The organism is Chryseobacterium formosum, assembly GCF_026460885.1.
Lineage (GTDB): Bacteria > Bacteroidota > Bacteroidia > Flavobacteriales > Weeksellaceae > Chryseobacterium > Chryseobacterium formosus.
In genome coordinates, this window is record NZ_JAOVZW010000015.1 from 229,830 (window position 1) to 287,500 (window position 57,671).

Here is a 57,671-nt window from a genome sequence, read left to right on the forward strand (position 1 = left end):
CAAGACAAAAATCTGAATTGGATAAAGAATATCAATCTGCAAAGCAAATTTTAAAGCATCAAAAAGACATTGACGAGTTGGAGCAGAAATATCAGGAAAGTCTTCAAAGGTTTGATCCTACGACAATAAAAAACAAAGATATGTTGACGCTAAGTCATTTTTCGGGATATTTTGCAGCAATACTTATATTTTACGTAGTTTTGTCTGTCTTTTTTGGGGCGTTTTTCAGAAAGAAAACAAACCATCAGGAAGTCGTTAATCAAGCATAATTTTTTATTAAAATTAAATGAATTTATCTATAGTTATTCCGTTACTGAACGAGGAAGAATCTTTGGAAGAGCTTTTTTCGAGAATTGATAACGTTTGTAAAACCAGCAATTTATCTTATGAGGTTTGGTTTATTGATGACGGAAGTACAGACTTATCGTGGAGCATTATTGAGAATCTGAAAGTGCAGCATCCTCAAATCCACGGAATAAAATTTTCCAAAAATTACGGAAAATCTCAGGCGTTACACGCCGCTTTTGCAAGAACCAACGGTGATGTAATTATTACAATGGATGCCGATCTACAGGATTTTCCGGAAGAAATTCCTGAACTATACAGAATGGTAATTGAAGATAATTATGACATCGTTTCGGGTTGGAAAAAGAAACGTTTTGACAATGTCATGACCAAAAACGTACCTTCAAAACTATTCAACGCAGCAGCAAGAAAAGTTTCGGGAGTTTATCTTCATGATTTCAACTGTGGTCTAAAAGCTTATAAAAAACAAGTGGTAAAATCGATTGATGTGTACGGAGATATGCACCGTTACATTCCGGTTTTAGCTGCAAATGCAGGTTTCAGAAGAATTACAGAAAAAGAAGTTCCACATCAGGCAAGACCTTACGGAACATCAAAATTCGGAACAGAAAGATTCGTTCGTGGATTTTTAGATTTGGTAACCCTTTGGTTTGTAAGCAGATTCGGAGGAAGACCAATGCATTTTTTCGGAGCCGTTGGAACGATTATGTTTATCGTCGGTTTTCTTTCTGCGTTTTGGTTAGGAGTCTCAAAACTGATTGATGTAGCAAGAGGAATTTACGGACATTTAATCACCAATAATCCTTGGTTTTTCATTGCATTAACGATGATGTTGATGGGAACTTTGCTTTTCATTGCAGGATTTTTGGGCGAAATGATTATCAGAACCAACAGAGAACATAAGAATTATAATATTGACGAAGTTATTTAATGAAAAAGAGAAATCTTATCTTGTTTTTTCTTTTAGCATTAGCTTTATCTTCCTGTAAATCAAATAAAATTGTTGGTTCTTGGGAATTTATTGAAGTATATCAAGGTGTAGAAATTCAAAATGTAGATACTTTAAAACTTAAGAAAAATATTTTTAAAAAAGGAAATGGAATTTTAAGTTTTAATAAAAATCAAACTTTTAATTCTTTGGAATCAAAAGGAAATTATAAAAGAGATGGAAAGATTTTAAAAATGAAATATTTAGAACTTAAGGATACTATTTCATTGAAAATCTCTTATTTAGAAAAAGATTATCTCTTGTTATCGTCAATTAAAAATACATCAACAACTTGGTTTTATAAAAAAATAAAGAATTAGCTGAGTGTAAAATGAGCAATAAAACTTGTCTGAACTGTGGTCATTTTCTTTCCGGTGAGTTTTGTGCTCATTGCGGACAGAAAGCAGACACGACAAGAATTACAGTTAATTCGCTCATTAAAAATGATATTCTTGGTTCGATTTGGCACGTAGAAGCTAAATTTTTTAAGGCATTAAAAGATATTTTATTCAGATCCGGCAAAACGGCGATGGATTATATCTCAGGAAAAAGAATCAGATACAACAATTTTATATCGTTGTTACTGATTCTTTTTGGTTTTAATGTATTGAGTTATCATTATTACGAGCAATTTGCTCCGGCTCAGGTTCTTTCGGATGATGTTTCAGATGTAAAAGATTTTTTCTCAAAATACTCCAAGGTAATACTGTTTGTCATCATTCCGATGTTGGCAATTAACGGATATTTGATTTTTAAAAGATTAAAGTTCAACATTGCCGAGCATTTTATCATTGCAACAGTGAGTCTTTTAGGAATTTTAATCTTATTTTTGTTGAGTGATATCGTAAGTCTGATTGGTTTGTGGAAACCGATTTCAAAGATTTTCAATTTTATCGACAAAATCATATTCGGTCTTTCTATTCTCTTTCCGGCAATTACTTTTTGGAATGCTTTTAAAAAATCATACTCAAAACCAGGTTTACTCTGGAGAGTATTGACTTTGTATGTTTTGATGGGAATAGAAAGTTTTGTAATTTTTGCAGCTTTATATCAACTATATTAGTTTGAAAATGAAAAATACAGTGTATACTTTATTATTATTGGCGGTGGTTTCTTGCGGAAAAATTTCTCCCAAAGGAAGCTTAGAAAAGAAAGAAATTGATGTTGAAGAATTTGTCAATCTTGATTTGGATGGAAAATTTCGTGTATTTTACGCAAGAGGACCTAAAAATTTTGTGGAAGTAGAAACTTATCCAAATATTGCCAATAATTTGGATATTGATGTGGATGATAAAACACTTTCAATCAAAGAAAGCAGAGGGGTAAAAGGGATAGATTTCTACAATGTTACCATTTATTCAAAATATAATTTAGAGAAAGTTTCGCTTTCAGATTCTGTGGAAATGAATATTTCAAGTGAAATTAAAACTGATAATTTTAGATTAAATTTAAAAAATTACGCTACTTTTATGGGTTCAATCAACTCAAGAAGGGCAGAAATTGACATGAAAAACAGAAGTCGTGCTAATTTTTTAGGTGAAACTAAAGATGCTGTTATAAAAATCTCAGACACAGCAAGTTTGATTGCTCCTTATTGGAAGATTGTTAATCTTAATGTGGATTCTCAAAACGGAAATTATGCGGAAGTGAATGTAAAAGATTCATTAAAAGGAAATGTAAAAAACACAGCGAAATTTGTTTACTATAATGATCCAATCAGAGCTTTTAAAATTGAGAAAACAACTAAGGTTGAAAACAAAAAATTAAATTAAATTATTTGTCAATCTGAGCGCAACGAAATGGAGAGAAGAATCTAAAAAAATAGATTTCTCATTCCTCGGAATGACAATGAAGAAAATATCTTATTAAAATCAAACTATAAAAACGGACAAAATACAAATATGACAACATTAGAAAAAGCAAAGCTTTGGTTAAGCGATACCTTCGATAAAGAAACAAGAGATGCCGTTCAATCATTAATCGACAGCAATTCTCCGGATTTGGAAGACTCTTTTTACAGAGAATTAGAATTCGGAACAGGAGGAATGAGAGGAATTATGGGTGTTGGAACCAATCGTTTAAATAAGTACACGTTAGGTCAAGCAACACAAGGACTTGCGAATTACATGTTACAGCAATTTCAAGGTGAGGAAATTAGCGTTGCAATTGCTTATGATGTAAGAAATAACTCAAAGGAATTTGGAAAATTGGTTGCGGATGTTTTAACAGCAAACGGAATTAAAGTTCTGCTTTTCAAAAACCACAGACCAACTCCTGAATTGTCTTTCACGGTTCGTGATAAAAAATGTAACGGAGGAATTGTTTTAACAGCTTCTCACAATCCGCCTGAATACAATGGTTATAAAGTATATTGGAATGACGGAGCACAAATCGTTCCGCCACATGATGAGGCGATTATCAATGAAGTATATTCTGTGAAATTTGAAGAAATTAAATTTGATGGAAATGATGATTTAATCGAATGGATCGGAGAGGAGCAGGATGATGTTTACATCGATGCCTGTATTGAAAATTCAACTTACCAAGATGTTGAAAAAGGAAATTTAAATATCGTTTTCACATCAATTCATGGAACGACTTATGCAACTGTTCCGAAAGCTTTGGAAAAGGCAGGTTTCAAGAAAATCGATTTGGTTAAAGAACAGATGATTCCAAGTGGAAATTTTCCAACGGTAGATTCTCCTAATCCGGAAGAACCTGCCGCTTTGGAAATGGCAATGGATTTAGCTAAAATTACCAATGCAGATATCGTTATCGGAACCGATCCGGATGGTGACAGATTAGGAATTGCCGTTAGAAATCTGGAAGGTGAAATTCAATTGCTAAACGGAAATCAGTGCAATACGATTTTGACGTATTATATTTTGGATCAATGGAAGAAACAAGGAAAAATTACAGGAAAAGAATTCATTGGTTCCACGATTGTGACTTCAGACATTTTCTTTGATATCGCTGAAAAATTCGGCGTTGACTGTAAAGTTGGTTTAACGGGTTTCAAATGGATTGGAAAAATGATTCGTGATTTTGAAGGTCAGGAAAAATTCATTTGTGGTGGAGAAGAAAGTTTCGGGTTTATGACTGGAGATTTCGTTCGTGATAAAGATTCTTGTGGAAGTATCATTTTGGCTTGTGAAATTGCAGCTTGGTGCAAAGCCAACGAAAAAACGATGTATGAATATCTGATTGAAATTTATCAGGAAACCGGAATGTATTACGAAGGTTTAATCAATATCGTTAAAAAAGGAAGAGACGGAGCGGAAGAAATACAGAATATGATGAAGAATTTCCGTGAAAATCCTCCAAAATCATTGGCTGGTTCTTTAGTGGAAGAAGTGAAAGATTTTAAAGAGCAAACAAACTTCGTAGTTTCTGAAAATCAAATACACGTAATGGATGATATTCCAAAATCTAATGTTTTAATTTATTACACTCAGGACGGAACAAAAGTTTGCGTAAGACCTTCGGGAACAGAGCCTAAAATTAAATTTTATGTTTCTGTAAAAGAGTCTATCACTTCAAAAGAAGATTTTGAAGAAACCCTGAAATCTTTAGAACAAAAAATAGAAGAGGTAAGAAAAGATCTTCAATTGAACTAAAATAAGGTTGCAGGAATTAGTTTTTAGATAAAAGTTTTACTGATTTTGATTGTCATTAATTTCAGTCATTATTGAAAAACCTTGTATTCTTTGCTGAGTGAAACGCCTTTGCGAACTTAAAAACAGTTAGCTGTTAAAAAAACTTTGCGAACTTTGCGTTAAAATCAAAGATTAATAACAAGTATATAGCCTAATTCCTGCAACCTAAAAAATAATATATTAAAAGTAAATAAAAGTGAAAGTTTCAAAATTAGCAGCGAACCTCATTGGTTCTGAAATTGTAAAAATTGGTAATGAAGTAAATGATTTAAAGGCGAAAGGAGCAGAGATTGCTAATCTTACGATTGGTGATTTGAATTCTAATCTTTACCCGATTCCTGCAGAATTAAAAGAAGAAATTCAGAAAGCGTACCAGAATAATTTAACCAATTATCCGCCAGCAAACGGATTATTGTCTTTGAGAAATGAAGTTTCAAAAGACTTAAAAACAAGATGGAATTTAGATTATTCAGCGAATGATATTTTAATTACAGCAGGTTCAAGACCGTTGATTTATGCCGTTTATAAGGTAATTGTTGACGAAGGTGATAAAGTAATTTATCCTACACCGTCTTGGAACAATAATCATTATGCATATCTTACTTCTGCAGATGCTGTTGAAGTTAAGACTACTCCGGAAAACAATTTCTTACCAACTGCTGATGATTTAAGACCTCACTTAAGCGGAGTTGTCCTTTTAGCGCTTTGTTCGCCGTTAAATCCTACAGGAACCATGTTCACAGAAGCTCAGTTGAGAGAAATCTGTGAAATGATTTTGGAAGAAAACAGTAAGAGAGGCACAGACGAAAAGCCGTTATATTTAATGTACGATCAGATTTATTCTAATCTTACTTTCGGTGCAAAACACGTTGATCCGGTTTCTCTTTTCCCAGAAATGAGAGAATTTACTATTTATATCGAGGGGATTTCTAAATGTCTTGCAGCTACAGGAGTGCGTGTAGGATGGGGATTTGGTCCTTCTAATGTGATTGATAAAATGAAAGCTTTACTGACTCACGTTGGAGCTTGGGCACCAAAACCGGAGCAGGAAGCCACGGCAAAATATTTCCAAAATGCTGATAATGTGAATTCATTTATTAATGATTTTAAAGGTAAATTAGAAGCAAGTCTAAAAGTTCTTCATAACGGAATTCAAGATTTAAAAGCCAAAGGTTTGGCAGTTGAAAGTATCGAACCAATGGGAGCGCTTTATTTAACAATCAAATTAGATTATATCGGAAAAACAAAACCTGACGGAACTATAATTGAAAATTCTTCAGACTTAGTTTTCTATTTAATCAATGAAGCAGGAGTTGCTTTAGTTCCTTTCTCAGCATTTGGTGAGGCTAAATCTGAGCCATGGTTCAGAGCTTCTGTTGGAGGTTTAGATATCACTGAAATTGAGGTAATGATGCCTAAATTAGAGAATGCTCTAAATAATTTGAAATAATTTAATTTTTTTTTCTAAATTTATACCAAGTTGATTCTTATTGTAAGAATCAACTTTTTTATTATAAATCATTAATAATTTAACACAAATGGATCATGAAAAAAATGAATCCAACCATGAAGAGTTGGATCAGAATCAGTCACAGCAAAACAATAATTCGCCTTCTGAGGATTTTTCAGAACAGCAAAATCCTGAAACAGAAAATATAATTTCTGAAAATCCTACAAATCAAACTCAGGAACAACCTTTAGAACCACAACCAAAAGAAACTTTAACAGTAACAGAAAAAAAGAAAAAAAATCCTTATAAGATTGCGTTTTTCAGTTTGGGAGGAATCATTCTTTTAGGTGGAGCTTCTTATTTTGGATATAAATATTACAAAGACCATCAGGTTGAGCCCATCGTTGAAAATGTTTGTTTAGATACAGATACCAAAATTTACGATGCTTATAAAGATGCTGTTGTAATGGTAAAGCACAGATATGCTTTTTTTGCTAAAATTAAAGGAAAAGAAATTCAGTTGAATATTCCTGAAGCATCAGAAGAAACGCTTTTTGGAACGGCATTTTTTGTTGATAAAAAAGGAAATATGATTTCCAACAGTCACGTTCTTCAACCTTGGAATTCGCCAGAAAATCTTGATAAAATCAATACGGATACGTCGAATATCCGAAGAAAAATCGCATCAATTCTTACCACAGATATTTCAGAAGATGGTTACGAAACTTTTATTGCTTCCAATTGGGGTAATGCATCGTCAGATTATCATGAAGAAGGTGGATATCATGAGGGAGACACTGAAGAAGGTGATGGTGAAGAGTTTGTAGATTCAAACGATTCAGCTGTAGATACTGTTGCAAGTTCTGAAGACATTGCTGCTTCAATTCCTCAGAAAGATTATGTTTCGGAAGACGAAATCGAAGTATATATGAAAACGGTAGATATTTCTATCGCTTTACATAATTCTGCCGAAGAATGGTTGCCTTGTACTATTGAAAAAATTTCTGAAGACCAGTCTGTCGATTTGGGAGTTTTACAGTTAACCACAAAAGAAACTCCAAATACAGTTGTAAATATCATCAATCTTGATAATGCTGTAACCGATGACCAGACTTTACGCCCCGGTGAAAAAGCGGTGATGATTGGTTATCCTTTGGGAGAAGATTTAGCGCAGACCATTTCTGGAATTAAAGTACAGTTGTATGACGGGCAAATCAGTAAAGAATCAGACGGAACAAAAATTCAGTACAGCGTAACTTCAACTCACGGAGCAAGCGGTTCACCGATTTTTAATAATTGCGGGCAATTGATTGCGGTGAATTTTAGCGGTGTTGAACAGGTACAGGGCTACAATTTTGGAATCATTGCCAAAAAAATCTATACGGTCTATGGCGGCTTATCGACTCAAAAGATAGATATAGTAGAATAGTTATACTAACAAAACCAAAATATAAGATGAAAAAAATTATTAGTCTAATGACAACACTCGCTTTCAGTGTTGCATTTGCTCAAATTCCAACATTGGAAGTTGGTAATGAAAAAAAACATCCCGTTATTCTTCAGGAAGCTAAAATTGACACCAAAATTTTAGGAAATCTTGCAACCACAACAGCAACGTATACTTTTTATAATCCAAGTAACAGAATTTTAGAAGGAAAACTCACTTTTCCACTTCCGGAAGGTGTTTCTGTAAGTGGTTATGCTTTAGATATTAATGGAAAACTCAGAAATGCAGTTCCTGTTCCAAAAGAAAGAGCTAAAGAAGTTTTTGAAAGTATTGAAAGAAGAAATGTTGACCCGGGAATCATTGAAAAGGTAGAAGGAAATAATTTCAGAACGAGAATTTATCCGTTACCACAAAACGGAAGCCGAACCATTCAAATTACTTATCATCAGGATTTGAAAAATTTCGCTTCGGATTATCAGTATTTTTTAAGCTTTGCGAATGCAACGACAATTCCGAAGTTTAATCTAAAGGTTTGGATTAGTGAAACAACAAATATTCCTAAAATATTAGAAAATCCTGATGGAAGTTTTGCTTTTCAGAAACAAGGAAATCAATGGATTGCAGAAATCAATAAAACTGATTTTAGACCCAATGAAAGTTTAAAAGTAACCATTCCAAAAAATAAAAATTCATCGAATGTTGTTTTGCAGAAAGCTTCAGGAGACAAATTTTATTTTGCCGCAAATGTAGGATTGGATTTTCCGGTAAAAGAAAAACCAAAATCTCAGAAAATTGCCATTATTTGGGATAATTCTTACAGTGGTTCGAAACGAAACAGAGATAAAGAATTACAGTTTTTAGATGCTTATTTCGCAGACAACAAGAACGTTTCCGTTTCTTTTTCTTTGTTGAATAATACCTTTGACAAAGCTGAAGAATTCAATATTTCTCAGGGAAACTGGAATGAACTTAAAAACAGAATTTTAAATTTAAAATACGACGGCGGAACAGATTTCGGAGCTTTAAAAGAAATCAATGGAGTAGAGGAATATCTTTTGTTTTCAGACGGAATTTCCAATTTTGGAGATTTAACGATGAAATTTAAAAAGCCTTTAAACAGCATTTCAAGTACACCGACTTCAGATTTTAATTTGCTTAAATTATTGGCAAATCAATCCGGTGGAAATTTCATTAATTTAAATGAACTGGATGCTCAATCAGCTTTAAAAATTTACAAAAGATTACCCGTTCGCTTTTTAGGATTTAAAGAAAATCCAAATATGCAGGAATTATTTCCGAATATCGGTTCGGTAATCAGTGAGCCTGTCAATATTTTTGGAATTACGTCTGGAAATGCAGGAAAATTAACCGCAGTCTTTTCAGTCGGAAGTGAAAAATTTGAAACACCTGTCGATTTTTCAAGTGCTCAACAGTTGGAAAATTGGCAGATTGCTCAGTTTTGGGCGCAAAGAAAAATCAATGAATTGGAATTAAATTCTACCCAAAACCGTCAGGAAATTAAAAATATCAGTGAACAATTCGGCGTTGTAAGCAAAAATACAAGCTTAATTGTTCTGGATGATATTAATGACTATGTGCGTTACAAAATTACGCCGCCACAGGAATTGTTAGCTGATTATCAGAGAATTGTTTCACAAAATAAAGGTCGAGTTTTAGAACAGAGAAAAAATCTTTTATCTAAAGCTTTTGACAAAACAAGAGAATTAAAAACATGGTGGAACACAGAATTTAAACCTGTAGAAAAAAAGGAATATCCAAAAATTTCAAATCAATCTGTAAGAGATACTGTAAACAATCAAAGACTTGAAGAGGTAGTTGTTGTAGGATATAATTCTTCAGCAAAAGTTGCAATGGAAGTTTCCAGGTCGGATAAAATGGAAGAAAGAGAATCTAAACCAAAAGGAAAAATAACTTTAGTCGATGTAGAAAGCACTGCAGAATACATGAAAGATTTTCAGAATTTACAGTCTGCGGATGTAATCTATCAGAAATATCTGGAAAACCGTTCAAAACATGAAAAGCAGGTTTCTTATTATTTTGATATTTCTAAATTGCTTTTCAAAAAAGGAGATAAAGCACTTTCATTAAAGGTTTTGAGTACATTGGCTGAACTTGATTTGGAAAATGAAGAATTATATAAAACGATTTATTATCTTTTAAAACAACGTGGTCATTACGATAAAGAACTTTGGATTACACAGAAAATTCTTGAATGGCGACCTTTTGACGCGCAAAGCCACAGAGATTATGCCTTGGCTTTGATTGATAATAAAAAGCCGCAGGAAGCTTTAAATATTTACAAATCTCTGCTGTATCAGGAGTTCACAGATGAAATTTCTATGCGAGATAACGGAATTGAGGAAATCCTGATTATGGAAATCAACAATATTTTAAAGCAAAATAAAAATGTTGACGGAAGCAAAATTGATGACCGCCTGAAAGCAGATTTGCCTGTGGATATTCGTGTGGTGATCAATTGGAACAAAGACAATACCGACATTGATCTTTGGGTGACAGATCCTCGTGGTGAAGATTGTTCTTATGGTCACAAATCAACACAGATTGGCGGAAGGCTGAGCAACGATTTTACACAAGGTTTTGGGCCAGAACAGTTTTTGCTGAAAAAAGCGGTTAAAGGAAAGTATAAAATTAAAACCAATTTCTTTGGTGAGAGACAGAATATTCTTTCAGGACCAACAACTGTGATGGCGGAAGTGTATCTTTATTATTCAGATGGAAGACAGGAAAGAAAGATTGCCGTTTTTCAAAGCAAAAAAGAGAATAAACGAGAGAGTGACAGCAAAATTCTGATTGGAGAATTTGAGTTTTAAGAAAAATCACATAAATTGCCGAAGGTTTCTACTTCGGCAATTTTTATTTCTGTTCACTGTTTTGAATAGAATTGTTTGGGCAGCTATTTCGCCTTCCACTCCCGCTTTTTCGCCTTCACTTCGTTGCGGCAAAAAGAGCTCCGTTCAAGTCGGGCTGCGTGAGATTCGAAGTTGAACAACCAAAATTAATTAAAAAAAAGAAATTAATATAATGAAAATTATCGCTGTTATTCCTGCACGTTACGAAGCCAGTCGTTTTCCCGCAAAACTGATGCAGATTTTGGGTAAAAAAACAGTCATTACCACGACGTATCAAAACGTTGTGGAAACCGGACTTTTCGATGAAGTTTTTGTAGCAACAGATTCTGAATTGATCTTTAATGAAATTCAAAATCATGGCGGAAAAGCTGTAATGACAGGTCAACACGAAACAGGAAGCGATCGAATTGCAGAAGCTGTTCAAAATATCGACTGTGATATTGTTATCAACGTTCAGGGCGACGAACCATTTTTAAAATTAGAACCTTTAAAACAATTAATTGAAGTCTTCAAGGCTGATGAAAATCAGGAAATTTCTTTAGCTTCATTAAAAATAAAACTTCACGAAAAAGAAGAAATTGAAAACCCGAATAACGTAAAAGTAATTACAGATAATAATGGTTTTGCGTTATATTTTAGCCGTTCTGTGATTCCGTTTCATAGAGAGATTTCTTATGATGTTGATTATTTTAAACATATCGGAGTTTATGCTTTCAGAAAACATGCTCTGCTTCAATTTTCAAAACTAGAAATGAAACCTTTAGAAATTTCAGAAAAAATAGAATGTATCCGTTATCTGGAATATGGGATGAAAATTAAATTAATTGAAACCAATTTTATCGGCGTTGGAATTGATACACCGGAAGATTTGGAAAAAGCTAGAAAGCTTATCTAAAGAACCATTTTTAGAAAATATATGTTACAGAATTGCAACAGTTTGTTACACTGTTAAACTGCAACATTGTTACATTAGACAAGAAAGGCTTATATTTGATTTTATAAATTGATTTAATGAAGAAATTACTCATCGTTTTCGTTCTGATTATTTCACAATTATCTTTCGCTCAGACTGCTAAAGAAATTATCGACAAAAACATAGAATTATCGGGAGGATTAACCAATTGGAAACTTTTAAATTCAGTATTACTTCAGGGGAAAGTAATTTTAGGAATTAAAGATGAATATCCTATTAAAATATATCAGCAAAGACCAAATTTAACCAAAACCGTAATTACAATCGGCGGAAAAGATACTGCTATTGAAGGTTACGACGGGTCTAAAGGTTATGCAATGAATTATGCAACCAATAAACTGCAGGAATACAAAGAATATATTCCTGAAAGTTTCGATAACGACTTTATTGATTGGGAGAATAAAGGTTTTGAAGCCAAATATTTAGGAAAAGAAAAAGTAGGAGAGATCTACTGTCATAAAGTTGAACTGACAAAAAATGTCAATAAAAACTATTATTATTTCGACACAAAATCGTTCATGCTTTTAAAGGAAATTAAAAAAGAGGAAACTTTAACATATTCAGATTACAAAAAGGTAGGAAATTTGATGATGCCATTCCGATTAGAATCATCGAGCGCTAAAAAAGATGGCGATTACGTGATGCTTATCAATAAAGCAGAAATTAATAAAGTATTTCCTGCAAACAGTTTTAAATTTTAAAATAAATATTCGAAATGAAGAAGTTTTTTATAGTCCTAATTTCTTTTGTCGCATTTTCTAATAGTTGCGCTCAGAAAAAAAGTGAAGTTTCTAAAGTAAAAACCAAACAAGTTATGTCAAAAACAATATACGATTACAAAGTAGATGGTCTCGAAGAAGGTAAAACAATCAATTTTGCAGATTATAAAGGTAAGAAAATCCTTATTGTCAATACAGCATCAGAATGCGGATTCACACCGCAATATGCAGATTTAGAAAAGTTGTCGAATGAATATAAAGACAAATTGGTCGTTATTGGATTTCCTGCAAATAACTTTGGCGGACAAGAACCTGGAACAAACGTGGAAATCGGTGCTTTTTGTCAGAAAAATTATGGGGTTACTTTTCCCTTAGCTGCTAAAGTTTCTGTAAAAGGTGACGATACAGCTCCAGTTTTCAAATATCTTTCAGAAAAAAGCTTAAATGGCGTAAAAGACACAGAAATTCAGTGGAATTTTACAAAGTTTTTAGTTGATGAAAACGGTAAATTAATCGACAGCTTTGTAAGTAAAGTGAAGCCAACTGATGAGGCAATTACTAAGTATTTGAAATAATTATTAAATGATATTTTTAAAGCGGATTTTTTAATCCGCTTTTTTTATTTTAATGCTTCACCAAAATTTTCTCTGTTGCTTTTTTGCTGAGAACCTCAGTTTTTCCTGAAATTTCTATTGTGACAGATCTGTCGAAATCTTCAATTTTAAGAATCTTGATTTTAGTATTTAAAAGAAGATTTCTTTCAGTAAGATAATTCAGAAAAGCATCATCAGATAAAGTGACAGAAGCAAAAATTACAGTTTCTCCAACTTTGCAATTGCTTAATTTTTGTAAATCCTGCGAAATAATATTTCCGTCTTTATCAGGAATAGGTTCACCGTGTGGATCAAATTTAGGATAGTCTAGAATTTCATCCATTTTATCGAAGAAAACGTTTGAATGTACATGTTCCAATTGTTCTGCAATTTCGTGTACATTTTCCCAACCGAAGTTCATTTTTTTAACCAAAAACATTTCTGTTAAACGGTGTTTTCTTACAACCAAAGCTGCTTCACGTCTGCCTTTTTCGGTAACTTTGAGTGGTTTGTAGGTTTCATAAATTACCCAGTTTTTCTCTGCGAATTTTTTCATCATGTTATTAACGCTGGGCATTTTTACATTCAAAAATTTGCTCAGTTCGTTAATCGTCACTTTTCCTTCATGGTCAACTACATGAAACAAAGCTTTCAGATAATTTTCTTCTGTTAATGTTGTTTTCAAAATGTTAGATGATTTTCAATACAAATCTAACAAAATATTTTTTAAATTTTAGTCTTGTTATTTTAAGATTTTTTAATTTTACACTATGAAATTTTCTTTTAAAAACGACTATTCCGAAGGGTGTCATCCTCAGATTTTAGAATCTCTTCTTCGAAATAATCTCGATCAGCAAGCCGGATATGGTGAAGACGAATATTCTCAAAAAGCAAAAATTTTAATTAAAAATAAAATTGAAAATCGTGATTCTGAAGTATATTTTGTTTCGGGAGGAACTCAGGCAAACCTGATTGTTATTTCTTCGATTTTAAGACCTTATCAATGTGTAATTTCTGCAGCAACAGGACATATTTTAAATAATGAAACCGGGGCAATTGAAGCAACGGGACATAAAGTTTTAAGCATAGAAAAAGAAGACGGAAAACTGAATCCTTCAGATATTATTCCTGTTTTGGAAAGTCATAAAAATGTTCCGCATCAGGTAATGCCAAAGCTGGTTTATATTTCAAATTCGACCGAATTGGGAACAATTTATTCTAAAAAAGAACTGGAAAATCTTTCAATATTCTGCAAGGAAAATAATCTTTATCTTTTTATGGACGGAGCGAGATTGGGTCACGCCTTAACCTCTGAAATTAGTGATTTAACATTACAAGATATTGCGAAACTAACTGATATTTTTTATTTGGGAGGAACTAAAAATGGAGCTTTATTGGGTGAAGCAATTATCATCAACAATATAGATTTACAGCAGGATTTTGCGTTTAATATTAAACAAAAAGGAGCGTTGCTGGCAAAAGGAAGACTTTTGGGAATACAGTTTTTGGAATTGATGCAGAATGATCTGTATTTTGATTTAGCTAAAAATGCCAATCAACAAGCGATGAAAATTAAAAATGCTTTATCTGAAAGGGGAGTACCGTTTTTATCTGAAACTTATACCAATCAGATTTTCCCGATTTTGAGTAATAAAATGATTGAAGTTTTAGCTGAAAAATTTGAATTCTATGTTTGGAAAAATATTGATGAAAATTCCTCAGCAATTCGTTTAATAACTTCCTGGAATACTCAGGATAAAGCCGTTGAAGAATTTATTAAAACTTTTAATAGTGAATTATAATTTAAAAAGCAACTCAAATGAGTTGCTTTTCTATCTAAAATATCTAGTTCATTGAAGCTTTTATACCTTCGATAATTTCGTTTTCAAAATCTTTAATTTTCTGTTTTTTCGCAAGAACGTAAAGTCCAATCGGGAACATTATAATTAAGAAAGGCATAGAGTCAAGCTGTGTCGTCGTTGTAATTTTTCCTGTATCTGGGTTTGTGTCGATTTTGACATTTCCGGTAAGGGTAAAACCACTGGTACGAACTTGTAATGCTCCAAAACTGGTTTGAATTTTATATTGTGGAAATTTTTTTCTTAGTTCTTCAATAAGTTCATTTTTTGTGAATGGTTTTACATTAAAATTTTGCATAAATATTTGGTTTAATTATCATTGAATTTTATTTTAACGCATTTGAAACGACTTTACAATCTACAGTTTGCAATTTTTGACCGTCTTTGTAAGAAATATTTTTTTCGTCTGCGTAATGCATTCTTCCGTTTTCATCTTTCTGATTTCCAATCCCTTCAATCAAAGTATTTCCTTTCTGAATAAAGAAAATATCTCTTTTGCTTGTTGTTCCTTCAGAAGCAAATTCATAAGTTAATTTTAAGGTATCACCAGATTTAAAGCCGGATAATTCACCTTTTGAACTGTCTTTTTCATGATTTTTATACGCCATTTTCCCGGAAAAAGTTCCCAGATTATCATCCAGACTTACAAAAACACTGTCTTTTCCGGTAACGCCTAAATAACATAATGTTTTAGAACCCAAAGAGTCTACATTTGGTTCACCGGGAGTTTCTACAGAATCTGTGGTTGTTACAGGATTTACTATTTCAGTTTTTTTGTTACAGTTCATTAACAAAACAGAAAATGCACTGAGAAAAATATACTTTTTCATAATTTCAATATTATGTTAAATTTTATAATTATTTATAGATCAAGTTTCCATTTATAAAATAATTCCTAATCGCTGAGAATCAGTTAAAACTTCTTCATTGAATAGTTTTCAATTTAAAAGGAAATTTAAAATTATTATTCGACTAAACTAAATCAGTATTTAAAATTGATTTTAATCTAGTTGAATAATTTAGTAACAATTATTATGCTAAACATTCTCTGCAACACTCTCCTTATTCCGGATTATAAAAAAGTCCTATAATTTATATTATGTTAAATTGAATATTTTTCCAACTTTGCAATTTGAAGGAATGTAGACTTTAGTAATCTGCTATACAATTAGTTAGTTGTTGATTTTGAGTCTGTGAAGTTTTGATGAATAAACATTTCTTTTAAATAAAATAGTTGTAGAAAGTTTTTGATCTATCTGAAGATTTTATTTCATCAGAAATCTAAACTTATGATTATTTTTAAGCGCAATGCCAGTTCCACGAACTACCGCTCGCAAAGGATCTTCTGCAACAAATACAGGTAACCCGGTTTTTCTGTGAATTCTCTCAGACAATCCGTTAAGCAATGCGCCACCTCCTGCAAGAAAAATTCCTGTTTTATAAATATCGGTTGCAAGTTCTGGCGGTGTAACGGAAAGCGTTTCCAAAATTGCGTCCTCAATTCTCATAATAGATTTGTCTAAGGCTCTGAAAACTTCCTTATAACTAACCATAATTTCTTTCGGTTTACCAGTAATTAAATCTTTTCCCTGAACAGAAATATCATCTAAAGGAAAATCTAATTCCTCTAAAGCAGAGCCAATTTCGATTTTAATTCTTTCAGCTGTTCTTTCACCGATGTCCAAATTATGCTGTGATCTGATAAAGTACGAAATATCATTCGTAAAAACATCTCCCGCCAATTTTATAGATTTATCTACAACAATTCCGCCTAATGCAATAACTGCTATTTCAGTTGTACCCCCTCCAATATCAACAATCATATTTCCTTCAGGGCTTTCAACATCAATACCTGCGCCAATAGCCGCTGCCATTGGTTCATAAATTAATATTACCTCCTTTGCATTTACTTTTTGGGCAGAATCTCTCACCGCTCTTTTTTCAACTTCAGTAATCCCAGATGGAATACAAATTACGATTCTAAGTGCAGGTTTTATAAATTTCCCTTTTATTTCAGTAATCTGTTTGATAAATTCTTTTATCATATGTTCTGAGGCATGGAAATCTGCAATGACACCATCTTTAAGCGGTCTTATCACTTTAATGTCTTCATGAGCTTTACCCTGCATCAGTTTTGCCTGTGTTCCTACAGCAATTGCTTTACCCGATAAACGGTCGATAGCAACTATAGACGGCTCGTCGACAACGATTTTATTATTGTGTATAATCAAAGTATTTGCAGTTCCCAAGTCTATTGCAATCTCCTCCGTAAACATATCAAGTATCCCCATCATTCATTAATTTATAGTTGATAAATGTACGGCTAAAACTCTCAAATACTTCCCAAAATAACCTGCCTCAGAAGTTAAACATAAGTTAAAATAGAGAGACAAAATTTCTACTGAAAAACTTGAAACTCTTAAATAGTATTCCAAATTTAGTTTTGCATTAACAAATCACTCAAGCCGTACTTTTCAAAAAGAATTTTACCTATTTCAAGTTTAGACCAACCTTCTTTTAATTGGTATGTAAATGATAATTCATTATTCTCTAAAAAACATTCTAAATTCAAAAGCAAAACATTTTTATTTTGAGCCAAATAATTTTCAATCAAATTTAAATGTGTTGAAAAAATAAATAAAGAATTTTGAAATTTGGACAAACCATTTACAGTATCGACTGTAATTTGTGCAGCGTCATTAATATTAGTTCCGATAAAAATTTCGTCAAAAACAACAAAACAGTTTTTTGATTTTAGTTCTAATAAAACATTCTTCACATTCATAATTTCTTGAGCAAAATGACTATAACCTTCTTTGAGGTTGTCATTCACCGAAAAATACATAAAAATAGTGTCATAAAAAGGAATATCGCAATAATCTGCAGGAACAGCAATTCCCAAATGAGCCAACAAAACAATGATACTCACCGACTTCATTGCTGTAGATTTTCCCGACATATTGGCTCCCGTGAAAACAAGCGTATTTTTATGTTCTACTTTTAAAGTGTTTTTAACCGCGTTTTTAAGGTCTAAATGGTAGAAGTTTTCAATTATAAAACTGTTTTCAGAGTTGAATTGTGGAAATACCAAATTATTATGCTTGATACCTTTTGCTATACTTGAATTCACATCAAACATATAAAAGAAATCCCAGAAAGATTCAAACTTTTCCTTTTTGATTTCTGTTGTTATAATGGTCAGGAAATTTTTTCTTTGTTTGAAATCTAAGTCTTTATTATAATATTCGTTGATGGATAATGAATTGATGAAGGCAATTTGTTTTTCAATTTCTTTAAAATATTCAGGACAAATTTCTCTCTCTTTGAAATTTCTCAAACGAAGTCCATAATGATAAAAAAAGTCGATTAATAAGTAAATATTAGCATTAATTTCCTTGAAATATTCACGATACTTTAAGCTTGAAATGACATTGTAATGACTGACATCAATCTCATCAAGAAACTTTTGAATTCCATTAATTTTACTTTCATTAATTTTATAATGTTCAACAATTTCTAAATTCTCTAAGAATAGCTTCAGCTTTTGTTGCACATAAAGTGTCTCATTTTTATTGAAAGTTTTTTGATTAAAAAATGAAATGAGATATTGCTTTGATTTTCTCGTTTGAGTGAAATTAAAATGAGCTACAATTTCAGAAACATTTTCCATGATTCATCTGTATTTTCAATGGTAAAACTATTTATTTAATTCTGAAATCTATTTTAAAATTATCTTAAAAAATCGTCTAAAATCTATAAATTAACCACAATTTTACCAACGGTTCTTCCCTTTTCCAATTCTTCGTGTGCTTTTGCCATTTCTTCAAACTTAAAAGCCTGATAAATATAAGGTTTCAAAACTCCTTTTTCCAAAAGTTCAGCAAGTTTTTCCATGTCTTTTCCATCAGACTTAACTAACATTTTAAAACCTTTTGCATTAACAGAAGTTGCTTTTTCTTCCACATCATCATTCAAACCACTTGGAATACTGATAATTGTGCCGTTTTCTTTTAAAACTTTTATAGAATTGTCGATATTTTCACCACCAATTGTATCTAAAATAAAATCAAATTTTTCATCGGATTTTTCCCAATCATAATTTTTATAATCGATATGTTGATCGGCTCCTAAATTCAGGACAAAATCTCTGTTTTTTTCAGATGAAGTTCCGGTTACTGAAACTCCCAAATGTTTAGCAATCTGAACAGCGAAATGCCCAACTCCACCCGAAGCAGCGTGAATTAAAACATTCTGACCTTTTTTTACTTCAGCTTTTTGAATCGCCTGTAAAGCCGTCAAAGCTGCTAAAGTTGTCGCTGCAGCTTCTTCAAAATTGATATTTTTTGGTTTTAAAGCTAAATGATTTTCAGAAGCAACAACGAATTCTGAATATGCTTTTCCATGTCCTGGAAAATTAATCATCCCGAAAACTTCATCATCCAATTTGAATTTTGAAGAATTGCTTTCAACAATAATTCCAGAAATATCCCAACCCAAAATCAACGGATTTTCATATTTTAATTTCTGAAAAGCTCCTTTACCTGAACGAGTTTTTACATCTATTGGATTGATGCTTACAGATTTTACTTCAACTAAAACTTCACCTTGTTTGATCGATGGTTTTTCAATTTCTGTAAGCTTTAAATTTTCTGTTCCACCTGCATTTTCTAAGATAATTGCTTTCATATTTTGATTTTAGATTGGTTTTAAATTTTTAAATTTCTGTAAATAAAATCTGCTTAAATGCTTCCGAAGCGAGATGAACTTGCACCGACCAGTCGTCGGCTGCGTCACTTCCTGCATCGTCAGAAATATATTTTAAACACAAAAAAGGAATATTTTCCTGCATTGCAATCAACGCTAAAGAATACGCTTCCATATCAATGACGTTGTATTCAGTATTGATGTGATTCATCTCAAAACTGTCTCCCGTTCCGCAAATTCCTTCTGTTAAATTATCCATTTTCAGTCCGTTTTCCAAAATAATTGGAATTCCCGAAAGAGGAGTTTCAAATTTTTTAAAACCCAAACCTTGAGCATCCATATCTCTCTGAATAAATTTTGTACAGCAAATTACGCCTCCTTTTGAGAAACCGTAACCTCCTGCTGAACCGAGATTGACGATCAGTTTTGGTTTCTTTTCCTGAATTGCTTTTGTGAGTGCAATTGCTGCATTTACCTTTCCAATTCCTGTAATCAATTTTCTGGTGTGATCGAAAACTTTTCCTGCTTCATAATCCAACGCAAAAACAAAAAGTGTTTCTGAAATCGGATATGTTAATTCGTTATTTAATGTAATCATCAAGCTATATTATGTTAAATTGAACAACCATCTGCATCACAAGAAAGATTGTCTTGAGAAGAATTATCCTTAAAAGGAACAACAGTTTCTTCGTAAGTTTGAGTCAAAGCGTTTTTTAAAAATTCTGCGGGTTGAGCTCCTGAGACTCCATATTTTCCATTCAGAATAAAAAATGGAACACCTGTAATTCCATTATTTCTTGCTTCTAAAATATCTTGGTGGATGTCGTAATCAAACTCATCCGATTGCAAAGAATTTTTCACTTCTTCAGCATCAATTCCCAATGAAACAGCTAAAGAAACCAAAGTTTTTATGTCTCCAACGTTTTTTCCGTCTAAAAAGTGAGCTTTAAATAATTCCTCCTCCATTTCTGAAGATTTATTATATTTTTTGGCTAAATGAAGAAGTTTGTGAGCTGTAAAAGTGTTGGTAATTAAAGCTTTTTCGAAATTAAAATCAATTCCTGAAGATTTTCCCATCTGAATAACCTGATTTGTCATTTGTTTTGCCTGCTCTTCCGGAAAACCTTTCTTTTCTCTGAAATATTCTGCAGTCGTTTTTGTCTCCGATTGCTCTAAAGTTGGATCAAGCTGAAAGCTCTTCCACTCTACTTTTATTTCATCTTTGAACTGCAAATTTTCCATTGCCTGTTCAAAATTTTTCTTCCCGATATAACAAAACGGACACATTACATCCGACCAAATTTCTATTTTCATTTTATTTTTATTTAAATGTATCAATTATTTTTCGGCATTAACTTTCCTAGCAAACAAAATATGTGCACCCAAAGCTAATAATCCCATCGTAATTCCCACAAAGCAAACCCCGTCCCACTGTGCATATTGCCATGCAACGGAAGCAGTGTAAGTTCCTAATGAACCACCGATAAAATAAGAAACCATATAAACAGTATTTAAACGGTTTACAGCATTAGTTTTCAATAGAAAGTAGTTGGTTTGATTCATTATGTGACTTGACTGTACACCTAAATCAACGAGAATTACCCCTACAATAAGTCCCCAATAAGTATTTCCTGCAAAATAGGTAAATCCCCAACTTCCAATCAAAATTAAAAGAGCATATAAAATAATTCGGTTGATGCTCATTCTATTCTGTAAACTACCAACTTTTGCAGCAGCTAAAGCTCCGACTGCGCCTGCTAAACCAAAACTTCCTACAACAGAAGCTCCGACTTCAAAAGGTGGTCTTTCCATATGAAAAACTAAGGTAGTAAACAAAGCACACATCGACCCAAAAGCCATTGCTCCACGGAAAGATGCCAATTGTAAAACAGGTTGTGTTCTTGCAAGATTCCAAACAGAATTCATCAGTTCTAAATAAGTTCCTTTGAAATTGGGTTTCATTTCGGGAAGCATTTTATAGACAAAAACCCAGACTAAAAGCATTAATCCCGCTGCAATTCCAAACATGGATCTCCAACCCCACATTTCACCAACGATTCCTCCAATAAAACGAGACAGTAAAATTCCAAGTAATAATCCTGAAACAACCAATCCGATGTTCGCTGCTTTTTCCTTTTCTGAAGACAATTCTGCAGCAATCGGTACAAATAACTGAGGAATTACAGAAGTAGTTCCGATGAGTAAACTTGCGGCATAAAACATCCATAATTCTGTTGCAAAAGTCATCCATAAAAGTGCTGCAAAAACTAAAATCAAGTCAATTAAAATCAGTCTTTTTCTTAAAAATTTGTCTCCCAACGGAACAATCAGCAATAATCCGAAAGCGTAACCTATTTGCGTTAGAACAGAGATTTTTCCTGCTGCACTTTCAGTAACATTTAAATCTTTTGAAATAAGTCCTAACAACGGCTGATTGTAATAATTGTTGGCAACGACAAGACCTGAAATAATTGACATTGACCAGATTACCGTTCTGGAAATAGTTGATTGAGTAGAATTGAGCATGAAAATGTAAGTTTGAAAAATCTCTTTGATGAGAAAACTTTAGGTAAAGATAATGATTAACAAGCCATTTTTCAGAATCCCGATATAAATAAAATGAATATTTCAGATTTAAATAATCACTCAAATAGGTATCTTTGGAATCTTTAAAATTCACAAAATAATGATTTCAAAAAAAATAATTTCTGCCTTTCTTATTTTTTCTTTAAGTATAACAGCTTGTTCCCAAACACGCAATAATTGGCAAAGTAAAATCGACAGTACTATTCAAATTAAAACACCGACAACTTTTAATGGAGTGATTTTAATTTCTAAAAAAGGAAAAACAGTTTATTCTAAAGCTTATGGATTTTCAGATATGCAAAATAAAACTCCACTGAAAATGGATAATCAGTTTGAAATTATGTCAAATTCTAAGCAGATTACTTCAGTTTTAATTTTAAAGCAAGTTGAAAAAGGAAAAATTAATCTTCAAACTCCAATTAAAAAATATTTACCGGAATTAAAACAAACTTGGGCGGATTCTGTGACTGTTCATCAACTTTTGAATCACACTCACGGAATAGTTGATGTTGAAAAGCCATTAATTTTCAAACCCGGAACTGATTTTAAATATGGCAATCTTTCTAATATTCTTTTAGGGAAAATCATAGAGAAAACTTCCAAGAAAACGTATCGTGAATTAGCAACAGAATTATTCAAACTGCTTAAAATGAATGATACTTTCTGTTATTCTAAAAATGATAAACGAAATCTTGTTTCCGGTTACATAAACAAAGATAATACGTTTACCAAAGTCGAAAATTCTTTTATTAATGAAGAAAATTTGCCTGCAGATGGAATTATTACAACTGCTCAAGATTTAGTTATCTGGAATAATCAACTTCATAAAGGGAAAATTTTAAGCCCAAAATCTTATCAATTGATGACTTCAGAATCTGCAAAATCACAACATGATGTTTTCGGAAAAGAGAAAATGGGTTATGGTTATAATATCAGAATTGTTGATTCTAATGGCATAAAGTATTTCGGTCACACAGGTTTAGGTGATGGTTTTTCTTCACTCAATATCTATGTTCCAAAATCAGATTTGAATATTATTATTCTTGAAAATCAGATGAATGAAAACAGTGATTTATTTTATTATTTTGAAAGTCTGATTAAAGATATTATCCTTGAAAGTGAATTGGTAAAATAATTTAATTAAAAGATTTCCTGAATTCTAAAGGCGAAATATCTGTTTTTGCTTTAAATAGTTTATTAAATGACTGCGAATGTTCAAAGCCCAGTTCATAAGCGATTTCACTTACGGAAAGTTCGGTTGTTGAGAGCTTTTCTTTTGCTTTTTCAATCAGTTTTTCGTGAATAATCTGTTGTGTGGTTTGTCCGGTCAAAGATTTGAGCAAACTTCGCATATATTGTGACGACATATTAAGTTGTTCAGATAAAAACTGAACCGTTGGCAAGCCATTTTTAATAATATTTTCGCCTTCAAAATAGTCATTAAGTAAAATTTCAAGCTTTTCTAAAAACTGATGATGCGCTTTATGGCGGGTAATAAATTGTCGCTGATAAAAACGTTCGGAATAATTCAGTAATGTTTCCAACTGAGAAATAATGATATTCTGACTAAATTTATCAATATTTGATTGATATTCCTGCTTAATATTTTCGATGATTTGTTCAATTTTAATTTCCTCATCTTCAGATAAAAACAAAGCTTCATTCACCGAATAATCAAAAAATTCATATTTTTTAATTGATGAAGCCAAAGGTGTATTCCAAAGAAAATCCGGATGAATCATCAACATCCATCCGGAAGGATTTTTACCTTGCTCTTCTCTTATCACGCTCAAAATCTGATGTGGAGCCATACAAAACATCACACCTTCATCAAAATCATAATCTTGTTGACCGTATCTGTATTTGTGATTCATATCCCGTTTTACGGAAATCATAAAAAAATCAAACATCAGATTTTGCCTTCCGATTTCTGAAGTTTTTGCCATATCTTCAAAATTAATCACACTTATTAATGGATGTTTTGGTTTTGGCAAACCTCGTAAAGTATGAAATTCAGATATTGTTTTTAGTCTTATCGGTTGATTGTCAGACATGATTTTGAGTTTTAGAATTAAATCAGATTTTAATAATAATTAAAGATACAAATTATTGAGGTTCAGGAAAATAAACAGAACCTTTTAGATCTTCAAGCAAAGTTGGATGTTGCGGATTCCAATCTAAGGTTTTTCTTGTTATTTCGCTTGAAGTTTGATTATCTAATTTCGCAAAGTGCGTAAACCAAGAAAAATGTTCCGTAGCTTCTTCAGAATTCAGCGAAACTAAAGGAATATTCAATCTTTCTGAAATTTCTTTAGCAATTACTTTAAATGGAATTCCTTGTTCTGCAACGGCATGGAATCTTGTTCCTTTTTCAAATGTTTTTTCCAGAGCTAAACGGTATAATTTTGCAGCATCTAATCTATGAACAGCTGGCCAATGATTATTTCCGTCATTAATTACTGCCGAAACTCCTTTTTCTCTTGCAATTTTAATTAATAATGGAACAAAACCGATTAAATCTCCTTCTCCATGAACCGATGGCGATAATCTTATCACCGCAACTTTCACACCTTTCGCTGTCATTTCATCGGCTGCATTTTCAGTAGCAATTCTGGGATGCAGGTTGTTTGCCGACAAATCATTTTCAGTGGTTAAGCCATCTCTGGAAAACAAAGCAGTTCCTGAAGTTATAAGAAAAGGTTTATCCATTCCAATCAACGTTTCACCGATGGTTTCAATTACTTTTCCATCAAGCTTGCACATTTCTTCAAATCTTAAAAAATCATGTACAAAACCTAAATGAATCACTGCATCAGCAATCTCAGCACCAGATTTTAAGCTTTCGAAATTATTCAAATCTCCATGATGAACTTCCGCTCCTGCATCAATTAATTTTTTTGCTGATTCTTCTGATCTTGCCAATCCTAAAACGGTGTGACCAGCTTTTAATAATTCCTGTACTACAGCAGTTCCTACGAAACCTGTAGCGCCTGTAACAAATACTTTCATTTTGAATATTTTTAATGATACAAAGTTCAGTTTTCATCTGTCGGAATCTGTATCCAAAAAGTAATTTGTTGTAGCTGAAAAAATGTAATCTTAAAATTTTAATTGAAAGACTTCCTGAATTCTAAAGGTGAAATATCCGTTTTAGCTTTAAATAATTTGCTGAAAGATTGTGAATGTTCAAAGCCCAGTTCATAAGCGATTTCACTTACCGAAAGTTCGGTTGTGGACAGTTTTTCTTTTGCTTTTTCAATCAGTTTTCCGTGGATATGTTGCTGTGTGGTTTGTCCGGTAAGAGATTTTAACAAGCTGCTTAAATAATTGGTCGAAACATTCAACTGTTCGGCGATTAATTGCGCAGTTGGAAGTCCGTTGTTAATGATATTTTCATTGGTAAAATATTCTTCAAGCAAAATTTCGAGTTTATCTAAAACCTGATGATTGGTTTTCTTTCTTGTAATAAACTGTCGTTGATAAAATCTTTCACAATAATTGAGAATTACTTCTATCTGCGAAATAATGATGTTTTGAGTAAACTGATCTATTCCGGATTGGTATTCTCGCTCAATACTTTTAAAAATACCAATTAACGTTTCTTCTTCCTTTTCCGAAAGAAATAAAGCTTCATTTACATCATAACCAAAAAACGGATATTTGTGAATAATTTTTGCCAAAGAAGTATTCCAAATAAAATCAGGATGAAAAGCGAGAAGGTATCCTGAAGGTTTTACATCAGACTTGCTGATTATCATTTTCACCACCTGTCTCGGAGCAATAAAACACATCAACCCTTCATCAAAATCATATTGACTTTGCCCGTAATGAAGTTTCCCCTGAATGTCCCTTTTAAAACCCATAAAATACAAATCCTGAACCCAGCTGATTTCGGATTCTTCAATCTGATAATCTACCAAACTGTAATCTACCAAACTGATGAGCGGATGTTGTGGTTTTGGCAATCCCGAGATTCTATGAAACTCAGAGATACTATTGACGGAATATAATTTTCTGTTATTCATAATTAAAAATAAGGCAACAGCAAGAAACTGTTGCCTTTACAAAGTTAATAATCTGTTGATGTACTCAAAGTTTTAAAATCAGAAATCTCAGTTTGAAGTGCATTTAATTTACTACCTGCAATTTGGAATGCATCAGATCCTAAGACTAAATGAACTGGTGGATTTTCCATTTCTGCCAATTCTATCATCGCTAACGCAGCTTTTTCAGGATCTCCCGGCTGATTTCCATTAATTTCCTGTTCGTGCGCAACCTGAAGCTGTCTTGCTGTTGTATAATCAGTAATTTCGGTTTCAGGAGTGCGAAGTGAACCTCTGGTAAGGAAATCTGTTCTGAAATATCCCGGATAAACAACTGTTGCATTCACTCCAAATTCTTTTATTTCAGCCGCCAAAGCTTCAGTGAATCCTACAACAGCAAATTTAGTTGCACAATAAACTCCCCAACCTGCAAATTCACCAGTAAGACCACCAATTGAAGCAATATTGATGATCGATCCGCTTTTTTGAGCTCTTAAATGTGGCATAACTTTTCTGATAACATTCAGAGAACCGAAAACATTGGTATCGAAGTTTTTACGGCTTTCATCGTCAGTTAATTCTTCCAAAGTTCCCAATTGTCCGTAACCTGCGTTGTTTACAACGACATCAATTTTTCCGAAATATTCTACCGTTTTTTGAATAGCTTCTGCTACATTTTTTTCGTTGATTAAATCCATTTCCAGAGGAAGAAAAGATTCGCTTTCAGAATTGGCGGCAGTTTTTAATTCAGATAGATTTCTTGAAGTTGCTGCTACAGAATATCCTTCATTTAATAATCTTTTTACTAATGTTAAACCTAAACCTTTTGACGCTCCGGTTACAAACCATACTTTTTTTGTGTCCATTTTTAAATAATTTTAATTGATTAATTTTTACAGTACAAAGTTGGTAAATGATGAAAATAGTAATGTGACCGAATCAAAGATTGTTGTAGCCAAAAATAAGATGCAGTATTTTTAATTTTCAAAAACTTGTGATAAAATGTTTATTTTTGAAGCAAATACAATACATGAATTTCCACAAACAGATTTTTTTCTTTCTGCTTTTTTGCTTTTCATTTAATTATGCTCAGGAAATTCCAAAAGAAACATATCATCAATTTTCAAACTACAGAAATTTTGAGTATAAAAATGATACAATTACCGTAACTATCAGAAATCCTTTGTTTTCTCCGTTAAGAGTATATGTTTTTTCGGAATATTTAAAAGATAAAAAAATTATTAATGACACTATTAAATTAGTTATCAAAGAGAATTCAGAAGTTAATATTAAGTTGCCGGCAAAAAAGCTAGACGATTCACAATTTAATTTCAGATTCAAACAGAGACTTGGAGATGTAAGAAAAAGAATCAAGCACAACAAGCTTGCACTTCCCTTTCCTAAAGGAAAAACATACAGCATTATGCAGTCTAGTAACGGAAGTTTTAGCCATAATAAAGACGGTTCGAGATACGCCATAGATTTTAATATGAAAGTTGGCGACACAATTACAAGTGCAGATGATGGTTTTATTGTAGCCGTAATTAAAGATTATGAATTTGGAAAAAATGATATAAAATGGACTCCTTATGCTAACTTTATCACTATTTATCATCCTCACAGCGGATTATTTACAGATTATGTTCATTTAAAAAAAGATGGAGCTTTTGTAAAAGTTGGTGATGCAGTAAAAAGAAATCAGCCGATTGGTTTGAGCGGAGCCACAGGTTTTACTTCCGGTGAACATTTACATTTCAATGTTCTAATTCCTGAAAAAAACATGAGTTTAAAATCGATTCCTTTCATTTTTGAAAATAATATCTCATCGAAAAGATTAAAAATAAATCAAGAGATTAAAAATTAAAAGGATATAAATCTAAAAAATTCTATGTTTTCACATCTGATTTTAATGTTATCACGATAAATATAGTTAAATTCTGTTTAGAATTCATAAAGAAATATTAAATTTTACACTGGTTTGAGATTTATCTGTATTTTCGTTTCATCAAAATTAATAAATGAAAAAATTATTTACAATCTCAAGTATTTTCACGCTCGCTCTTTGTTCTCAAACTACTTTAGCTCAAGAAAAGAAAAATATTAGATCATTAACATTTAAATCAGACAAGTCTAAAAAAAATGTAGAAGAAAAAACTACAATTTATGAAGGGAATGTTATGATGAAAGATGAAAATATTTCTTTTGAAAACGCAGAAAAAGTAGTCTACGATCCTGAAAATGGAACATACACCATTTATCATCCGAAAAACTTTAAAATACTTGCGGCAAAATCTGTTCACAAAACAGGCAAAAGAGAAGATTCGCATGTAATTATCTACAATTATAAAGAAGAAAGCGTTACATTCTAAATACTAATCAATTATATGAAAATCAAATTCTCAATCCTGTTATTACTGATTACAGGGCTCTGTTTTGCACAATCTAACCAGTTTATTTACGAATACAAATTTAAAATAGACTCGCTAAACCGCGACAAATCTGATTCTGAAAACATGGTTTTGCAGACTACACCGAAAGGGTCTAAATTTTACAGTCAGGTAAAACAAGTTTATGATTCTACAATGACAGCAAATTTTAAAAATGCAAAAGCAACGCAACAGTCTCATTTTGATTTTACAAATCTCAAACAGTCGAAAGTAAGCACAGAGGTTATAAAAACATATCCGGATTATAAAAGAACATTAAAAAGAAGCATCAGTTCAAATCAATTTTTAATTATCAATGATAAAAAGCTAGATTGGAAAATCAGTAAAGAAAAATCTAAAGTTTTAGGTTATGATGTTCAAAAAGCAACAACAACTTTCCATGGAAGAAAAAGGAATGTTTGGTTTGCTCCTGAACTTCCAATCCAAGACGGTCCACACGAATTATGCGGTCTTCCCGGTTTAATTGTAAAAGCTGAAGACTCTAAAGGAGATCATCAATTTACGCTCATCGGAACAAAAAAATTAGTCGTTGATTCTGATGAAATTCTCAATAAGAAAAACAGAGAAATCGTAATAAATGAAGAAAAATTTAGAAAGCTTTGGGCGGAATATAAAAAAGATCCTGCTAAAGATATGCGTAAGATTTCAAGCTCGTCAGAAATTTCAGCTCCGATATCTGTATCAGTGAGTTTTGACGGAAAAACTTATTCTCAGTATGAGATGCTAAAACTGGTTGAAAAAGAAAGAAAAGAAGAACTGCAGAAAAAAAATAATTTTCTGGAACTTGATTTATACAAATAAAACACTCAATTTAAATATTATTTCAAATCAAACACGGACAGTTTTAAGTTCGTGTTTTTTGTTTTATTATGATTTCATTTAAAATTAATAGCTAAAAACTCTTTTTGGTGTAAAAATAGATAGGTTATTGTTAACACTCAATCTTAAATATAAAATACCACAATATGAAATCACAAAACAGTTTAGAAAAAAGAAGTCTTCGAGGTAAAACCGTTGTTATAACAGGCGGAAGCAGCGGAGTCGGAAGAGCTGCTGTTGAAGCCTTTTCTTTTGAAGGATGCAATATCGTTATTGCAGCAAGAGGTCAGGAAGCTCTAGATGAAACTTTAAAAATCTGCAAAGATCTTGGTGTAAATGCTATTGCCGTTTCTACCGATGTTTCCAAAGCTGAAGAGGTTGATAACCTTTTAAAAACCGCAGTAAAAGAATTTGGAAGAATCGATATTTGGGTCAATAATGCCGGAGTTATGGCAAGCGGAAAATTTGAAGAAATCCCGATGGAAGTTCACGAACAGGTTATAAAAACCAATCTTTTCGGATATATGCATGGAGCTTATTCAGTTTTACCTCTTTTTAAAGAACAAAACGAAGGAATTTTAATTAATAATGTTTCGATTGGAGGATTTATGCCCGCTCCTTACAGTGCAGTTTACTCTTCAACAAAATTTGGAATCCGTGGAATGATGGAATGTCTTCATGGTGAAATTTCAGATTATGCGAATATTCATATTGCTAACCTTTATCCACAAATTCAGCGCTCGACAGGAAATTCTCACTCTGCAAAGTTTTCAGGATTAGATTTTAAAGTTCCGCCATTTGCATCAGATCCGAGAGATACGGCTGAAAAAATTGTACAGTTAGCAAAAGAACCGCAAAAAGATCTTTTTCCCGATGTGAGATCAAAGGTTTTGGTAAATCTTTATGAAATGTTTCCAAAAGCGATTATTAATACCGCTTCTGCAGGAATGCGATTAATGATGAAATTGAAAAATGGTGAATCTACATCAGGTAACGTTCTTGAACCATCCTCAGAACCGCATCGAATTTATGGTGAAACTATTCTTCCTGTTCCCGGAAAGAAAACTAAAATAGCTTTGGTTGCCGGGCTTGGATTAGGATTGGCTTTTATGCTTTTAAAATCCAGAAATAAAGTTGACAATAATGAAATTTAGGAAGATTTTTCACATTTTCAAACAACAAAAAAAGTCGGGAGCAATTCCCGACTTTATATTTGATATTTAATTCTAAAATTAAACCGTTTCTAAAGCATGATCAACCAAAACTCTCCATCCGAAAGGATCTTCAGAAAGGTTAGTTTGTAAATTAACCAAGTCATTTTTCAATGTTACTGCAAAGCTTTCTTCATCTGAAAGTCTTGGTAATTCTAATTTTTCACCATTATAACCTAAAGCCTGGAAAACAGTAGTAACAACTGCTGTTCCTACTCCCCAAACTTCTTTCAAAGTTCCGTTTTTCTGAGCTTCAATCACATCTTTTACTTTAATAGCTTCAACTTTTACTTCGAAACCTCTTTTTTTAGCTAATGCAATAAAACTGTCTCTTGTAACTCCATCTAAGATTTTTTCAGAAGTTGGTGGTGTAAAAATTGCATCGTTGATTCTTACAAAAACATTCATCGTGCCACTTTCTTCGAAATATTCATGAGTAGCATCATCTGTCCAGATAATTTGATCATACCCTTCATCGATAGCCAACTGAGTTGGGTAGAAAGAAGCAGCGTAATTTCCTGCAGCTTTAGCAGAACCTACTCCACCACTTGCAGCTCTTGAATAATGATCTGAAATTTTTACTGAAACCGGCTCTGTATAATACATTTTTGCAGGTGTTGCAACGATTGCAAACATATATTTATTTGCTACTCTTGCTTTCAAAGCTTCTTCTGTAGCGAAAATCAAAGGTCTGATGTATAATGAATTACCTTCTCCTTGAGGAATCCACTCTCTATCAATATCAACTAATGCTTTTAAACCATCCAAAAATATTTCTTCTGTAACTTCCGGCATTGCCAAACGTTTTGCAGATTTATTGATACGCTCAAAATTCTTTTCGGGCCTGAAAAGGAAAACCTGTCCGTTGTTGTCTTTATAAGCTTTCATACCTTCAAAACAAGCTTGTCCGTAATTTACTCCCATCATTGCAGGCGTAAACAGTAAGGGACCATAAGGAACCAATTTCACATCGCCCCATTTACCGTTCTCATATTCACAGATGATCATGTGATCACTGAAAGTATTTCCAAACGAAAAATTATTAGGATCGAATGTAGAAATTCTAGAGTTTTCTGTTTTTTGAATTATCATTTCTTAAAATTTTTATGATGTTCTACAAATTTAACATAATTTTCCAAATATAAAAATTTTAGATTAAATTTGAAAAAAATTACTTTGGAAAGAGAGATTAAGACAACCAATGACGGCAGTAAAACACTGTTTATCAGTGAATTAAACGAAAACTATCATTCTCATCACGGAGCACTTCAAGAAGCAGAACACGTGTTTATTAAAAATGGACTTAATTTAATAAATGATTGCGAAATTAACATTTTAGAACTAGGTTTTGGAACAGGTTTGAATGTTTTGGTAACAATTAATGAATATTTAAAAACTGACAAAAATCATGTCATCAACTATTTTACCCTCGAAAAATATCCAATAAAAGAGTCTGAAATAGAAAATTTAGCGTATTTCGAACTGTTTGATAACCCTGAATTAAAAAATATTTATCAAAAAATTCATCAATCTGATTGGGAAAAACCGATTGAAATTATTAAAGGTTTTAACCTACATAAGATTCAATGTGACTTTTTTGATTTAAAAAACATTGATCTCCCGAAGATTAACTTGGTTTATTATGATTGTTTCGGAGCGAGAGTACAGCCTGACCTTTGGGAAAAGCCTTTATTCGAGATGGTTTCCGACAAAATGAATGTAAATGGATTGTTAACAACCTATTCATCAAAAGGAAGCGTAAGAAGAATTTTAGAAGAACTTAATTTTAAAGTTGAAAAAAAACAGGGACCTCCCGGAAAGAGAGAAATGATTAACGCTATAAAGTTTTGACTTATGAGTTATTAACTATCAATTTGTTGACTATATAAATGTAGTGGTTTTAATAATTATATCTTTTTTAAAACTTATAACTCATAATTAATAACTTCTAACTTAAAACATTTTTCCCTATTTTAGCTAAGCAAATTATTATTTATGATTGACAATATTAATGTAAGAGTTTACGCTTGTGTTGTAAAAGATAAAAAAGTCCTCACTCTTTTTGAAGAATATGCAGGACAACCTTTAATGAAATTTCCGGGTGGTGGTTTGGAATATGGTGAAGGATTAACAGATTGTTTGAAGCGCGAATTTGAGGAAGAATTGAATGTACATATAGAAATTGTAGAACATCTTTACACTCAGGAAGATTTTTTGGTTTCAAGATTTAAATCTAACGAGCAATTGCTTACTATATATTATATGGTAAATATTACCAACGAAGAAGATTTTATCATTCTCGATCCTTGTATTGAAAAAATAGATTGGATTCCGATTGATGTTTCTGAAAATCCATTTACGCTCCCTGTAGATAAAATTGTTTTCGATAAACTGAAAGAAAAATTCCTGTAATATTTACAGGAATTTTTTATTATTTTGATACTCTAAAATCTTTCGCTCCCGGATAAGGTTGTAAATAACCGGAATTCCAATTGGATTGAAGAAGTGATTCTAAAAACTCATCAGTTCTGTTTTTATGAGGATTGTACCGGTCTTTCAAGTCAATATCTGCCATTTTCCCCTTTACATTCCACCAGAAAGCACTCCATCCGCCACGTAATTCTTTAATGATTTCAAAAACATTTTTTCCGGTTGCTCTGTTTAATAATTTAGCAAAAACCTGACCTTCAGTTGTGGTTAAATCTCTCAATTGCTTTTCATATTGATCAGCCAACATATTTTGTCTGTCTTTTACATATTTTCGCTTTGCTGCAGTGTCAAGATTATTCATTTCTCCTTGAATATCCCTGTATTGCTGCAATGCTGTTAAAAACAAAGGATAAACTCGGTATAATTTTTTATTTAAAAAAAAGTAATAATTTTTATCAAGCTGATTATTGAATTTAGGCTTATTTAAAAGAACTAATTCATCCATAACAACTACAGTTTCACCATTAATCTCATAGATTTTGGCTTTCTGTCTTTCATCATAATAAAATTTATTTCCAAATTCATCAGTCTGTAATTGATCTTGCGGATACTGCGCGAGAGGTCTTGCAATAATAGAATCTCTCTGCTGCCCAAAAACAGTAAGACCAAAAAAGAACAGAAAAAGGCAGGCAATTTTATGAAATTTCATTATTTTTACACGTATTATAACAAAATTTGATAACAAAAATCATTCCCTTTATATGAAATTTGAGAAGAAATCTTTGAAATTTTTAGAGAAATATTTAAATACTTCGTCACCAACTGGTTACGAACATGAAGGTCAAAAAGTATGGATGGACTATATCACTCCTTATGTAGATAAAGTTGAAGTCGATCATTACGGAACCTGCTACGGAATTATCAATCCTGAAGCAGAATTTAAAGTGGTTATTGAAGCTCATGCTGATGAAATTTCCTGGTATGTAAATTATATTACCGATGATGGTTTAATTTATGTCATCAGAAACGGAGGTTCAGATCAAACCATTGCACCTTCGAAAGTTGTAAGCATTCATGGAGAAAAAGGAATTGTAAAAGGAGTTTTCGGATGGCCTGCAATCCACACAAGAAGTGCAAATCAGAACGAACCAACTCCAAAAATTGATAATATTTTCATCGATTGTGGTGCAACTTCAAAACAAGAAGTTGAAGATTTAGGAATTTTCGTAGGATGTATGATTACTTATCCCGATGAATTTTTCGAAATGAACAATCGTTATTTTGTTTGTAGAGCTTTAGATAACAGGATTGGTGGATTTATGATCGCTGAAGTTGCGAGACTTTTAAAGGAAAACAAAAAACAGATTCCTTTTGGTTTGTATATTACCAATTCGGTGCAGGAAGAAGTTGGTTTGTACGGTGCAGATATGATCGCAGATACGATTAAACCAAATATCGCAATCGTTACAGATGTTACCCACGATACGACGACACCAATGATTGAAAAGAAAAAAGAAGGCGATCAAAAATGTGGGGATGGTCCGGTTGTATTTTTTGCTCCAAGTGTACATCACACCATCAGAGAATTGATCATTGACACGGCAAAAACTAAAAAAATTCCCTTCCAAAGAGCTGCGGCAAGTCGGGCAACAGGAACAGATACAGATGCTTTTGCACATTCGAACGGAGGAGTTCCAAGTGCGTTGATTTCTTTACCTTTGCGATACATGCATACAACAGTGGAAATGGTATCTAAAGAAGACGTCGGAAACGTAATTCAATTGATTTACGAAACACTTTTGAAGATTACACCAGAAATGAAACTGAAATATCATTAAGAAAGAAGTTAGAAATTAGATAATTAGAAGTTAGTTCCAGTCTAGCCTCTAATTTCTAGCCTCTAAAATCTAAATATAAGTAAAAATGAAAACGAAGCTTATTGCTCCTTCCCTTTTATCCGCAGACTTTGGGAACCTGCAGAGAGACATTGAAATGCTTAATAATTCTCAGGCAGATTGGTTACATATCGATGTGATGGACGGCAGATTTGTTCCGAATATTTCTTTCGGATTTCCTGTGATGAAAACCGTACAACAACACGCAAAAAAGTTTGTTGACGTACATTTAATGATTGTGGAGCCAGAAAAATATGTTGATGAATTCATCAGTCACGGAGCAGATTTAATCTCTATACATTATGAAGCTTGTACGCATCTTCATAGAACAATTCACCATATTCAAAGCAAAGGTGTGAAAGCTGGAGTTGTTTTAAATCCTTCAACGCCGGTATTATTGCTTGAAGATATTATTGCAGATGTAGATTTGGTTTTATTAATGAGTGTAAATCCAGGATTTGGAGGTCAAAAATTTATCGAAAATACTTACAAGAAAATCGCTGAAACTAAGGATCTTATTTTAAGCAATAATTCTACAGCCTTAATCGAAATTGATGGCGGAGTAAATTTAGATAATGCGTCTAAATTATTCGAAGCCGGAGCAGATGTATTAGTCGCTGGAAATGCCGTTTTTTCAACAGAAAATCCTGAAAGAACAATTGAACTTCTAAAGGTTTAAGGAATTAAAAATTCATATATAAAAAGGACTGTTTCATGAAATCTGAAACAGTCCTTTTTTGTAATAAAACAAAAAGACAGTTGAATCAACTGTCTTTCTTCTCTTACAAAGAGATAATTTAATTATATGGTTATTAGTTTTCTTTTAGATTCGATGCCTAGGAATCTGATTCTCTGTTTTTATTTGATGTAAAGATGAAAAAATATGACACACAATCCTATCCGTAAAAACACGGAATTTTTATTGATAAGCATTTATCTTGATTTTCATTTAAACATATTAAACAATCAATTACAAATAATTCAGATTTTAAAATTTAAGTTAAATCAAATCTAAACAACACATTAACCTAATGTTAATTCTGTCATTACTAAATCAAGACTAAATGGCAGATATTTGACTATCAAATTATTAGAGCAAAAAAAAATCCGGAAAAATTTCCGGATTAATATTTTGTGGAGTTTTAATTAAAAAATCTCTCTCCCTGAAAAATGAAATTGTGCTTCAATCAAAGCATTTTCGTTAGAGTCAGAACCGTGTACTGCATTCTCTCCGATGCTTCTGGCAAACATTTTTCTGATAGTTCCTTCAGCTGCTTCAGCAGGATTTGTAGCTCCGATTAAAGTTCTGAAATCTTCAACTGCATTGTCTTTTTCTAAAACTGCAGCTACGATAGGACCTGAACTCATAAAATCAACCAATTCTCCGTAAAAAGGTCTTTCAGCATGTACTTCGTAGAATTTTTTCGCATCTGCAACAGTAAGCTGAGTTAATTTTAAAGCTTTGATTTTAAAACCACCTTCTGAAATTTTCCCTAAAATAGCACCAATGTGACCGTCAGCAACCGCATCTGGCTTAATCATTGTGAATGTAATGTTTGACATAATTGAATATTTTTTTAATGGCACAAAACTACAAAAAATATCTAAAATAAATTTTAAATTAATTTTAACATAAAATAACTTTTGTTAAGAATTGAGAGTTATTTCTTGGCACAGTAATTGTAACTATTAATTCGATTCTCATGTTTAATTTGAGTTTTCATGGTTATTAGTTTTTACCCAGCTTCGGCTGGGTTTTTTATTGCTAATAATCAGCATATAAATTGTATAATTCACAATTTCCGAATATAGAATATGAATACAATTATTCTATTTGCTTCATAATCAAGCAAAAGAATGGGTTTAGTTTAAAAAATGTAAGAAAATTACTTATCTGTGAGCGTTTTCTTCCGCTTCTTCCATCAATTTGATATAAGTAGAATATCTTGAAGATTGAATTTCACCGGTTTCTAAAGATTCTAAAACGGCACACTTCGGCTCATTTATATGCATGCAATTATGATATTTACATTCTTCCCTCTTTTTAAAAATTTCAGGAAAATAATGTTGTACTTCTTCTTTTTCAATATCAATCATCGCAAATTCACGAACTCCGGGAGTATCGATAACATTTCCGCCAAAATCCCAAAAATGCATTTGTGCAAAAGTGGTTGTATGCTTACCTTTTAAATGAGTATCTGAAATTTCTGAAGTTCTCAAATTAAGATTGGGTTGCATCGCATTGACCAAAGTAGATTTCCCACAACCGGAATGACCAAAAAATACAGAAGTTTTATCTTTCAGAAGTTCAACTAAATCATCAAGATTTAATTTTGAATAAGAAGAAATTTCCAAAGTTTCGTACCCGATTTCATTGTAAAGAAATTCAATATCTTTTACAATTTCAGATTCTTCTTCAGAAAGAACATCCATTTTATTGAATAAAATCAATGGAGTAATATTGTAAGCTTCACAACAAGCTAAAAATCGGTCTAGAAAACCGAGAGAAGTTTCGGGATGTTTTAAAGTAAAAATAAAACAAGCCAAATCAATATTTGAAGCAATAATATGTGCTTCTTTTGAAAGGTTTACAGATTTTCGGATCAGATAATTTTTGCGAGGCTCAATTTTAGTAATCCAAGCAACATCATCCTGCTCCAGCTGAAATTCCACAAAATCACCAACAGCTAAAGGATTTGTAAGTCTGGTTTTTATCAGTTTAAATTTCCCGCGAATTCTCGCTTCAAAAATTTTTCCGGTTTCTGTTTCCAAAACCTGATACCAACTTCCTGTAGATTTAATGATTTTTCCTTTCATATATAGATTGCAAATATAAGGAATTAGGTTTAGGTAATAGGATTTAGTTTAAGTCTGAAACAAATTCTAAATCCTACTACTTTTTCCAAAACCAACTTATCTGTTAATCATAATACTATTTTGAACCTCAATTGATTCTTCGTGAATCGCTTTGAAGACTTTTTCAATAAAATCCTGCGACATTCCTGTCTCAGAAGCTTTTTGAATGGCATATTCTGTAATAACTTTCCAACGATCCGGCTGAAAAATCGCAATGTCATTTTCCTTCTTCAGTTTTCCGATTTTTGATGAAATTTTCATTCTTTGAGAAAGCAATTCAATTAACTGAAAATCTAAATCTGAAATCAACGTTCTGTGTCTTCCCATTTCATCATCAAAACCAGCTATTCCTGAATTTCTGACTTTCAAATTTGAAATCATTTCACCTAAAACTTCAGGTGTAATTTGTTGTGAAGCATCACTCCACGCTTCGTCAGGATTACAATGTGATTCGATAATTGCACCTTGGTAACCGACATTCAACGCTTCCTGAGTAATTCCCGCTAATCCGGTACGATTTCCGCAAATATGAGAAGGATCAATTAAAATCGGAATATTTGGAAACTGACTTTTAAAATCTAATGCAATCTGCCAATTCGGATTATTTCTGTATTTCGTTTTCTGGTACGTTGAAAAACCTCTGTGAATTGCTCCTAAATTTTTAATATCCTGTCCTAAAAGTCTTTCCAAAGCACCAATCCACAATGCTAAATCTGGATTTACAGGATTTTTAACCAAAACTATTTTTTCAGTTCCCTTTAAAGCTTCTGCAATTTCCTGAACGGTAAAAGGGTTTACCGTAGAACGTGCACCAATCCATAAAATATCGACATCTGCTTCCAAAGCTGCAGCAACGTGATGAGCATTTGCAACTTCTGTAGCAGTTTTAAAACCGTATTCTTCTTTTACTTTTTTTAACCAGTTTAAACCAATTACACCAACTCCTTCAAAACCATTTGGTTTAGTTCTCGGTTTCCAAATTCCTGCACGAAAAATAGGAACTTCTGCATTGGTATTTTTAATTCTTTTTGCCGTTTCCAGCATTTGTTGTTCACTTTCCGCACTGCATGGTCCAGCGATAATAAGAGGCTGGTGAAAATCTTTTATCCAGCTGTTTTCCAAATCTCTTAAGTTCATATTGTATATTTATATTTTAAAATTAAACGCAATAGTATATGTATTATAAAGTTACTTTATAATTCTTTCAAAAAAATGTAATTCAAAAATTGTTATGAAATCAGGAATCTAAACGCAGAGTTCCTATAGTTTTTAAGAAAGAAATTAAATTAGCTATACCAATAAAATCGATAATAACTTCTAAAATTTCTATAATAAAATGTAGCAAAAGAAAGATAACTGCTTAAGAAATAAGCAGGTGTAAAACTGATTGTTTGAGTAAAATCAGAAGTATATGGAAGTTTGGAATGTTCCAATTTTATACTGTAATTTATCTTTGTTTTTGTAAATATTAAGCAAATATATAAATTTATGACAAATCAAACCTCATTAAATCGTCTAAATCTTTTAAAAGAGGATTCATTTCAATAAATTTTTCAAAAATTTTCTTTTTAGTCATCACTTCAATTTTCAGATTTTCATGATCTTTTTTAAACTGAAACTCGATAGAATGATTATGCACTTTATGTTTAAAATGATTAAAAAACTCGATACTGATTTTATCAAATTCTATTTTAGCAGAATCTGAAGGATAAGAAATCTCAATGATTTTTTCATCAATTTTAATGAGCTTAAAAGCTTTTATTGCATTAAAAACAACGGGATCTTTGGTTCTAAGCTGTTTTAAAAGTACCGTCCATTCTGTCTGAATATCGGTATCTGTAAAATGATGTTCCGGCAGATTTTCAGTATTGACAACAGTAGTTTTTTCTCTTTCTTCAGTTTTTTCTTCCTGATTTAAGAATGAATTGATACTGAAACCTGAAGAAATATTAGGTTTAGATAGAGGTTTGGAAGCTTTAATTACAGGTTGTGAAGTTTGTTCGGGTTCAGCAACTTTAGTTTGAACTTTTACTTCTTCAACTTTTTTCTCCTGAATCTGAGTTGGCAATTTTATCTCCTGTTTCTCATCAAGAAACGGAGCTAATATTATAAACTTTTTTTTTTAGCTAATTCGCCACCGGCAGAAAGAGAAGATAATTGCATCAAGGCAATTTCAACGGTAAGTCTAGGATTTTTTGAATTTTTATAATTGATATCTGCATGATTACAGATTTCGATTCCGTCGATTAAATGTTGCGGACTCCATTTTTGTCCCTGCTCGGTAAATTTCACTTTCGTCTGCTCCCCAACTTCAATCAAATCCATTGTTGACGGATTTTGAGCCATCATTAAATCACGGAAATGATTTCCTAATCCCGCAATAAACAAATGTGGATCAAAACCTTTTTTTACAATTTCATTGAAAGCAGAAAGTACTTCAGGAATTTTATTTTCTTTAGCTAAATCGACAATTTTCAGATATTGATCGTAGTCTAAAATGTTAAGAACTTCAGCAGCCTTAGCAAGGGTAATATTTTTCTGAGAAAAGGTAGAAAGCCTGTCAAAAATAGAAAGCGCATCTCTCAACGCACCGTCTGCTTTTTGAGCAATCAAATACAAAGCATCATCTTCATACTTTACATTTTCTTTTTCCGCAATTCCTCTTAAATGATTCTGAATATCAAGAATTGTAATTCTTTTGAAATCATAAATCTGACAACGCGATAAAATTGTAGGGATAATTTTATGTTTTTCAGTCGTTGCTAAGATAAATATTGCATGAGCAGGTGGCTCCTCCAAAGTTTTAAGAAAAGCATTAAATGCTGCAGAAGACAACATGTGAACCTCGTCAATAATATAGACTTTGTACTGACCGACTTGTGGCGCAAAACGCACCTGATCAATCAACTCACGGATATCGTCAACAGAGTTATTAGACGCAGCATCAAGCTCATAAATATTGTAAGCAAAACCATCTTCTGAGACGGAACCGTCTTTTTCGTTGATTTTTCTTGCTAAAATTCTGGCACAAGTCGTTTTGCCGACACCACGAGGTCCGCAAAACAACAGCGCCTGTGCCAATTGATTTTCTTCAATAGCATGTTCTAGCGTATCTGTAATATGAGATTGCCCAACAACGGTATCAAACTGTTGCGGACGGTACTTTCTTGCAGATACGATAAAATTTTCCATTGCCCAAAAGTAAGGAATATAGTTTTAATTTAAAAATTAAAATCTTCAAATTTCATGTAAAATATTGCTAAGGTTTGGGCAATAGAATATTATTTATTGTAAGCGAAGTCGATGATATCTGCAATAGCTTTTTCAATCTTCTTCCTTCCTTCTTCACTTTTCATATCGATACCGCAAAACGTACTTCCGTTATGACCAGTATACAAATTCAAATGATAAGAACCCGCAATAAGAAGCGCTGTAATAGCTCTGTATTCCTCAGACTTTTCTCCAAAATGAGGATCTGTAATATTTTTGAATAATACTTCTCCCACCTCTTCTCTCTGATCTAAAATTTTCTTGAGAATAGGTCTGCTTTCTGACATTTCCCACACAAGAATTTTCTGTAATTCTTTGTTTTTCTTTAAACTTTCAAACTGGTTTACAATTGCCATTTTAGACAATTCTTTTCCCCCATCTGATAAATCTACATCATCACCGGCCTCAAATTTACTCCAGTAATCTTGCGATCTGATATACTCATCGATCAATTTATCAGTGCTTCCGAAATATTCATAAATTAATTTTTTGTCAAATCCTGCAACTGCAGCAATTTTACTTACCATTAATCCGGAATATCCTTTGGTTTTCAAAATCTTCCCTACTGCATTGAGTAGTTTTTGTTTTGTTTTTTCTTTGTCCCTAATAGGACCTTGTACAACTTTTCTAGGCATCGTTTTCTATTTAATTTTTGCTAAAAGCAACTTTTCAATAATATTTAAAAATTCTATACCATCCGTAATCTACTGTTTACAAAAGACTTAATAGAATTTTACATTCACAAATATACATCTCTTTAGTGAGAATTGTGGAACATTATATTTCTTATTTACGATTTTTTTTCTCATCCGGTTTCACTAAGTGTAGAAAAACCTAAATTTATTTCCTTGTCAGTGTATTTTTTCTTAAAATAAAAAGTGCAAAAATACTACATCTAAGATTAATAAAAATGAATTAAAATTCAATATTCTTTATCAAATTTCACACAAGTGAAAATTATTTTTAAAATAACAATTGATTATACTGATATAATTTAAACCAAAACATTTATTGTTAAATTTCTCATTAAATAAAATAATTCACTATCCTTAATTAAAATTACGATTTTTTTGAATATCAAATAATAAATTTCAAGAAAATATTTAGTGTTTCTTTAGGAAGCTCCACCCTTCTGTTGCACGTTTAATGCCATTGTTGATTTTCATTGAAAAAATCTCTTTTTATCTTTAATTATTTATTTTTTTCATTTAAAACAATCGTAAGATTAAAAGACTATTTTTTGGACAAAAACACTATCAATTCTATCTTTGTAACTCCAAATATTGCTATCAAAAGCATTATTTGAAGATTAATTAATTAAAAATGAAAATCATTCCTTTAAAAGAAGGCAATTTTATTGCTGACAAATTAAAAAACTTCACAATTTTGGAAGAAAATCCTGAAGCGAGAGGAATAAAAATGTCTATACAGCCTTTTTTAATTATTACAAAAAATGATTATATTCTTATTGATGCCGGTTTTGGTTGGAAAAATAAAGCTGGAAAATTAGTCATCACCGAAATTCTCGAGAAAGAAAATATTCATCCGGATCAAATAACTAAAATTCTTCTATCTCATTTACATAAAGACCACATCAACGGAACGCTGTTGAAAACAGAAAACGGCTTCGAACCTACGTTTCCAAATGCTAAAATTTATATTCAAAACAGAGAACTAGACTTTGCTTTAGAAAGCCGTGAAAATCCTTCTTTTGATTTCGAGGTTTTAGAAGCATTAATTCAACAACCCAATATTGTTTGGATAAATGAAGATCAGGGAAATATTAATGATGAAATTTATTATGAAGTCGTTGGAGGTCACAGTCCATTTATGCAGATTTTTAAAATTACCGAGAATGATGAGACTATATTTTTCGGCGCAGATAATCTTCCTCAAGAATCTTATTTGAAATATCACGTCGCCTACAAAAGTGATTTTGATGGTAAAAAAGCAATGCAATTACGCATCAAATGGCAGGAAGAAGCAATAGACAATCATTGGAAAATTTTGCTTTATCATGATTTGGATAAAAGCGTTTTAGAATTTTAAAATACTTACTTATAAAACCTCCTGAAAATCGATTACAGGAGGTTTTAATTTTAAACTTCTTTAATTATCTACTTACTTTATTCAAAAGTTCAATATCGGCAGAACTTAAATTTAATTCCGGAGCAGCAAACAAAGTCTTTAATTGAGATTCACTTGTGGCACTTACAATAGGAGCGGTTACTAAAGGATTTGCTAAAAGCCAAGCTAATGCAACAGAAGCCTGATTCGTTTCATGTTTTTCACTGATTTCATCTAAAGCTTTTAAAACATTCAAACCTTTTTCATCTAAATATTTTCTTACACCTTCTCCTCTTGCGCTTTTATTTAAATCATCTTCATTACGATATTTTCCGGTAAGAAAACCTGCCGCCAATGACCAATAGGTAAAAACACTCAAATCATATTCTTTAACCAAATCAGCGTATTGAGTTTCAAACTTTTCTCTTTCCAATAAATTATAGTGTGGTTGTAAAGCAACATATTTTGGAAGATTGTTTTTTTCGGCAACTTCAAAAGATTCTTTTAATCTTTCCGGTGAAACGTTTGATGCAGCGATGTAACGAACTTTTCCGGCTTTAATAATTTCATCGTACGCTTCTAAGGTTTCTTCAACCGGAGTTTTGTTATCATCAAAATGGGTATAATAAAGATCAATATGATCAGTTTGAAGCCTGGTAAGAGATTCGTCAACCGACTTTAAAATATGTTTTTTACTAATATCAAAACCATGCTCTTTTGTTTCCGAACCCACTTTTGTGGCAATTACCAAATCGTTTCGATTATTTCTCTGCTTCATCCATTTGCCAATAATTTCCTCAGACTGACCACCTTTTCCATTTACCCACCAAGAATAAGTATCGGCTGTATCTATAAAATTAAAACCTCCTGCTGTAAACTGATCTAAAATATCGAAAGACTGCTTTTCATCTAAAGTCCACCCAAAAACATTTCCACCAAAATTAATTGGTGCTACCAAAAGATCAGTATTTTTTATTTTTCTTTTTTCCATAAATAGATTGTATAAAATTTTAATAGTATTGCTAATTTATGAAACAACCTTTGGAAAATCCTTTCAGTATCTAGTTTTAATAAGAATAGAGCTTATAGAAATTTTCGATTGAAATAATTTAAAACCGAAAATTTTAATTAAATTATCTTCGAAATTATATTTTATCGTAAATTTGTTCTTTCAAAAAAAAGGAAATGGTGTCTTCCTTACCCAACCGCCTTGAAAAGCTGATGGCGCCTGATTAATTGAATGTTTTACCATTTAATCAGGAAATTATGTTTAGAAATAACAAAAAATCAGTTTTTAGAATTCTAATTATTTTAATTAAATTATTTTTCAGAAAATATCCTTCTGCACTTTTTGTGTTGAAATGGCTTTTCATTACTTTAATAATCGGAGTTTTAATAGGAAGCGCTTCTGCATTTTTTCTTCAGACTTTAGAATGGGCGACACAATTCAGAGAAAATCATCTTTGGCTGATCGCATTTTTACCTTTGGGTGGATTTCTAGTTGGATTACTCTATCATTACTTTGGAAAAGACGTTGAAAGTGGGAATAATTTATTGATTGAAACTATTCACAATCCTCAAAAAACTATTCCTTTAAAAATGGCACCTTTTGTCTATTTAGGAACGATGATTACTCATTTTTTTGGAGGATCAGCTGGTCGTGAAGGAACTGCTTTACAAATGGCAGGAGCAATTGCTGATCAATTTTCAAAGCCATTTAAATTATCAGCAGACGATAGAAAAATTTTAATTATTTCTGCAATTGCGGCTGGATTTGGTTCGGTTTTCGGAACACCTTTAGCCGGAGCAATTTTCGGGCTGGAAGTTTTTCTTGTCGGAAGATTAAAATACAATGCCTTATTTCCGGCAATTTCTGCAGCTGTAATAGCAGATTTAGTCACAAAATTATGGAATACGCACCACACTCATTATCAAATTGATTACATTCCTGAAATTTCATTTTTAAATATACTTTACGCCGTCATTACCGGAATTTTCTTTGGAATTTGCGCTGCAACATTTATCAAAACTATTCATAAAACCGGAAGTTTATTTAAAACTAAAATCAGTTATCCTCCACTTCGACCATTCATTGGCGGAATTATCGTTGCATCTTTTGTTTGGTTAATTGGAACCACAAAATACATTGGTTTGGGAATTCCAACAATTATTGATTCTTTCGAACAACAACTTCCTGCTTATGATTTTACATTAAAAATGATTTTTACGATTATCACTTTGGCTGCAGGTTTTAAAGGTGGAGAAGTTACTCCGCTATTTTTCATTGGTGCAACTTTAGGAAATGCTTTAGGCTATTTTATTCCTTTACCTATTGCACTTTTAGCGGGTATGGGTTTTGTGGCAGTTTTTGCGGGAGCGACCAATACGCCAATTGCATGTAGCATTATGGCGATTGAGTTGTTTGGAAATGAATGCGGTGTTTATGTGGCGATTGCGTGTGTTGTTTCATATTTATTTTCAGGCTCAAATAGTATTTATAAAAGCCAGATTATTGGCGAACCTAAAAACAATAGATTTTTAAAAGATATTGGTAAGAAATTGAGCGAACTTTGATTTATATTTAAAAAAACACCCTTTGAAATTATCGCAGGGTATCAGAAATTAATTCAATTTAGGAATTTTAACCTTCTCTAACTCTGTTTTATAATGCTCAAGTTGAGTATAAATTCTATTTTTATCGCTTTTAAAGTAAGTTGAAGATTTAAAAAGTTCTTCATAATAATTGATTCCTTCAAAAAGATTAGATTTAAAAATATTCCATTTTTTGATTTGAGAATTTGCTAACTCTCCATAAAAATTTGAAATATCTTTTTGTAAATGATCCACGTACATTTTTAGTTCATTAATAAACATATTTGGTCGATCAGTTTCCGAAAGCACATTTCCATTTCCGTAAATATGTCCAATCATTTCTGAAAGTAATAATTCTTTATCGAAATACGCAAGATTGGGTCCCGGGCAAATCACAACGCCTTGCTTTTCACCTTTTGTTTCAATTCCGTTTTCTAAATATGCCGAATTTACTAAACCTACACAAAGGCAAGCTTTATCAGTGATTGTATTTTTTTTAGATTGAAACTGCTCGTTTGTTAAATCATTTTTTAGATCTTCAAGCTCATTTAATTTAATGTCTTGATATTTTTTCGATGCAGTACAAATTCCTTCCGGAGAATATTCTTTACTTAAAGCCAGTAATTTTTTCGGACAAGAACTTCCATACTTATTTTTGGCTTCTTTTTGATATTTTAAAATCTCGTTTGATGTTCCTTTTACCGTATTAAACGGCACTCCCAATGGAGAAATATTACTCAGATAAAAATCATTTTGCTTTGATTTTGCCAAAAGATTTCTGGTTTCAGAATCTACCGAAGTTGCTTCTGGAACCAGTAAAAACGGCGAACCCCAACCAACGCTGTCAACGTTATAATTTTCTAAAAGAAAATTGTGCTCTTCAGAAGTTCCTACTCCACCTTGAACGGTAATTTTCATTTCTAAAGGTTCAATTGGAGCATATTTCCCTTTTTGTTCTAAAGCTTTAATCATCAACGAATGTGCAGAAGAAATTAATTCGTTTTTCTTTGTCTTAAATTCTTCCATAATAGGACCGAGCAATAATCCCTCTGTTGCAAAAGCATGACCGCCGCAATTTAAACCTGATTCAATTCTGTATTCTGAAACCCAAAGTCCCTTTTTTGCCAAAAAATTTCCCTGAATCATCGCCGAACGGAAATCACTGACTTTTAAAATAATCTTCTTTTTAATATAATTATTTGCATCAGGAAAAAAATCATCAAACTCTTCAATATAACTGTATAAACGAGGATTCATTCCTGCAGAAAGCACCATTGATGAAGAGATTTTACTTTGAGCAAAACCACGAAGAGAAGCATGTGCATCATTGAAAATTACAGGAAGCTGTTCATTATTACGATAATTATCTTTATCAACCTTGGTCATAATATTCACATCAATACTTCCCGGAACAAGATTTTTTTCAATAAAACTTTTAATGTTTGAAGCAAAAGAATCTCCTTGATTTAGAATATTTTGCAATCCATTTTTCAGTTCGGATGTATTTGGAAGCATCGTCATGAAATTTTTGAGCGCATCTGTATTTTTTGAAATTTCTTCTTTGAAAGATTCAAATTTCCCGGTTATGATATCATCCATCATATCGAGATAATCGGTAATTCTTTTTGCTCTGTAATCTTCGGTTTTTGTTGAAATTCCAAAATAGTTGAGATTGAACTTTTTGCTGTAGAAATTTTTCATTTTTTCTACAATTTCGTCATCGATGATCGATATAACTGAGGAAATTCCGTATTGTGCGACACGAATCGGACTGTCTATCGTGTAAGATAATCCCATAACGGGAATATGAAAGCTGTGTAAAGGTTTATTAATCATTATTTTAACAATAAAATTTTCTTTCATATTTCTATGAAAGTGATAATGATCTGAAAACCTTTGAATTTATTTGTAAAACTCTCTACAAAAGTAAATATTTACATCAAATTATGCAATAAATAATATTTAAATTCAAATCCATTACTGTACAATTCGCAAAATCAAAGAATTATAAAAAATATTACATTTTTATAAATTTATTGTTAAAAATCATGGTAATTTGGTAGTTTTTTAAATCTTTATTTATTAAATTTACGTTTTTAATTCCATAAATATTTATCAATTTATAATGTTTGAGTTTAGAAAAACACTCTTTTTATTTACCTTATTTTTTAGTTTTTTGGCAACAGCCCAGCAAAAACTGACCGCCAAAGAATTGAAAATCAGGATTACAAATAATTCTAAACTCTACAAAACCAATATTGATAAAGCTTACAGCGAATTAAATGGTCTTTTGAAACAGTCTGTTATTCTAAAAGATTCTATTTCTGAAATGAAGCTTCTCGACAGAAAATGCCGATATTTTTACGGCAAAAATATGATGGATAGTCTGATTATTACGAGTGAAAATCTTCAGAAAAAATCTCATTTATATAAAGATATTTATTTTGAGGCGATGTCTAATATTTATATCGCTGAAACTTATTCCATCAATAAATTTCCGGATAAAGCCATTTCTTATTTGAATTCTGCCTATAAACTTCTTCAAAAAGGAGATCCAAACAGTGAGAGAATATTCTACGCAAAATCTAATGTTCTTAATAGTTTTGCAAATATTTACTTAGATAAAAATCAACCGAAAGAAGCAGCTAAAAAGATTTACGAAGAAATAGAAAGCGGTAAGCAGCTGAAAAACAAAAATGAACGTGATAATTTTCAGTATTTAAATTATGCAAACCTGGCTAATATTTATAGTCAATACAATATAGATTCCGCTTATCACTATGCAAAAAAATCAATTTTAATAAAACCTGGAGATGTTGCTGATGACAAATCGATGATTGACAATTATTCTGTGATTGGAAAGGTTTATAAGGACAAAAAAAATTATGAAAGTTCGATAAAAAACTTCCATAAAGCACTTTATATCAGCAAGAAAGATGGAACTGAGATTAATGCCAATCAGATTTATCATTCGCTCAAAGAAATTTACGAAATTCTCAATGTAAAAGACAGCGCAAATTTTTATGGAGCTAAAATTGAGCAATATGAATTAAAAACTTTAAAAAGCAAGTACAATTCTTTGCAAGAAGTTATTAATAAAGATAAAAAAGAACAAGAAAACTCACAAAATCCTTTTTGGTATTGGGTTATTCCTGCTTTAGCTGCAATTGGTACTACTCTATTTTTTACTTACAAAAGAAAAAATAAGAATACAATAACCGAAACTGAAACAAAACCCGACATCAATCTCAGCGAAGCTTATCATGATTTGATGGAACTTTTAGAAAAAAGAGATCCTGCATTTATGTTTGCTTTTGAAAATATTTATCCAGATTTTTCTAAAAAACTCTTAGCAAAAAGTTCAGATTTACAACAATCAGAGATAGAATTTTGTGCTCTTTTAAAAATGAAATTGACGACAAAAGAAATTGCAAAGATCAGTTTCATAGAAACCAGAACGGTTCAGAATAAAAAATACAGGATCAGAAAAAAATTAGATATTCCTCAAAATGTCGATATCTATTATTGGATCGATCAGATATAATTACAACAAACTGAGTTTTGATTTTATTCAATCACACTGCTACAAAATTTAAACTATTCATTAAAAATAGCATTATTTAATTATTATAACTCAAAAAAGTATCTAATGAGTACGTGATTTGATAAAGATTCCGTAAAAATACTTCCAAAACAATTTTTCGCATAATATATTTGCCAACAGATAAAATGACAGCAATTTATTTAAAAATCTAAATGCTTTTTCTAAATAAATCTGTAAAATCAAACTTGATTAAAAACAAATATTTATGGTAAAAATCTCCACTTTCAATTTCGCAAAAACTCTTATAGCTTTAGGAATATTTGCAAATGTGATTTCTATTAATGCTCAGCAATGGGAAAACGTTGGTTCTGCTGCTAACATTTCTGCAGGAAACGGAAGTTTTAATAACCTTGTAATTGATGCACAGGGAAACTATTATGTTTCTTATTACGATCTTTCGGTTAGCAAGGGATCCGTTCAAAAATTTAACGGAACCTCTTGGTCGCATCTTGGAGGAAGCGCAGGAATCACGACTGGAGCAGCTACATACAGCTCATTAGCGATAAATCCATCGGGAAGTATTGTATATTACACAAATCAAGGAACAGGTTTTGAAGCACGCAAATTTGAAGGATCTGCATGGTCTTCTTTACCAAGTGTTTCTACATCTACAACAAATTATCAGGCTTCGGCAGTTTCTCCTTCAAACGTTTTGTTTGCTTATGGTTCTTATGGTTCGGGAACGGTTCAGCGATTTGTAAATGGTGCTTGGGAACAGGTTGGAACAGCAAGTATTGCAGGTGGAGTACCATATAATGCAGAAATGGTAATAGGAACAAATGGCAAAGTTTACATTACCCACAATGTTTCCGGGGTAAAAGTTTATGAAAACAATCAAACAGCTTCAGCAACAGATGCATGGACTTTGGTTGGTGGTGCAAATGTTGGAACCACATTCACAGAAGGAACAAATGCAACTTCAGACATTGCAATTGGCTCAGACAATACGTTATATGTCGTTTATTCTTCTCCATCATCTAATAACAGGAAATTAAATGTGAAAAAATTTAATGGAACAAACTGGATACAAGTTGGGAACGCTGATTTCGGAATTTCAAATGATCTTTATAATGTATCGATTGCTGTAACTCCTACCGGAAAATTATATACTGTAGCAAGCGGATGGGCTGTAAATAGTGGCAAAAACACAGTTTATGAATATAATTCTACTACAAATACTTGGGTAACTTTGGGTGGTGATTTTGTATCTGACGGAACTGCAACATATAACGATTTACAATATGATGCAACAACAAATTCTTTGGTTCTTACCTATTCTCAAACCGGAATTAAGGTTAAAAAATTCTCACTTGGCGCTTTATCTGTAAACGATATAAAGAAAAATGAATTTAATATTTACCCTAATCCAACTAAAGGAATTGTAAATATTAAAGGAGATTCAAAAATAAAATCAGTGGAAATTACCAATACTGTCGGACAAGTTTTGAGTATAAAATCAGACAATCAGCAAGTTGATTTAACATCTTATCCTAAAGGAGTTTACTTTGTGAAAATCAATCTTGAAAACGGAAAACAAATCACGAAAAAAGTGATTAAAAATTAGAAGAAATAAATCGTACATAGAAATTAAATTTAGAAGAGTAAGGCTTTGATTTTTTCAAAGTCTTATTTTTTATTTGAACATAAAAATAGTTCATAAATATATTATTAAAAATAAATAAATTATATTTGTGTACTATTAAATAGTTTAGATATGGATTACACATTGGTAAAAGATGCTATTAAGCTCTTAGAACAATTCGATTCTGAAAATAAAAATTCTCAATATATTTCTGATATTGAAGGATTTAAAAAATGGATTCAAAATCAGCAAAACAATATAAAGCCTTCAGCAAGAAATATTGTTTGGGAAGGGAAAGAAAATGGAAGAAGTCCGGAAAGTGTGATTAGTACACTACTCGTTCATTTAAACCGATATGCGAAAACTTACTCCAAGTCGGCAATTGCGGGTTCAGAATTTTCCACCCAGGAAGAATTTATTTATTTAATTAATCTACAATCTTTCGGGGAAATGACTAAAACAGAGCTAATTAAAAAAAACATTCAGGATAAACCTGTAGGAAATCTTATCATCAATCGTCTCATAAAAAATGATTGGGTAAAACAGGTCGATTCTAAAACAGATAAAAGAACAAAAGTTATCAGTATTACTCAAAAAGGAATTGATGTACTTGAAAAACAGATGAAAAATATTAGAAATGCTTCAAAAATTGTAAGTGGAAATCTTACTGAGGATGAAAAATATACTCTGATTGAATTACTAAATAAGCTCGATCATTTCCACAATCCTATTTTTGGCAGAAATATTGAAAGCATTAATTTAATAGATACGGTTTTCAAAGAAAATTCATTTAATGATAATTAATTATGATTAAAAAAATAGCAGTTATTGGTTCAGGATTTTCAGGATTATCTGCTGCAGCTTATGCAGCGAAAGACGGTCATGAAGTTCATGTTTTTGAAAAAAACGATAGTCTTGGAGGAAGAGCGAGACAATTTAAAACGGATAACGGTTATGTTTTTGATATGGGCCCAAGTTGGTATTGGATGCCCGATATTATAGAAGATTTTTTCAATGATTTTTGGAAAACTTCTTCTGATTACTACGAATTGGTTTCATTAAATCCACAATTTGAAATGGTTTTTTCTGATGGAGTTATGGCTGTTCCCCAAGATTATTCTGAAATGCGAGATCTTTTTGAAAATATTGAAAAAGGATCAGCAAAAAAGTTAGACGAATTCATGGACGATGCGCAATATAAATATGAAGTTGGGATGAAAGATTTCGTTACAAAACCTTGTCATTCTTGGTTTGAATTTGTATCTCCTAAAATTGCAAAAAGCGCATTAAAACTCGATTTATTATCTAATTTCCATCGTTTTGTAAGAAAATATTTCACAAATCCGAAGTTGATTATGTTAATGGAATTTCCGGTAATTTTTCTCGGAGCTGCTCCTAAAGATATTCCCGCTTTATACAGTTTGATGAATTATGGCGGTTACAAATTAAGAACTTGGTATCCAATGGGAGGTTTTTACAAAGTGATTGAAGCAATGTCTGAAATCGCTGAAGAACAGGGCGTAAAATTTCATTTAAATTCAAATGTTGACAAAATTGAAATTGAAAATGGAAAAGTAAAATCAATCGTTGTTAATGGAACAGAAATTGAATTTGACACAGTAATTGCGTCATCCGATTATCATCATACCGAAGAAAATTTAATTAAAAAAGAATATAAAAATTACAGCGAAGACTATTGGAAAAAGAAAACTTTTGCACCTTCATGTCTGATTTATTATTTAGGATTTAAAGAAAAAATTCCAAACCTAAAACATCATACTTTGTTTTTTGAAAATGATTTAGAATTGCATACTTCAGAAATTTATGAAGATAAAAAATGGCCTACAAAACCTTTATTTTATGCTTGTTGTCCGTCAAAAACAGATAAAAATGTAGCTCCTGAAAATTGCGAAAATGTATTTCTTCTAATGCCCATCGCAACAGGAATTAAAGACAATGAAGAAACACGGGAAAAATATTTTCTTGAAATGATACAAAGACTTGAGAAACATACCAAATCATCAAATCTTTTATCAAAAATCGACTATAAAAAAAGCTATTGCATTAGTGATTTCAAAAAAGATTATAATGCGTATGAAGGAAATGCTTATGGTTTGGCAAATACACTGAATCAGACTGCAGTTTTAAAACCTTCATTGAGAAATAAAAAAGTGAAAAATTTATTTTACACGGGGCAACTTACCGTTCCTGGGCCGGGAGTTCCACCATCGATTATTTCAGGAAAAATAGCTGCAACCGAAGCCATCAAATAACCCAATTATATGAAAAAACTTTTTGACGAACTTTCTTATAAGATCAGTAAACAGACCACAAAACAGTACAGCACAAGTTTTTCTTTGGGGATTTTGGCGCTTTCTCCAAAGATTAGAAATTCTATTTACGCAATTTATGGCTATGTAAGATTGGCAGATGAAATTGTCGACAGCTTTCATGATTTTGACCGCACTACTCTTTTAACGAGATTTCGTGAACAAACGAATCAGGCTTTGGAAGAGAAAATTTCGTTGAATCCAATTTTACAGGCTTTTCAAGAGACCATTCATCATTACAAGATTGATGTACAATTAATCAATCAATTTCTCAACAGCATGGAAATGGATTTGCAGAAAATCGACTATAATTCAGACCTTTATAAAGAATACATTCTCGGCTCTGCCGAAGTGGTAGGTTTGATGTGTCTTCATATCTTCGTCGATGGAAATAAAGAAATGTATGAAAAATTAAAACCTACTGCAATGAAGTTGGGTTCGGCTTTTCAGAAAGTCAATTTTTTGCGTGATATGAAAGATGATTATCAAATTTTAGGACGAACTTATTTCCCAAATGTTGATATTTCGTATTTTGATAATATTGTAAAAGCTCAGATTGAACAGGAAATTTATGATGAATTTAAAGAAGCTTTAGAAGGCATAAAAAATTTACCAAATTCCTCTAGATTTGGGGTTTATCTAGCCTATCGATATTATATTTCTCTTTTCAGAAAGATAAAAAGAACTTCAGCCAACAAAATAATTAATCAGAGAATCAGAATTTCAAATGGAAAGAAATTTTCTCTCATGATGAGCAGTTATGTACAATATAAAATGTCATTCCTGTAAATTTTCAAAAACCTAAATATTAACATAAATAAATTATGATTCATCAACTTGAACGTCAGCAACAACTGAACTGTGATTTAGAAACAGCATGGAAGTTCTTTTCATCAGCCAATAATCTTTCAGAAATTACCCCTAAAGACATGAATTTTGTAGTCAGAACGCAACTTAGCGAAGACGAAATTTATGAAGGGATGGTAATAGATTATTACGTTTCTCCACTTTTTGGCATAAAATTAAAATGGCAAACTATCATCGTTGAAGTAGAATCAAATAAAATGTTTACAGATTTTCAAAATAAAGGGCCTTTTAAAATGTGGCATCATCATCACTTTTTTATACCCAATGAAGATGGAGTTTTGATGGTTGATAAGGTAAATTACGAACTTCCTTTTGGGTTTTTAGGTGAATTTGCACACAAAATAATGGTAAAGAAAAAGTTGGAAAATATTTTTGACTTTCGTTTTGATTTCTTAGAAAAAAAATTTAATAAAAAGTAACATGAATTTTTTAATTGTTTTAGTGACATTTTTTGTGATGGAAGGGATGACTTGGCTCATTCACAAATACGTGATGCACGGTTTTCTGTGGACACTTCATCGTGATCATCATGACCACAGCAACGAAGGAAAAATGGAGAAAAACGATTACTTTTTTGCCATTTTTGCAATTCCAACGATTGCTTTAATGTACTACGGAACAATTAATAATTTTAACGCTTATTTTTATATCGCGATAGGAATTACCTTATACGGAATGGCATATTTTTTCGTTCACGACATCTTTATTCATCAACGTTTCAAGATTTTGAAGAATACAAAAAACCCTTATTTATTGGCAATTCGAAGAGGTCATAAACAGCATCATAAACATACAGGAAAAGAATACGGGGAATGTTTCGGCTTTCTTTGGGTTCCTGTGAAATATTTTAAAATGTTTTTCAATAAAAATAAAGCATAAATGTGGCAATACACGTATTTGGCGATTAATTTTTTCACGATCATCATCTGTTTTATATTTTCTTTTCATCCGAAAATTAAATTTCACAGACACTTCGGAGCATTTTTGCTTTCATCAACTATTGTTGCCACTTTTTTTATTGCTTGGGATATTTGGTTTACAGCAAATGGAGTTTGGTGGTTCAATGATAAATATTTAATTGGAAAAAGACTTTTCGGTCTTCCCATCGAAGAATTACTGTTTTTTATCTGCATTCCTTTTTCGTGCGTTTTCACATATTTTTGTTTGGATAAATTTTTCAAGCTTGATTGGAAACCTTCTATTGAAAAGGGTTTCTTGATTATTTCAATTATTTCATGTTTTATTTTAGCCCTAATTTTTAAAGATAAAATATATTCCTTCGTTACCTTTTTGACAACAGCAATTAGCTTAACTGTTCTTTATTTTGCGTTAAAAGTAAAGTGGATTGGTAAAGCTTCTTTCATTTATTTAGTATTGATGCCAGGATTTTTAGCAGTCAACGGAATTCTTACCGGAACCGGACTTGACTCTCCAATCGTTAATTATAATCCTAAAGATTTTATCGGTTTCAGAATTTTAACAATCCCAGTTGAAGATACAGTTTACGGCTACGAAATGATTCTTTGGAATCTTTTCTTCTTTTATAAATTTAAAAAAAATGAGCAAGATTAATATATTCTGGTTTCGAAGAGATTTGAGACTTCAGGATAATACAGGTTTGAATTCTGCCTTACAATCAGATCAAAAAGTTCTCCCGATTTTTATATTTGATACTGAAATTTTAAACCAGCTTGAAAATAAATCTGATCGACGAGTTGATTATATTCATCAGGTTTTAGGCGGAATGAATGAAGAATTAAAAAATCATCAATCAGGAATCAAAACATATCTTGGAAAACCACTTGAAGTTTTTACAGAAATCATCAAAGAATTTGATGTTGAAACTGTTTTCTGCAACCGTGATTACGAACCGCAAGCAATAAAACGAGACAAAGAAATTGCCGATTTCCTGAATAAAAATAATATTGAATTTAAAGATTTTAAAGATCAGGTAATTTTTGAAAAAGATGAAATTACAAAAAATGACGGTTTACCTTACACTGTGTACACTCCGTTTTCAAAAAAATGGAAAGAAAAATTTCATCAAACAGAAATTCATTCAAGTCAAGCAAACTTTGAAAATTTTCATTCATTTAAAGCTAAAAACATTCACAGTTTAAAAGAAATGGGTTTTGAAAAAACAGACCTTATTTTCGAAGAGCCAATTTTAGATAAAAAAATTATAGAATCTTATAATCAATACAGAGATTTTCCGTCTTTAGATCACACAACAAGATTGGGAATTGCTTTACGATTCGGTACAATTTCGATAAGAAAATGTGTAAAATACGCTTCTGAACACAATGAAACCTGGCTGAATGAATTAATTTGGAGAGAATTTTTCATGCAGATTCTTTATCATTTCCCTAAAGTTGTCAACAGTTGTTTCAAAGAAAAATATGAAAAAATCAAATGGCGAAACAATGAAGTTGAATTTAAGCTCTGGTGTGAAGGAAAAACCGGTTATCCTATCGTAGATGCGGGAATGCGACAACTTAACGAAACAGGATTTATGCACAACCGTGTAAGAATGGTTGTTGCCAGTTTTCTTACAAAACATCTGTTGATCGATTGGCGATGGGGCGAAGCATATTTTGCCGAAAAATTATTAGATTACGAACTATCTTCCAACAACGGAAACTGGCAATGGGCAGCAGGTTGTGGCTGCGATGCGGCGCCATACTTCAGAATTTTCAATCCAAGTGAGCAAACCAAAAAATTTGATAAAGATGAAAAATATATAAAAAAATGGTTACCCGAAAATTATTCTAAAATTTCACAAATTGTTGAACATACTTTTGCAAGAAACAGAGCTTTAGAAACCTATAAAAAAGCAGTGAAAGATTAATTTTTGTCTAAATTAAAATTTATTTACAAAAATTTAATATTTCGATTTAACTTTAGGTACCACACCAACAATGCAAGGCATAGTATTTGCCAGTAGTAACTTACATACCATAATAACAAATACACTACAAAATAATATGAAAGTTACTGATCTAAAAATTAAAAACTTGGTTGAATACCAAAACGAGATTTTTACAATTACCGAAATTTACCAAAATAATAACGATTATTTTGTGAAGATTGAGAATGATTTGCACAGTGTGTCATTATCAGCAGAGAAAATTAATCCGATTAAAATTACCGAAGACTGGTTAGAAAAATTTGGTTTCAAGAGAACTTATGCTTCAGATCACCAAATTCGTTACGAAAGACCTGAGTCATTTATTAAATATGACATTGATTTAAGATCCAAAAAACTTGTAGAAGGTCTTAAAATCTACGGAAACACGATTAGATGTAAATATATTCACGAATTTCAGAATATTTTTTCATCGCTTTTTGGTAAAGAAACGACTGCTTTTTTTAAGTCTTCTTTTCATAAAGCAGCTATTTAAAAGGCAAATCAAATTATATATATCTATTTTAAATTTCCCTGACGAAAGTCGGGGATTTTTTTTGTTTTAGCTAATTCTTTTCTTA

At 31.8% G+C, this 57,671-nt stretch carries 58 protein-coding genes and 1 riboswitch (2 of these 59 cut by a window edge); of the genes, 34 read left to right on the plus strand and 24 right to left on the minus strand.

Going from position 1 to position 57,671, the window contains the following annotated elements:
• The 12 genes from OF897_RS13535 to OF897_RS13590 form a co-directional block, all read left to right on the plus strand.
• Positions 1 to 269 carry the final stretch of a DUF4199 domain-containing protein gene (locus OF897_RS13535; protein WP_267266216.1) on the plus strand. It extends 328 nt beyond the left edge of the window, so 269 of the gene's 597 nt are visible here — the last part of the coding sequence; its start codon lies off the left edge, out of view; the stop codon is at positions 267 to 269.
• A 17-nt stretch (positions 270 to 286) separates the two neighbouring features.
• Positions 287 to 1,237, plus strand: a complete 951-nt coding sequence (locus tag OF897_RS13540) for a glycosyltransferase family 2 protein (RefSeq protein ID WP_267266217.1) — start codon at positions 287 to 289, stop codon at positions 1,235 to 1,237.
• Complete coding sequence (locus tag OF897_RS13545) at positions 1,237 to 1,614, plus strand: hypothetical protein (protein WP_267266218.1); 378 nt, start codon at positions 1,237 to 1,239, stop codon at positions 1,612 to 1,614. The genes OF897_RS13540 and OF897_RS13545 overlap by 1 nt, the downstream gene beginning before the upstream one ends.
• A gap of 11 nt (positions 1,615 to 1,625) precedes the next feature.
• A complete protein-coding gene (locus OF897_RS13550; RefSeq protein WP_267266219.1) occupies positions 1,626 to 2,357 on the plus strand; it encodes a DUF3667 domain-containing protein in 732 nt (243 codons plus the stop codon).
• Between the two features lie 7 nt (positions 2,358 to 2,364).
• Positions 2,365 to 3,066, plus strand: coding sequence for a GIN domain-containing protein (locus tag OF897_RS13555; RefSeq protein ID WP_267266220.1), 702 nt, complete (start codon positions 2,365 to 2,367; stop codon positions 3,064 to 3,066).
• A gap of 129 nt (positions 3,067 to 3,195) precedes the next feature.
• Positions 3,196 to 4,911, plus strand: a complete 1,716-nt coding sequence (locus OF897_RS13560) for a phospho-sugar mutase (RefSeq protein WP_267266221.1) — start codon at positions 3,196 to 3,198, stop codon at positions 4,909 to 4,911.
• Between the two features lie 235 nt (positions 4,912 to 5,146).
• Positions 5,147 to 6,400: a pyridoxal phosphate-dependent aminotransferase gene (locus OF897_RS13565; RefSeq protein WP_267266222.1), complete on the plus strand. Its 1,254-nt coding sequence runs from the start codon at positions 5,147 to 5,149 to the stop codon at positions 6,398 to 6,400.
• A gap of 88 nt (positions 6,401 to 6,488) precedes the next feature.
• Entirely contained in the window at positions 6,489 to 7,829 is a 1,341-nt protein-coding gene (locus tag OF897_RS13570) for a trypsin-like peptidase domain-containing protein (protein ID WP_267266223.1), read from the plus strand.
• Positions 7,830 to 7,855: 26 nt separating this feature from the next.
• Complete coding sequence (locus OF897_RS13575) at positions 7,856 to 10,699, plus strand: VIT domain-containing protein (RefSeq protein WP_267266224.1); 2,844 nt, start codon at positions 7,856 to 7,858, stop codon at positions 10,697 to 10,699.
• 211 nt (positions 10,700 to 10,910) lie between these two features.
• Complete coding sequence (gene kdsB, locus OF897_RS13580) at positions 10,911 to 11,633, plus strand: 3-deoxy-manno-octulosonate cytidylyltransferase (RefSeq protein ID WP_267266225.1); 723 nt, start codon at positions 10,911 to 10,913, stop codon at positions 11,631 to 11,633.
• A gap of 116 nt (positions 11,634 to 11,749) precedes the next feature.
• Positions 11,750 to 12,412, plus strand: a complete 663-nt coding sequence (locus tag OF897_RS13585) for a histidine kinase (protein ID WP_267266226.1) — start codon at positions 11,750 to 11,752, stop codon at positions 12,410 to 12,412.
• Positions 12,413 to 12,426: 14 nt separating this feature from the next.
• Positions 12,427 to 13,005 carry a glutathione peroxidase gene (locus tag OF897_RS13590; RefSeq protein WP_267266227.1) on the plus strand — a complete coding sequence of 193 codons (579 nt, stop codon included), beginning with the start codon at positions 12,427 to 12,429 and terminating at the stop codon, positions 13,003 to 13,005.
• 49 nt (positions 13,006 to 13,054) lie between these two features.
• On the opposite strand, the gene OF897_RS13595 is transcribed toward OF897_RS13590, so the two are convergent.
• Positions 13,055 to 13,708 (minus strand): metal-dependent transcriptional regulator, encoded by a 654-nt coding sequence (locus OF897_RS13595; RefSeq protein ID WP_267266228.1) that lies wholly within the window; start codon positions 13,706 to 13,708, stop codon positions 13,055 to 13,057.
• Between the two features lie 85 nt (positions 13,709 to 13,793).
• Between OF897_RS13595 and OF897_RS13600 the strand changes: the two genes are divergently transcribed.
• On the plus strand, positions 13,794 to 14,825 hold the full coding sequence (locus OF897_RS13600) for a threonine aldolase family protein (RefSeq protein ID WP_267266229.1): 1,032 nt from the start codon (positions 13,794 to 13,796) through the stop codon (positions 14,823 to 14,825).
• A gap of 43 nt (positions 14,826 to 14,868) precedes the next feature.
• On the opposite strand, the gene OF897_RS13605 is transcribed toward OF897_RS13600, so the two are convergent.
• The 8 genes from OF897_RS13605 to OF897_RS13640 form a co-directional block, all read right to left on the minus strand.
• Entirely contained in the window at positions 14,869 to 15,180 is a 312-nt protein-coding gene (locus OF897_RS13605) for a hypothetical protein (RefSeq protein WP_267266230.1), read from the minus strand.
• Between the two features lie 28 nt (positions 15,181 to 15,208).
• On the minus strand, positions 15,209 to 15,712 hold the full coding sequence (locus tag OF897_RS13610) for a hypothetical protein (protein WP_267266231.1): 504 nt from the start codon (positions 15,710 to 15,712) through the stop codon (positions 15,209 to 15,211).
• Positions 15,713 to 16,147: 435 nt separating this feature from the next.
• Positions 16,148 to 17,173, minus strand: coding sequence for a rod shape-determining protein (locus tag OF897_RS13615; RefSeq protein WP_267266298.1), 1,026 nt, complete (start codon positions 17,171 to 17,173; stop codon positions 16,148 to 16,150).
• A 146-nt stretch (positions 17,174 to 17,319) separates the two neighbouring features.
• A complete protein-coding gene (locus OF897_RS13620) occupies positions 17,320 to 18,552 on the minus strand; it encodes a MutS-related protein (RefSeq protein WP_267266232.1) in 1,233 nt (410 codons plus the stop codon).
• An 83-nt stretch (positions 18,553 to 18,635) separates the two neighbouring features.
• Complete coding sequence (locus OF897_RS13625; protein ID WP_267266233.1) at positions 18,636 to 19,568, minus strand: NADP-dependent oxidoreductase; 933 nt, start codon at positions 19,566 to 19,568, stop codon at positions 18,636 to 18,638.
• A gap of 28 nt (positions 19,569 to 19,596) precedes the next feature.
• Complete coding sequence (locus OF897_RS13630; protein WP_267266234.1) at positions 19,597 to 20,184, minus strand: 5'-methylthioadenosine/S-adenosylhomocysteine nucleosidase family protein; 588 nt, start codon at positions 20,182 to 20,184, stop codon at positions 19,597 to 19,599.
• Positions 20,185 to 20,198: 14 nt separating this feature from the next.
• On the minus strand, positions 20,199 to 20,900 hold the full coding sequence (locus tag OF897_RS13635) for a DsbA family oxidoreductase (RefSeq protein WP_267266235.1): 702 nt from the start codon (positions 20,898 to 20,900) through the stop codon (positions 20,199 to 20,201).
• A gap of 24 nt (positions 20,901 to 20,924) precedes the next feature.
• Positions 20,925 to 22,112, minus strand: coding sequence for an MFS transporter (locus OF897_RS13640; protein ID WP_267266236.1), 1,188 nt, complete (start codon positions 22,110 to 22,112; stop codon positions 20,925 to 20,927).
• 160 nt (positions 22,113 to 22,272) lie between these two features.
• On the opposite strand from OF897_RS13640, the gene OF897_RS13645 reads away from it, so the two are divergent.
• Positions 22,273 to 23,307: a serine hydrolase domain-containing protein gene (locus OF897_RS13645; protein ID WP_267266237.1), complete on the plus strand. Its 1,035-nt coding sequence runs from the start codon at positions 22,273 to 22,275 to the stop codon at positions 23,305 to 23,307.
• A 1-nt stretch (position 23,308) separates the two neighbouring features.
• Here OF897_RS13645 and OF897_RS13650 read toward each other — a convergent pair whose 3' ends face one another.
• The 4 genes from OF897_RS13650 to OF897_RS13665 all read right to left on the minus strand — a co-directional run bounded on the left by OF897_RS13650 (position 23,309) and on the right by OF897_RS13665 (position 27,081).
• A complete protein-coding gene (locus tag OF897_RS13650) occupies positions 23,309 to 24,226 on the minus strand; it encodes a helix-turn-helix domain-containing protein (RefSeq protein WP_267266238.1) in 918 nt (305 codons plus the stop codon).
• 52 nt (positions 24,227 to 24,278) lie between these two features.
• The gene (locus OF897_RS13655; RefSeq protein WP_267266239.1) at positions 24,279 to 25,181 is read right to left on the minus strand and encodes an SDR family oxidoreductase; all 903 of its coding nucleotides are present in this window, start codon (positions 25,179 to 25,181) and stop codon (positions 24,279 to 24,281) included.
• 98 nt (positions 25,182 to 25,279) lie between these two features.
• Entirely contained in the window at positions 25,280 to 26,197 is a 918-nt protein-coding gene (locus OF897_RS13660; RefSeq protein WP_267266240.1) for a helix-turn-helix domain-containing protein, read from the minus strand.
• Between the two features lie 44 nt (positions 26,198 to 26,241).
• Entirely contained in the window at positions 26,242 to 27,081 is an 840-nt protein-coding gene (locus OF897_RS13665; protein ID WP_267266241.1) for an oxidoreductase, read from the minus strand.
• Between the two features lie 146 nt (positions 27,082 to 27,227).
• Here OF897_RS13665 and OF897_RS13670 point away from each other — a divergent pair, with 146 nt between their 5' ends.
• The 4 genes from OF897_RS13670 (at position 27,228) to OF897_RS13685 (ending at position 30,635) form a co-directional block, all read left to right on the plus strand.
• Complete coding sequence (locus OF897_RS13670) at positions 27,228 to 28,079, plus strand: M23 family metallopeptidase (protein ID WP_267266242.1); 852 nt, start codon at positions 27,228 to 27,230, stop codon at positions 28,077 to 28,079.
• A gap of 154 nt (positions 28,080 to 28,233) precedes the next feature.
• Positions 28,234 to 28,584, plus strand: coding sequence for a hypothetical protein (locus OF897_RS13675; protein ID WP_267266243.1), 351 nt, complete (start codon positions 28,234 to 28,236; stop codon positions 28,582 to 28,584).
• Between the two features lie 15 nt (positions 28,585 to 28,599).
• Positions 28,600 to 29,463 (plus strand): GLPGLI family protein, encoded by an 864-nt coding sequence (locus OF897_RS13680; RefSeq protein WP_267266244.1) that lies wholly within the window; start codon positions 28,600 to 28,602, stop codon positions 29,461 to 29,463.
• Positions 29,464 to 29,627: 164 nt separating this feature from the next.
• Positions 29,628 to 30,635: an SDR family NAD(P)-dependent oxidoreductase gene (locus OF897_RS13685; protein ID WP_267266245.1), complete on the plus strand. Its 1,008-nt coding sequence runs from the start codon at positions 29,628 to 29,630 to the stop codon at positions 30,633 to 30,635.
• A gap of 78 nt (positions 30,636 to 30,713) precedes the next feature.
• Here the strand turns inward: OF897_RS13685 and OF897_RS13690 are convergent, their stop codons facing one another.
• Positions 30,714 to 31,784 (minus strand): branched-chain amino acid aminotransferase, encoded by a 1,071-nt coding sequence (locus tag OF897_RS13690; RefSeq protein ID WP_267266246.1) that lies wholly within the window; start codon positions 31,782 to 31,784, stop codon positions 30,714 to 30,716.
• Positions 31,785 to 31,868: 84 nt separating this feature from the next.
• Between OF897_RS13690 and mnmD the strand changes: the two genes are divergently transcribed.
• Both mnmD and OF897_RS13700 read left to right on the plus strand, forming a co-directional pair.
• Positions 31,869 to 32,543, plus strand: coding sequence for a tRNA (5-methylaminomethyl-2-thiouridine)(34)-methyltransferase MnmD (gene mnmD, locus OF897_RS13695; RefSeq protein WP_267266299.1), 675 nt, complete (start codon positions 31,869 to 31,871; stop codon positions 32,541 to 32,543).
• Positions 32,544 to 32,687: 144 nt separating this feature from the next.
• Positions 32,688 to 33,104 carry an NUDIX hydrolase gene (locus OF897_RS13700; protein WP_267266247.1) on the plus strand — a complete coding sequence of 139 codons (417 nt, stop codon included), beginning with the start codon at positions 32,688 to 32,690 and terminating at the stop codon, positions 33,102 to 33,104.
• Positions 33,105 to 33,123: 19 nt separating this feature from the next.
• Here the strand turns inward: OF897_RS13700 and OF897_RS13705 are convergent, their stop codons facing one another.
• Positions 33,124 to 33,831: a DUF4294 domain-containing protein gene (locus OF897_RS13705; RefSeq protein WP_267266248.1), complete on the minus strand. Its 708-nt coding sequence runs from the start codon at positions 33,829 to 33,831 to the stop codon at positions 33,124 to 33,126.
• Between the two features lie 52 nt (positions 33,832 to 33,883).
• Here OF897_RS13705 and chrP point away from each other — a divergent pair, with 52 nt between their 5' ends.
• Both chrP and rpe read left to right on the plus strand, forming a co-directional pair.
• Positions 33,884 to 34,960 carry a chryseobasin maturation metalloprotease ChrP gene (chrP, locus tag OF897_RS13710; RefSeq protein WP_267266249.1) on the plus strand — a complete coding sequence of 359 codons (1,077 nt, stop codon included), beginning with the start codon at positions 33,884 to 33,886 and terminating at the stop codon, positions 34,958 to 34,960.
• 85 nt (positions 34,961 to 35,045) lie between these two features.
• Positions 35,046 to 35,696 (plus strand): ribulose-phosphate 3-epimerase, encoded by a 651-nt coding sequence (rpe, locus tag OF897_RS13715; RefSeq protein WP_267266250.1) that lies wholly within the window; start codon positions 35,046 to 35,048, stop codon positions 35,694 to 35,696.
• Positions 35,697 to 36,163: 467 nt separating this feature from the next.
• Here the strand turns inward: rpe and OF897_RS13720 are convergent, their stop codons facing one another.
• The 6 genes from OF897_RS13720 to OF897_RS13745 form a co-directional block, all read right to left on the minus strand.
• Positions 36,164 to 36,583, minus strand: coding sequence for a nucleoside-diphosphate kinase (locus tag OF897_RS13720; RefSeq protein WP_267266300.1), 420 nt, complete (start codon positions 36,581 to 36,583; stop codon positions 36,164 to 36,166).
• A 324-nt stretch (positions 36,584 to 36,907) separates the two neighbouring features.
• Positions 36,908 to 37,834, minus strand: coding sequence for a ribosome small subunit-dependent GTPase A (gene rsgA, locus OF897_RS13725; RefSeq protein WP_267266251.1), 927 nt, complete (start codon positions 37,832 to 37,834; stop codon positions 36,908 to 36,910).
• Positions 37,835 to 37,930: 96 nt separating this feature from the next.
• Positions 37,931 to 39,010 (minus strand): chorismate mutase, encoded by a 1,080-nt coding sequence (locus OF897_RS13730; protein WP_267266252.1) that lies wholly within the window; start codon positions 39,008 to 39,010, stop codon positions 37,931 to 37,933.
• Between the two features lie 349 nt (positions 39,011 to 39,359).
• Positions 39,360 to 39,941, minus strand: coding sequence for a hypothetical protein (locus OF897_RS13735; protein ID WP_267266253.1), 582 nt, complete (start codon positions 39,939 to 39,941; stop codon positions 39,360 to 39,362).
• 38 nt (positions 39,942 to 39,979) lie between these two features.
• Positions 39,980 to 41,065 carry a DNA polymerase III subunit gamma/tau gene (dnaX, locus tag OF897_RS13740; protein ID WP_267266254.1) on the minus strand — a complete coding sequence of 362 codons (1,086 nt, stop codon included), beginning with the start codon at positions 41,063 to 41,065 and terminating at the stop codon, positions 39,980 to 39,982.
• 89 nt (positions 41,066 to 41,154) lie between these two features.
• Positions 41,155 to 41,778, minus strand: coding sequence for a TetR/AcrR family transcriptional regulator (locus tag OF897_RS13745; RefSeq protein ID WP_267266255.1), 624 nt, complete (start codon positions 41,776 to 41,778; stop codon positions 41,155 to 41,157).
• Positions 41,779 to 42,466: 688 nt separating this feature from the next.
• On the opposite strand from OF897_RS13745, the gene OF897_RS13750 reads away from it, so the two are divergent.
• Positions 42,467 to 43,192: an MBL fold metallo-hydrolase gene (locus tag OF897_RS13750; RefSeq protein ID WP_267266256.1), complete on the plus strand. Its 726-nt coding sequence runs from the start codon at positions 42,467 to 42,469 to the stop codon at positions 43,190 to 43,192.
• Positions 43,193 to 43,256: 64 nt separating this feature from the next.
• Here OF897_RS13750 and OF897_RS13755 read toward each other — a convergent pair whose 3' ends face one another.
• Positions 43,257 to 44,201 carry an aldo/keto reductase gene (locus OF897_RS13755; protein WP_267266257.1) on the minus strand — a complete coding sequence of 315 codons (945 nt, stop codon included), beginning with the start codon at positions 44,199 to 44,201 and terminating at the stop codon, positions 43,257 to 43,259.
• Between the two features lie 181 nt (positions 44,202 to 44,382).
• Positions 44,383 to 44,448: riboswitch (Fluoride riboswitch) on the plus strand.
• Positions 44,449 to 44,476: 28 nt separating this feature from the next.
• Between OF897_RS13755 and OF897_RS13760 the strand changes: the two genes are divergently transcribed.
• The gene (locus OF897_RS13760) at positions 44,477 to 45,784 is read left to right on the plus strand and encodes a voltage-gated chloride channel family protein (RefSeq protein WP_267266258.1); all 1,308 of its coding nucleotides are present in this window, start codon (positions 44,477 to 44,479) and stop codon (positions 45,782 to 45,784) included.
• A gap of 48 nt (positions 45,785 to 45,832) precedes the next feature.
• Here the strand turns inward: OF897_RS13760 and OF897_RS13765 are convergent, their stop codons facing one another.
• Positions 45,833 to 47,638 (minus strand): hypothetical protein, encoded by a 1,806-nt coding sequence (locus OF897_RS13765; protein ID WP_267266259.1) that lies wholly within the window; start codon positions 47,636 to 47,638, stop codon positions 45,833 to 45,835.
• Positions 47,639 to 47,978: 340 nt separating this feature from the next.
• Between OF897_RS13765 and OF897_RS13770 the strand changes: the two genes are divergently transcribed.
• The 10 genes from OF897_RS13770 to OF897_RS13815 all read left to right on the plus strand — a co-directional run bounded on the left by OF897_RS13770 (position 47,979) and on the right by OF897_RS13815 (position 57,586).
• Positions 47,979 to 49,346, plus strand: a complete 1,368-nt coding sequence (locus OF897_RS13770; protein WP_267266260.1) for a tetratricopeptide repeat protein — start codon at positions 47,979 to 47,981, stop codon at positions 49,344 to 49,346.
• Between the two features lie 265 nt (positions 49,347 to 49,611).
• Positions 49,612 to 50,970, plus strand: a complete 1,359-nt coding sequence (locus tag OF897_RS13775) for a T9SS type A sorting domain-containing protein (RefSeq protein WP_267266261.1) — start codon at positions 49,612 to 49,614, stop codon at positions 50,968 to 50,970.
• 150 nt (positions 50,971 to 51,120) lie between these two features.
• Positions 51,121 to 51,792, plus strand: coding sequence for a MarR family winged helix-turn-helix transcriptional regulator (locus tag OF897_RS13780; protein ID WP_267266262.1), 672 nt, complete (start codon positions 51,121 to 51,123; stop codon positions 51,790 to 51,792).
• A 2-nt stretch (positions 51,793 to 51,794) separates the two neighbouring features.
• A complete protein-coding gene (locus OF897_RS13785) occupies positions 51,795 to 53,261 on the plus strand; it encodes a phytoene desaturase family protein (protein WP_267266263.1) in 1,467 nt (488 codons plus the stop codon).
• 9 nt (positions 53,262 to 53,270) lie between these two features.
• Positions 53,271 to 54,107, plus strand: coding sequence for a phytoene/squalene synthase family protein (locus tag OF897_RS13790; protein ID WP_267266264.1), 837 nt, complete (start codon positions 53,271 to 53,273; stop codon positions 54,105 to 54,107).
• A gap of 35 nt (positions 54,108 to 54,142) precedes the next feature.
• Entirely contained in the window at positions 54,143 to 54,604 is a 462-nt protein-coding gene (locus OF897_RS13795; RefSeq protein WP_267266265.1) for an SRPBCC family protein, read from the plus strand.
• A 1-nt stretch (position 54,605) separates the two neighbouring features.
• Positions 54,606 to 55,064, plus strand: coding sequence for a sterol desaturase family protein (locus tag OF897_RS13800; RefSeq protein ID WP_267266266.1), 459 nt, complete (start codon positions 54,606 to 54,608; stop codon positions 55,062 to 55,064).
• Positions 55,065 to 55,757, plus strand: coding sequence for a lycopene cyclase domain-containing protein (locus OF897_RS13805; protein ID WP_267266267.1), 693 nt, complete (start codon positions 55,065 to 55,067; stop codon positions 55,755 to 55,757). It abuts the gene before it with no gap.
• Entirely contained in the window at positions 55,744 to 57,033 is a 1,290-nt protein-coding gene (locus tag OF897_RS13810) for a cryptochrome/photolyase family protein (RefSeq protein ID WP_267266268.1), read from the plus strand. Before OF897_RS13805 ends, OF897_RS13810 begins: the two co-directional genes overlap by 14 nt.
• 136 nt (positions 57,034 to 57,169) lie before the next feature.
• Entirely contained in the window at positions 57,170 to 57,586 is a 417-nt protein-coding gene (locus tag OF897_RS13815; RefSeq protein WP_267266269.1) for a hypothetical protein, read from the plus strand.
• A 66-nt stretch (positions 57,587 to 57,652) separates the two neighbouring features.
• Here the strand turns inward: OF897_RS13815 and OF897_RS13820 are convergent, their stop codons facing one another.
• Positions 57,653 to 57,671, minus strand: the 3' portion of a protein-coding gene (locus OF897_RS13820; protein WP_267266270.1) for a DUF421 domain-containing protein. Its footprint extends 689 nt past the window's final position; only the last 19 of its 708 coding nucleotides appear in the window; the start codon falls outside the window, past its right edge; its stop codon occupies positions 57,653 to 57,655.

Excerpts from the sequence above, each read along its gene's own strand:
- OF897_RS13540 (WP_267266217.1), top strand. The coding sequence starts at position 287 with ATGAATTTATCTATAGTTATTCCGTTACTGAACGAGGAAGAATCTTTG.
- OF897_RS13545 (WP_267266218.1), top strand. The coding sequence starts at position 1,237 with ATGAAAAAGAGAAATCTTATCTTGTTTTTTCTTTTAGCATTAGCTTTA.
- OF897_RS13550 (WP_267266219.1), top strand. The coding sequence starts at position 1,626 with ATGAGCAATAAAACTTGTCTGAACTGTGGTCATTTTCTTTCCGGTGAG.
- OF897_RS13555 (WP_267266220.1), top strand. The coding sequence starts at position 2,365 with ATGAAAAATACAGTGTATACTTTATTATTATTGGCGGTGGTTTCTTGC.
- OF897_RS13560 (WP_267266221.1), top strand. The coding sequence starts at position 3,196 with ATGACAACATTAGAAAAAGCAAAGCTTTGGTTAAGCGATACCTTCGAT.
- OF897_RS13570 (WP_267266223.1), top strand. The coding sequence starts at position 6,489 with ATGGATCATGAAAAAAATGAATCCAACCATGAAGAGTTGGATCAGAAT.
- OF897_RS13575 (WP_267266224.1), top strand. The coding sequence starts at position 7,856 with ATGAAAAAAATTATTAGTCTAATGACAACACTCGCTTTCAGTGTTGCA.
- kdsB (WP_267266225.1), top strand. The coding sequence starts at position 10,911 with ATGAAAATTATCGCTGTTATTCCTGCACGTTACGAAGCCAGTCGTTTT.
- OF897_RS13585 (WP_267266226.1), top strand. The coding sequence starts at position 11,750 with ATGAAGAAATTACTCATCGTTTTCGTTCTGATTATTTCACAATTATCT.
- OF897_RS13590 (WP_267266227.1), top strand. The coding sequence starts at position 12,427 with ATGAAGAAGTTTTTTATAGTCCTAATTTCTTTTGTCGCATTTTCTAAT.
- OF897_RS13600 (WP_267266229.1), top strand. The coding sequence starts at position 13,794 with ATGAAATTTTCTTTTAAAAACGACTATTCCGAAGGGTGTCATCCTCAG.
- OF897_RS13605 (WP_267266230.1), bottom strand. The coding sequence starts at position 15,180 with ATGCAAAATTTTAATGTAAAACCATTCACAAAAAATGAACTTATTGAA.
- OF897_RS13610 (WP_267266231.1), bottom strand. The coding sequence starts at position 15,712 with ATGAAAAAGTATATTTTTCTCAGTGCATTTTCTGTTTTGTTAATGAAC.
- OF897_RS13615 (WP_267266298.1), bottom strand. The coding sequence starts at position 17,173 with ATGGGGATACTTGATATGTTTACGGAGGAGATTGCAATAGACTTGGGA.
- OF897_RS13620 (WP_267266232.1), bottom strand. The coding sequence starts at position 18,552 with ATGGAAAATGTTTCTGAAATTGTAGCTCATTTTAATTTCACTCAAACG.
- OF897_RS13625 (WP_267266233.1), bottom strand. The coding sequence starts at position 19,568 with ATGAAAGCAATTATCTTAGAAAATGCAGGTGGAACAGAAAATTTAAAG.
- OF897_RS13630 (WP_267266234.1), bottom strand. The coding sequence starts at position 20,184 with ATGATTACATTAAATAACGAATTAACATATCCGATTTCAGAAACACTT.
- OF897_RS13635 (WP_267266235.1), bottom strand. The coding sequence starts at position 20,900 with ATGAAAATAGAAATTTGGTCGGATGTAATGTGTCCGTTTTGTTATATC.
- OF897_RS13640 (WP_267266236.1), bottom strand. The coding sequence starts at position 22,112 with ATGCTCAATTCTACTCAATCAACTATTTCCAGAACGGTAATCTGGTCA.
- OF897_RS13645 (WP_267266237.1), top strand. The coding sequence starts at position 22,273 with ATGATTTCAAAAAAAATAATTTCTGCCTTTCTTATTTTTTCTTTAAGT.
- OF897_RS13650 (WP_267266238.1), bottom strand. The coding sequence starts at position 24,226 with ATGTCTGACAATCAACCGATAAGACTAAAAACAATATCTGAATTTCAT.
- OF897_RS13655 (WP_267266239.1), bottom strand. The coding sequence starts at position 25,181 with ATGAAAGTATTTGTTACAGGCGCTACAGGTTTCGTAGGAACTGCTGTA.
- OF897_RS13660 (WP_267266240.1), bottom strand. The coding sequence starts at position 26,197 with ATGAATAACAGAAAATTATATTCCGTCAATAGTATCTCTGAGTTTCAT.
- OF897_RS13665 (WP_267266241.1), bottom strand. The coding sequence starts at position 27,081 with ATGGACACAAAAAAAGTATGGTTTGTAACCGGAGCGTCAAAAGGTTTA.
- OF897_RS13675 (WP_267266243.1), top strand. The coding sequence starts at position 28,234 with ATGAAAAAATTATTTACAATCTCAAGTATTTTCACGCTCGCTCTTTGT.
- OF897_RS13680 (WP_267266244.1), top strand. The coding sequence starts at position 28,600 with ATGAAAATCAAATTCTCAATCCTGTTATTACTGATTACAGGGCTCTGT.
- OF897_RS13685 (WP_267266245.1), top strand. The coding sequence starts at position 29,628 with ATGAAATCACAAAACAGTTTAGAAAAAAGAAGTCTTCGAGGTAAAACC.
- OF897_RS13690 (WP_267266246.1), bottom strand. The coding sequence starts at position 31,784 with ATGATAATTCAAAAAACAGAAAACTCTAGAATTTCTACATTCGATCCT.
- OF897_RS13700 (WP_267266247.1), top strand. The coding sequence starts at position 32,688 with ATGATTGACAATATTAATGTAAGAGTTTACGCTTGTGTTGTAAAAGAT.
- OF897_RS13705 (WP_267266248.1), bottom strand. The coding sequence starts at position 33,831 with ATGAAATTTCATAAAATTGCCTGCCTTTTTCTGTTCTTTTTTGGTCTT.
- chrP (WP_267266249.1), top strand. The coding sequence starts at position 33,884 with ATGAAATTTGAGAAGAAATCTTTGAAATTTTTAGAGAAATATTTAAAT.
- rpe (WP_267266250.1), top strand. The coding sequence starts at position 35,046 with ATGAAAACGAAGCTTATTGCTCCTTCCCTTTTATCCGCAGACTTTGGG.
- rsgA (WP_267266251.1), bottom strand. The coding sequence starts at position 37,834 with ATGAAAGGAAAAATCATTAAATCTACAGGAAGTTGGTATCAGGTTTTG.
- OF897_RS13730 (WP_267266252.1), bottom strand. The coding sequence starts at position 39,010 with ATGAACTTAAGAGATTTGGAAAACAGCTGGATAAAAGATTTTCACCAG.
- dnaX (WP_267266254.1), bottom strand. The coding sequence starts at position 41,065 with ATGGAAAATTTTATCGTATCTGCAAGAAAGTACCGTCCGCAACAGTTT.
- OF897_RS13745 (WP_267266255.1), bottom strand. The coding sequence starts at position 41,778 with ATGCCTAGAAAAGTTGTACAAGGTCCTATTAGGGACAAAGAAAAAACA.
- OF897_RS13750 (WP_267266256.1), top strand. The coding sequence starts at position 42,467 with ATGAAAATCATTCCTTTAAAAGAAGGCAATTTTATTGCTGACAAATTA.
- OF897_RS13755 (WP_267266257.1), bottom strand. The coding sequence starts at position 44,201 with ATGGAAAAAAGAAAAATAAAAAATACTGATCTTTTGGTAGCACCAATT.
- OF897_RS13760 (WP_267266258.1), top strand. The coding sequence starts at position 44,477 with ATGTTTAGAAATAACAAAAAATCAGTTTTTAGAATTCTAATTATTTTA.
- OF897_RS13765 (WP_267266259.1), bottom strand. The coding sequence starts at position 47,638 with ATGATTAATAAACCTTTACACAGCTTTCATATTCCCGTTATGGGATTA.
- OF897_RS13775 (WP_267266261.1), top strand. The coding sequence starts at position 49,612 with ATGGTAAAAATCTCCACTTTCAATTTCGCAAAAACTCTTATAGCTTTA.
- OF897_RS13780 (WP_267266262.1), top strand. The coding sequence starts at position 51,121 with ATGGATTACACATTGGTAAAAGATGCTATTAAGCTCTTAGAACAATTC.
- OF897_RS13785 (WP_267266263.1), top strand. The coding sequence starts at position 51,795 with ATGATTAAAAAAATAGCAGTTATTGGTTCAGGATTTTCAGGATTATCT.
- OF897_RS13790 (WP_267266264.1), top strand. The coding sequence starts at position 53,271 with ATGAAAAAACTTTTTGACGAACTTTCTTATAAGATCAGTAAACAGACC.
- OF897_RS13795 (WP_267266265.1), top strand. The coding sequence starts at position 54,143 with ATGATTCATCAACTTGAACGTCAGCAACAACTGAACTGTGATTTAGAA.
- OF897_RS13800 (WP_267266266.1), top strand. The coding sequence starts at position 54,606 with ATGAATTTTTTAATTGTTTTAGTGACATTTTTTGTGATGGAAGGGATG.
- OF897_RS13805 (WP_267266267.1), top strand. The coding sequence starts at position 55,065 with ATGTGGCAATACACGTATTTGGCGATTAATTTTTTCACGATCATCATC.
- OF897_RS13810 (WP_267266268.1), top strand. The coding sequence starts at position 55,744 with ATGAGCAAGATTAATATATTCTGGTTTCGAAGAGATTTGAGACTTCAG.
- OF897_RS13815 (WP_267266269.1), top strand. The coding sequence starts at position 57,170 with ATGAAAGTTACTGATCTAAAAATTAAAAACTTGGTTGAATACCAAAAC.